At 38.2% G+C, this 47503-nt stretch carries 43 protein-coding genes and 1 riboswitch; of the genes, 23 read left to right on the forward strand and 20 right to left on the reverse strand.

Annotated features, from left to right (window positions below; translation table 11 throughout):
• Positions 1–358: 358 nt before the first annotated feature.
• The 7 genes from HMPREF9072_RS07850 to HMPREF9072_RS07885 form a co-directional block, all read right to left on the reverse strand.
• Entirely contained in the window at positions 359–1036 is a 678-nt protein-coding gene (locus HMPREF9072_RS07850; RefSeq protein ID WP_009411188.1) for a hypothetical protein, read from the reverse strand.
• A 163-nt stretch (positions 1037–1199) separates the two neighbouring features.
• The gene (locus HMPREF9072_RS07855; protein ID WP_009411189.1) at positions 1200–2093 is read right to left on the reverse strand and encodes a phosphoadenosine phosphosulfate reductase family protein; all 894 of its coding nucleotides are present in this window, start codon (positions 2091–2093) and stop codon (positions 1200–1202) included.
• A gap of 14 nt (positions 2094–2107) precedes the next feature.
• Positions 2108–3442 carry a replicative DNA helicase gene (locus HMPREF9072_RS07860; protein ID WP_009411190.1) on the reverse strand — a complete coding sequence of 445 codons (1335 nt, stop codon included), beginning with the start codon at positions 3440–3442 and terminating at the stop codon, positions 2108–2110.
• A complete protein-coding gene (locus HMPREF9072_RS07865; protein ID WP_009411191.1) occupies positions 3435–4178 on the reverse strand; it encodes a transcriptional regulator in 744 nt (247 codons plus the stop codon). The genes HMPREF9072_RS07860 and HMPREF9072_RS07865 overlap by 8 nt, the downstream gene beginning before the upstream one ends.
• 2 nt (positions 4179–4180) lie before the next feature.
• Complete coding sequence (locus tag HMPREF9072_RS07870; protein ID WP_009411192.1) at positions 4181–4462, reverse strand: DUF3853 family protein; 282 nt, start codon at positions 4460–4462, stop codon at positions 4181–4183.
• A complete protein-coding gene (locus tag HMPREF9072_RS07875) occupies positions 4455–4781 on the reverse strand; it encodes a DUF3853 family protein (RefSeq protein WP_034566312.1) in 327 nt (108 codons plus the stop codon). Before HMPREF9072_RS07875 ends, HMPREF9072_RS07870 begins: the two co-directional genes overlap by 8 nt.
• A 298-nt stretch (positions 4782–5079) precedes the next feature.
• The gene (locus tag HMPREF9072_RS07885; protein WP_009411195.1) at positions 5080–5322 is read right to left on the reverse strand and encodes a hypothetical protein; all 243 of its coding nucleotides are present in this window, start codon (positions 5320–5322) and stop codon (positions 5080–5082) included.
• A 137-nt stretch (positions 5323–5459) separates the two neighbouring features.
• Between HMPREF9072_RS07885 and HMPREF9072_RS07890 the strand changes: the two genes are divergently transcribed.
• The 21 genes from HMPREF9072_RS07890 (at position 5460) to HMPREF9072_RS07990 (ending at position 27784) form a co-directional block, all read left to right on the forward strand.
• Positions 5460–5864 carry a hypothetical protein gene (locus HMPREF9072_RS07890; protein ID WP_009411196.1) on the forward strand — a complete coding sequence of 135 codons (405 nt, stop codon included), beginning with the start codon at positions 5460–5462 and terminating at the stop codon, positions 5862–5864.
• Positions 5861–6310: a hypothetical protein gene (locus tag HMPREF9072_RS07895; RefSeq protein ID WP_009411197.1), complete on the forward strand. Its 450-nt coding sequence runs from the start codon at positions 5861–5863 to the stop codon at positions 6308–6310. Before HMPREF9072_RS07890 ends, HMPREF9072_RS07895 begins: the two co-directional genes overlap by 4 nt.
• Positions 6307–7569 carry a site-specific integrase gene (locus HMPREF9072_RS07900; protein ID WP_009411198.1) on the forward strand — a complete coding sequence of 421 codons (1263 nt, stop codon included), beginning with the start codon at positions 6307–6309 and terminating at the stop codon, positions 7567–7569. The genes HMPREF9072_RS07895 and HMPREF9072_RS07900 overlap by 4 nt, the downstream gene beginning before the upstream one ends.
• Positions 7570–7919: 350 nt before the next feature.
• Positions 7920–9092 carry an AraC family transcriptional regulator gene (locus tag HMPREF9072_RS07905; RefSeq protein ID WP_009411199.1) on the forward strand — a complete coding sequence of 391 codons (1173 nt, stop codon included), beginning with the start codon at positions 7920–7922 and terminating at the stop codon, positions 9090–9092.
• Positions 9093–9335: 243 nt separating this feature from the next.
• Positions 9336–11675: a TonB-dependent receptor gene (locus HMPREF9072_RS07910; RefSeq protein WP_009411200.1), complete on the forward strand. Its 2340-nt coding sequence runs from the start codon at positions 9336–9338 to the stop codon at positions 11673–11675.
• A gap of 174 nt (positions 11676–11849) precedes the next feature.
• Positions 11850–12668 carry a CPBP family intramembrane glutamic endopeptidase gene (locus HMPREF9072_RS07915; protein WP_009411202.1) on the forward strand — a complete coding sequence of 273 codons (819 nt, stop codon included), beginning with the start codon at positions 11850–11852 and terminating at the stop codon, positions 12666–12668.
• A gap of 206 nt (positions 12669–12874) precedes the next feature.
• Positions 12875–13420: a type II toxin-antitoxin system antitoxin SocA domain-containing protein gene (locus HMPREF9072_RS07920; protein ID WP_009411203.1), complete on the forward strand. Its 546-nt coding sequence runs from the start codon at positions 12875–12877 to the stop codon at positions 13418–13420.
• Positions 13398–15371, forward strand: coding sequence for a hypothetical protein (locus HMPREF9072_RS07925; RefSeq protein ID WP_009411204.1), 1974 nt, complete (start codon positions 13398–13400; stop codon positions 15369–15371). Before HMPREF9072_RS07920 ends, HMPREF9072_RS07925 begins: the two co-directional genes overlap by 23 nt.
• 164 nt (positions 15372–15535) lie before the next feature.
• Complete coding sequence (locus HMPREF9072_RS07930) at positions 15536–16417, forward strand: SDR family oxidoreductase (protein WP_009411205.1); 882 nt, start codon at positions 15536–15538, stop codon at positions 16415–16417.
• A gap of 39 nt (positions 16418–16456) precedes the next feature.
• A complete protein-coding gene (gene brnQ, locus HMPREF9072_RS07935; RefSeq protein WP_009411206.1) occupies positions 16457–17761 on the forward strand; it encodes a branched-chain amino acid transport system II carrier protein in 1305 nt (434 codons plus the stop codon).
• Positions 17762–17805: 44 nt separating this feature from the next.
• Positions 17806–17896, forward strand: a riboswitch (TPP riboswitch).
• Positions 17897–17991: 95 nt separating this feature from the next.
• Positions 17992–20154 carry a TonB-dependent receptor gene (locus HMPREF9072_RS07940; protein ID WP_009411207.1) on the forward strand — a complete coding sequence of 721 codons (2163 nt, stop codon included), beginning with the start codon at positions 17992–17994 and terminating at the stop codon, positions 20152–20154.
• 96 nt (positions 20155–20250) lie between these two features.
• On the forward strand, positions 20251–20778 hold the full coding sequence (locus HMPREF9072_RS07945) for a hypothetical protein (protein WP_009411208.1): 528 nt from the start codon (positions 20251–20253) through the stop codon (positions 20776–20778).
• Positions 20779–21061: 283 nt separating this feature from the next.
• Positions 21062–21718: a DUF2461 domain-containing protein gene (locus HMPREF9072_RS07950; RefSeq protein ID WP_009411209.1), complete on the forward strand. Its 657-nt coding sequence runs from the start codon at positions 21062–21064 to the stop codon at positions 21716–21718.
• 38 nt (positions 21719–21756) lie between these two features.
• Positions 21757–22128: a DUF2809 domain-containing protein gene (locus tag HMPREF9072_RS07955; protein ID WP_009411210.1), complete on the forward strand. Its 372-nt coding sequence runs from the start codon at positions 21757–21759 to the stop codon at positions 22126–22128.
• 101 nt (positions 22129–22229) lie between these two features.
• Positions 22230–23087, forward strand: a complete 858-nt coding sequence (locus HMPREF9072_RS07960; protein WP_009411211.1) for an NAD-dependent epimerase/dehydratase family protein — start codon at positions 22230–22232, stop codon at positions 23085–23087.
• 17 nt (positions 23088–23104) lie between these two features.
• Positions 23105–24193, forward strand: coding sequence for a beta-ketoacyl synthase N-terminal-like domain-containing protein (locus HMPREF9072_RS07965; RefSeq protein ID WP_009411212.1), 1089 nt, complete (start codon positions 23105–23107; stop codon positions 24191–24193).
• Between the two features lie 175 nt (positions 24194–24368).
• Positions 24369–24605, forward strand: coding sequence for an acyl carrier protein (locus tag HMPREF9072_RS07970; protein WP_002675303.1), 237 nt, complete (start codon positions 24369–24371; stop codon positions 24603–24605).
• Positions 24606–24702: 97 nt separating this feature from the next.
• A complete protein-coding gene (gene fabF / locus HMPREF9072_RS07975) occupies positions 24703–25950 on the forward strand; it encodes a beta-ketoacyl-ACP synthase II (RefSeq protein ID WP_009411213.1) in 1248 nt (415 codons plus the stop codon).
• A 7-nt stretch (positions 25951–25957) separates the two neighbouring features.
• A complete protein-coding gene (gene rnc, locus HMPREF9072_RS07980; RefSeq protein ID WP_009411214.1) occupies positions 25958–26716 on the forward strand; it encodes a ribonuclease III in 759 nt (252 codons plus the stop codon).
• On the forward strand, positions 26713–27219 hold the full coding sequence (locus HMPREF9072_RS07985; protein ID WP_009411215.1) for a metallophosphoesterase family protein: 507 nt from the start codon (positions 26713–26715) through the stop codon (positions 27217–27219). The genes rnc and HMPREF9072_RS07985 overlap by 4 nt, the downstream gene beginning before the upstream one ends.
• A 64-nt stretch (positions 27220–27283) precedes the next feature.
• Positions 27284–27784 (forward strand): hypothetical protein, encoded by a 501-nt coding sequence (locus HMPREF9072_RS07990; RefSeq protein ID WP_009411216.1) that lies wholly within the window; start codon positions 27284–27286, stop codon positions 27782–27784.
• Between the two features lie 45 nt (positions 27785–27829).
• On the opposite strand, the gene miaB is transcribed toward HMPREF9072_RS07990, so the two are convergent.
• A complete protein-coding gene (miaB, locus tag HMPREF9072_RS07995; RefSeq protein ID WP_009411217.1) occupies positions 27830–29278 on the reverse strand; it encodes a tRNA (N6-isopentenyl adenosine(37)-C2)-methylthiotransferase MiaB in 1449 nt (482 codons plus the stop codon).
• A gap of 201 nt (positions 29279–29479) precedes the next feature.
• Here miaB and pgk point away from each other — a divergent pair, with 201 nt between their 5' ends.
• A complete protein-coding gene (gene pgk, locus HMPREF9072_RS08000) occupies positions 29480–30670 on the forward strand; it encodes a phosphoglycerate kinase (protein ID WP_009411218.1) in 1191 nt (396 codons plus the stop codon).
• Between the two features lie 66 nt (positions 30671–30736).
• Here pgk and HMPREF9072_RS08005 read toward each other — a convergent pair whose 3' ends face one another.
• Together HMPREF9072_RS08005 and HMPREF9072_RS08010 are read right to left on the reverse strand one after the other, a co-directional pair.
• Positions 30737–33028 (reverse strand): inorganic phosphate transporter, encoded by a 2292-nt coding sequence (locus tag HMPREF9072_RS08005; RefSeq protein WP_009411219.1) that lies wholly within the window; start codon positions 33026–33028, stop codon positions 30737–30739.
• 225 nt (positions 33029–33253) lie between these two features.
• Positions 33254–33523 (reverse strand): hypothetical protein, encoded by a 270-nt coding sequence (locus tag HMPREF9072_RS08010; protein WP_009411220.1) that lies wholly within the window; start codon positions 33521–33523, stop codon positions 33254–33256.
• 692 nt (positions 33524–34215) lie between these two features.
• Here HMPREF9072_RS08010 and HMPREF9072_RS08015 point away from each other — a divergent pair.
• A complete protein-coding gene (locus HMPREF9072_RS08015; RefSeq protein ID WP_009411221.1) occupies positions 34216–35658 on the forward strand; it encodes an arylsulfatase in 1443 nt (480 codons plus the stop codon).
• 112 nt (positions 35659–35770) lie between these two features.
• Here the strand turns inward: HMPREF9072_RS08015 and HMPREF9072_RS08020 are convergent, their stop codons facing one another.
• The 10 genes from HMPREF9072_RS08020 to murD all read right to left on the reverse strand — a co-directional run bounded on the left by HMPREF9072_RS08020 (position 35771) and on the right by murD (position 47368).
• Positions 35771–37054, reverse strand: a complete 1284-nt coding sequence (locus HMPREF9072_RS08020) for an MFS transporter (RefSeq protein ID WP_009411222.1) — start codon at positions 37052–37054, stop codon at positions 35771–35773.
• 142 nt (positions 37055–37196) lie between these two features.
• Entirely contained in the window at positions 37197–37790 is a 594-nt protein-coding gene (locus HMPREF9072_RS08025) for a thymidine kinase (protein WP_015782476.1), read from the reverse strand.
• Positions 37791–37793: 3 nt separating this feature from the next.
• Complete coding sequence (locus HMPREF9072_RS08030; RefSeq protein ID WP_009411224.1) at positions 37794–38813, reverse strand: DUF3078 domain-containing protein; 1020 nt, start codon at positions 38811–38813, stop codon at positions 37794–37796.
• 541 nt (positions 38814–39354) lie between these two features.
• Entirely contained in the window at positions 39355–41064 is a 1710-nt protein-coding gene (locus HMPREF9072_RS08035) for a 1-deoxy-D-xylulose-5-phosphate synthase (RefSeq protein WP_009411226.1), read from the reverse strand.
• A 175-nt stretch (positions 41065–41239) separates the two neighbouring features.
• Complete coding sequence (locus tag HMPREF9072_RS08040; RefSeq protein WP_009411227.1) at positions 41240–41785, reverse strand: CopD family protein; 546 nt, start codon at positions 41783–41785, stop codon at positions 41240–41242.
• 85 nt (positions 41786–41870) lie between these two features.
• Positions 41871–42902: a ferrochelatase gene (gene hemH / locus HMPREF9072_RS08045; protein WP_009411228.1), complete on the reverse strand. Its 1032-nt coding sequence runs from the start codon at positions 42900–42902 to the stop codon at positions 41871–41873.
• A 44-nt stretch (positions 42903–42946) separates the two neighbouring features.
• A complete protein-coding gene (locus tag HMPREF9072_RS08050) occupies positions 42947–43945 on the reverse strand; it encodes a DNA adenine methylase (RefSeq protein ID WP_009411229.1) in 999 nt (332 codons plus the stop codon).
• 123 nt (positions 43946–44068) lie between these two features.
• Complete coding sequence (locus HMPREF9072_RS08055) at positions 44069–44809, reverse strand: hypothetical protein (RefSeq protein WP_009411230.1); 741 nt, start codon at positions 44807–44809, stop codon at positions 44069–44071.
• Complete coding sequence (locus HMPREF9072_RS08060; protein WP_009411231.1) at positions 44802–46031, reverse strand: FtsW/RodA/SpoVE family cell cycle protein; 1230 nt, start codon at positions 46029–46031, stop codon at positions 44802–44804. The genes HMPREF9072_RS08055 and HMPREF9072_RS08060 overlap by 8 nt, the downstream gene beginning before the upstream one ends.
• 2 nt (positions 46032–46033) lie before the next feature.
• Positions 46034–47368: a UDP-N-acetylmuramoyl-L-alanine--D-glutamate ligase gene (gene murD / locus HMPREF9072_RS08065; RefSeq protein WP_009411232.1), complete on the reverse strand. Its 1335-nt coding sequence runs from the start codon at positions 47366–47368 to the stop codon at positions 46034–46036.
• Positions 47369–47503 lie beyond the last annotated feature (135 nt).

Below are 47503 nucleotides of genomic sequence, written 5' to 3' on the forward strand. Positions count from 1 at the left end.
AAATGAATAGAAACGATGAATACCACCATATTTATGTATTATATACATTTGTTTCTTGTGGGATAAAAAACACAAACGAGAGAGAGTTCTGATATAAAAGAATTTCTTAGAGACTTACAATATGCTATAATGCATAAAAAAAGGAATTTATGATTATTACTCTTTTACAATAAAAGAAAACTTTTCTTCAATACCCCGTATTATTTCGGTATACTACTTTTGCTATTGACACGAAAACGAATAACATATTAGCTGTCAAAAGAGTATGTGTAGATAAAAATGGCGAGGAACAGAATGTGGATAATTTAAACAACACCCCATCCCTTTTGAAGAATTTGACAAAGAATAAAAACAGAGACTATTTTTTAATACTTTCAAAAACTTCCCTTATATAATCAAACCCTTGGTGTAAATACGTTGTTGGTATTTTGTATTGGGAATAACGAGACTTTTGAAATTTCTCTTTCAATTTCTTCATATCATTTATCGAAACAAAGTGTATTGTATCTTCTTTTATTTGATTTTTATCCTTTTGGCTTCTCTCATATATAGCTATTAGGATAGGTGTTTTAGTGAAGGATTGCATATTCAAGTGTTTTGTTAAATTATCACACTCAAAATAAAAGAAAGTTTCCTTCTGCCCCTTATCAAATTCATAGAAAGTTTTACATTTTACATCAATTTCTATATTGCCAAAATTTCTAACCAAATAATCCCCTCGTTTTATAGGTTTATCAACATTATTGGTATATATTTTAAAGTTTTCTTGATTCTGATTTAAATCTTCAAGTATAAAACCCTCTTTACCAGCTTGTTTTTTGAAAAGATGTTGAGCTCTTAGCCCTATTCTAAAATCTTCATTTGCGAGAACTTTATACATCTCATTTTCAGAAACTTTAAAAGGTTTCCATTTTTCTTCTCCCTGATAAATAATAGTATCTCCTGTTATAGCATTCTCATAAACTAACTCTTCATAGTTTTCTATAAAACAATGCTCTAACTTTCCGTCTATTATGTTTATAAGATGGTATCCCATATAAACTAAATTTATTTTCGTGTTCTATTTTATCTACGATGCAAATGTACAAAAATTTTCTTAAACTGCAATCTATCCTCTTTTTACAAAAAGTATGCTTAGTCTGATATTTTACCTGTTTTATAAACTCATAATAGTGAAAAAGGAAACTAATAAATCAAAATCACTCACACAGCCCACTGTAAAAAGACATACAAGAACGGTTGTAAAGCTCATCATTTTCAAAAAGATTTCCTGAGGCTTCAATAAGGTAATTTACTACATCTGTTACACTTGCATAAGGCTTTCCTTTTTTATCAACGAGAGAGCAGTACCGTTTTGGAATGTAGTTAGGAGGAAAAAATGATGTGCCAACTAATATTTCAGCTTGGTTTACCTTTTCCACCCATTCAGGAGTAAGTTGGCACATTGCTTTAAGCTCTGATTTGTTTGTCATTACACAAGGAAAGCAACCTACTCTGTACGCTCCTTTTGAGTATAGAGGATTAGGAGTTTGTCCGTTAGCAAGAATATAATCTATCACTTGTTGTGCAGACCAATGAAATACTGGACGCAATAAGCTATCATCGTACTGTTTACACCATTCTATTACATCTTTCTTACGATAAGTATGAAAGATAGCCTTTCCATTCTTATCTGTTTTTATAGGAGTGAAATAATACTTAAAGAAACGACAATGTTCTTGCATTAAAGAACGTGATTTACTTTCAGTTGCACGTATACCTTGAATTATGAGCAAATGCTCTTGTTGGGATAACACCCAATCTATCATAGGTATAGCTTTTAGTTCTGAAGTGCAAAACCGTGCCATTGTAGAAGGAAAACGCTTCTTCTTAATAGCTAAATCAAGCAATCCATCGTATTTTTTTGATTTCAGTACGATAAGTTCAACTCCTAATAGAGCTGTTGTACTTTTTATATGCTGATAGGTAACAGAATGCTCCCAACCTGTATCACAGAATACAGCTAATACATTCTCTTTTCCATATTGATTTACAGCCCATATTAAGGAGGCTTGGCTGTCTTTTCCTCCACTGTATGCTACTACTACTTTCATTGTATTAATTTGTTTTATATTGAACTAAAATCTTTTTTCAAATTCCTAAACTTTGAAGTTGCCATATTTACAACACAACGCTCTGAGAGAATACCTCCGTGTCTATTCTTGGATATAATGATTTCTACCTCGTTTTTGGTACTTTCGTTGTTGTATTCCTTATCCCAATGGTCAATACCGTAATATTCAGGTCGATAGAGAAATACTACTTCATCAGCATCTTGTTCAATAGCCCCTGAGTCTCTTAGGTCAGAAAGAAAAGGACGTTTATCTGCACGTTGTTCTACATTACGGGAGAGTTGAGAAAGGGCTATCACGGGTATATTGAGTTCTTTTGCAAGCCCTTTTAAGCTACGAGAGATAAAAGAAATCTCCTGCTCTCTATTACCTGCTTTAGGATAGGTGATGAGCTGTAGATAATCAACAAACAATATGTTGATATGATAGCGGAGTTCCATTGATTTTGCTTTCATTTTAAGATTTTCAATTGAAATGGACGAAGTGTCGTCTATATGAATTTTCATTTGGGTAAGATTATCTTTCAGAGAAATATAGCGATACACTTCCTCATCTTTAAGTCCTTTGCGAAGAATAGATGAATTAGGGATATCAGTATAATTAGTAATAATTTTAGAGGCAATTTGTTCAGCCGACATTTCCAACGAAAATACCCCTACCGAATATCCTTGAGCTACCATATCTACAATTTGTTGTACTAAGAAAGTAGTTTTTCCCATACCAGGGCGACCTGCAACAATAGTAAGGTTGGAGTTCTGCCAGCCTCCAAATACTTTGTTGATAATAGTTAGAGAGCTTTGTAAACCTGTGGGCTTCCCTTGGTGAATACTCTCAAAATTCTTTTGTACAGCCTCTACTAATTTAGAAAACTCACGTGCTTGACGGTTATTTTCAATAAACTTATCAATAAAGAGGTTATTAAAATACTCAAAGGCTTTGTCACGTATGTCAAATATATCATTCTCTTTCTTTTGAGCCATACTGAGAAGTACAGAGAATTTATTGACAAAATCACGCTTTACAGAAGCCTGTACCAAAAGCATTATATGATACTCTATGTTAGCTGATGAAATAGCAAAAGTAGCCAAGTCAATACAATAAGCAGTATATGAATTTAACTTCTTTTTCTCAAATTCTTTTCCTAACAATATCAAATCCACAGTGCCGTATTGTTTCCAAACTTGCACAATAGTTTCGTAAATAGCTTGATGTTGTGGTACAGAAAAAAGATAAACACTCAGCATATTATAGTATTGCGCAATGAGTTGAGACTCACTCACAAGATTGCCGAGTACGTATTTTTCTATATCTATATTGATATTTTCATTCATTGTAAGTTGCTTTAGGTCTGTTTATTTTAGGAATGCTATTGAGCTTAGGTACATTGAAAATACTCTGATTATTTGAATTTGAGGCTAAATAGGGCATAGTGTTTTTTAAAGTTTGTTTCCAATTTACAATAGGCTTATTGTAGCCTGTTATCCATCCATTCTCTTTCCAAGTTTCATATTTTATTTTTAGGTGTTCTTCTAAATCTTCCTTATAGATATTTAACGTTTTAGCATAAGCTATAAACTCTTCGATAGAAGGAATGTTAGAAGACATCTTAGAAAATTGTTTTTCTTTAGTCTCAGAAGGCAAAGTAACAGGTATAGTAGGTCGTGCCATTTGCACTGACTGTGGAATGGTTTCTTGACCTGAAGGCATAACTGAAACAACTTGTTTTGCAGTACTCTTAGATACAGTCTTTTCTTTTTTTGCAACTGAAATTACCTCTTTACCTTTACGAATGACGTAATCTGGAATGATTTTGTACAATACGGGAAACCCTTTGCGAATTTGGTAGTTAATGAGCCCCAAATCTCTAAGTTTTTTTCTGTTTTTTCTAATAGAAACTCTTGTGATTGTCAGTTTTTTTGAAATGTCATAGTCAGAAATCTCGAAATCTTCTTTATTGTTTTTATCCCAAGATTCTAATAGAAAAAGATACATACAACTAATAGAATAGCTTTGAGGAAATACCTCATTCATACTCCAATATTTCTTTATTAGTTCGAGATATTCCATTGCTATTCTTTATTCTTATTCAAGAGTTCTAAGGCTTTTTCTATATCAATAACAATTATTTTTCCATTCTGAAATATAGCCTCATCTATGATACCTGAGTTTTTAATTTTGCTTGCTTTTGCACGTGAACAACCTAATATTTTAGCTAATCCTTTTATACCGTACTCATATTTTTTCTTAGGAAAGAGAGTAGAGAATTGATTCTGAATCTCTTCCATAAGTTCAGCTTTTAGTTCTTGTAGGGTAAGTTTAAACAAAGGTGTATCGGGATCTAAGTTATTCATAACGTTTTTGAAATAGAGTTATAGCCATTTCAGCATCAACTATTATTTTGCGTCCATTCTGAATAATAGCCTTATCTAATATTCCAGAATTTTTAATGTTTTGTGCGTGTGATTTAGAACATCCCAATATGGATGCAAGACCTTTTAAGCCATATACATATTTCTTTTCTAAAGATTTATCTTTAGGGAAAGGATTTACTTCAATAGTTTCTGTTTCCTCTATGTCAGAGGATAAGAAAGCTAATATATTTACTATTTTTGATTGTATTTCAATAAGTTGCTCTCTTACTGATACTTCTGTGTTATGTATTATTTTCATAAAGACATTATTTTTTGTTAAACACATATTCAGCTAATATTTGACAGTTTTCCCTGTCAAGATGCCGAATAAAATCAATCCATCCTAATTCATTATTTTTGTATTGATTACGGGCTCTCTGTGCTCTATCAATAAGATGAGCGACCATTGTGTTAGAGATTTTACCTGAGTAAATCTCCCCAACGACATCTATATTCTTGTTGTACAAAAACATTACGACCTTTAAAAGTAGTTTTACTTCTAAATTTATTGCACAATTGATTCTTGGATAGATTATTGTTTTTAATCTAACCTAACCTTAATTGCTTAGCTCTTTGTCTACAATTACAGGTTTTTCAGAACTAAAATCGTGGAAGATTTGCTCTTCGGTGAAGCCTTGTTCTTTGTAAAATAGAACAGCTTCCCAAAGAGTCAAATTACGGCTGTTTCTGCGTGCCAATCCTAATACTGATTGCTGTTGGTTACCCAGCCTTTTAGCTAACTCAATGCTAAAATTGTTGTCGTTCAAAATTTTTTCGATGATAATTTTACTTACTTTCATTTTTTATTTATATATTTGCCAATTATTTAGTAATTGCATTTTAAACCTAAATGGATTTGTATTTCGGCTGCAAATATATAGTTTAAAAACTAAATATGAAAGAAAATTAGACAAAAAACTAATAAAATATTTTCGCTATGGTGGAGAGAATTTTACAATTTATTGAATATAAAGGAATTAGTAAGTTGGCTTTTTATAGAGAAGTTGGGCTTTCTAACGGATTTTTAGATAAAAATAAAAGCGTGGGAACTGATAATTTAGTTAAAATATTAAAGTCTTATCCTGAAATAGAACCTTTGTGGTTGTTATTAGGAGAAGGAGAAATGCTAAAAAAAGGGACTGTAGTCATTGATAATTCTAATGTCAAATCAAAAAATAGCTTCGTCGGTAATAATATCACTGGTGGAAATGTAACAATTTCTATTTCAAATGAAGATGTTTCCAAAATAATAGAACAACATAAGGAACTTACCGAACGACTTAAAACAAGTCAAGAACAAATGAGTACATTGTTGGAAATTTTAAAAAATACTCAAAAATGAAATTCAAAAATGTAGTACTTTTATTTTTAGCATTTTTACTAAACGTTATTGCTTATTCTCAAATTAGCATAGAGAAAGCACAAGAAGATTTGGCTAATACCATCTTTAAAGAAAGTAAAGAAAAAGCTAAACTAACTTCGTTTGAAAAAGAAGATGGAGTTAAGAAAGTGAAAAATGATATTTCCTATTACTCTATAAAGTTTATAGGGAAAATACAATTTTTAAAGGCTGGAAATATCCAGCTTATGCCATTTCTTAATAGTGCAAAAAATAGTTTTTTAGAAGTAATAGATAATAATGGTGATTTCTATTCCAATGGAGGTCTTTTTAGACTTGTATACAAAGATGAGGTTTTAAATATAGAAGGAAATATACAATATATAAAAACGGAAAATGGTTGGAAAGCTAAAACAATTTTGATAGCTATAAAAGAAAATCAAAAATGAACTTAAAGTACCATTCTCAATTCCTATTAGATAAGGAAAAAGACAAACTTGATGCTCGTACCCGCTATCGTATAAAGTGGGAAGGTAATATTGTTGCCTTTAATTTAGGTTATCGCATAGAGGTAGAAAAATGGAGTAATGAAACGCAACGCTGCAAAGCTAATACTACTCACGGGAAGAAGAAAATTCCCGCTAGTGTTATCAACAGAAAGCTACAACTATTTGAACAAGCCTGCGAAGATACAATTAAATACTTTGAGGTTCAGAAAATAGTACCTACTAAAGAACAATTTCAATCTGTTTTTAATTCTAATATTGGTAGGGAGAAGAAAGTAGTATTAGAAAAATCATTCTTTCAATATTATGATGATTTTATGGCTGAGGAGGGAGCTTTTAATCAATGGACAGTTGCTACTAAAAAGAAACTTCACGTTATAAAAAATCATTTATTTAACTTTGATCCTGAACTTACTTTTGAAAAATTCACTGAAGAGAAATTAGTGGAATATCTTAATTATTTACAAGAAGAATTGAAGCAAAAAAATTCTTCTGTTTTAAAAAATATATCTTTTGTAAAATGGTTTTTACGTTGGAGTAATAAGAAAGGATATAATACAAATATTTTCTTTGAAAACTTCAAACCTAAGTTAAAGACTACACAAAAGAAGATTATTTTCTTGACTCCTTCAGAATTTAAACAATTTAGAGAGTTTGAAATTCCAAAAGAAAATAGTTATCTTGAAAAAGTACGTGATGTATTCTTATTTCAATGTTTTACTGGGCTACGGTATTCGGATGTGGAAAACTTGAAAAGGAGTGATGTAAAAGATAAATTCATAGAAATAACTACTGTGAAAACTAATGATAGTTTGACAATAGAATTGAATGAACATAGTAAAAAAATACTAGATAAATACAAAGACTACCAAGATAAAAAAGAACGAGCTTTACCTGTTATCACAAATCAAAGAATGAATGACTACTTAAAAGAATTAGCTCAATTAGCGGGTATTGATGAACCTATTCGAGAGACTTATTACATAGGAAGCAAACGCTTTGATGAGGTAATTCCTAAGTATGCATTATTGAGTACTCACGCAGGAAGACGTACATTTATTTGTAATGCACTGTCTTTAGGTATACCTCCTCAAGTAGTTATGAAATGGACAGGACATAGTGATTACAAAACAATGAAACCTTATATTGATGTAGCTGATGAAACAAAAGCTAATGCTATGGCAAAGTTCAATCTATTATAAGGTTTATTTGTCCCTACTACTAAAATCAGGGACTAAAAGCGGTGTTCTCTATTAGTCTTTATTAGTTTTTGTTGGTGTTTTATTTTATATAAACTGTTTAAAATCAATATCTTTGTACTTTTCTGTTATTTATTGGTACTTAATGTGATTCTCTCCGACTCCACATTACAATCTCATTATAGAACGAGAACTAAATAGAAAAATACTTCTATTTAGTTCTCGTTTTTTATTCATTTTAGAAGCCTTATTCACTAAATATTTGTTATATTTTTTTTCATTTATTTATCATTAAGTAGTAAAGTTATTGGATTATCTTTATATTTGCGCCATTAATAACAACAAAGATAATAATGAACACGCTCTTTACTATCGGCATTTTCCTTTGCTTTTTCCTCTCTGTATTGCTCTTTACCAAACACCCTAAAGCCTTATCGGATAAGGTGCTGGGGATATGGTTGGTGTGCATTGGTATTTATCTGCTGAATTACTACCTGCATTATTTGGGCTATTGGGAGAAATATCCTCATTTAGTAGGAGCGACGCACCCTTTTCCGCTTTTGTTTGCTCCTTTTGTATATTTGTACGTATTGGTGTGTTCACGTGAAGACCAACATTTTCATTGGCGCGATAGCTTGCACTTTTTACCTTTTTTCTTCACCTACGTTGTGATGTTTCCCTTTCTTTTTGGCTATTCGGCGACTGAAAAAGCAATGATAGACCAAGCCGATTACCATAGTCCCTATCAATGGTTATTTACAACTTCGTTTGTAGCTTTTGTGACCGTGAGTGTGGTATATATTGTATTGGCTTATCAGAAAATTAATCAGTATGAGCAGGTAATAGGCGACAATTTTGGCTATAACGAAGGTATTAGTTTGCAATGGCTACGACTGTTACTCATTGGGTTCGGGCTGATTTTTTCAGTGATGATAGTGGGATATATAGTGCAATTTCTCTTAGAAATAGAGATAGGAGTTAATATAGAACTTATTTTCTTGGCACTCTTTGTCTTACTTATAGGGCTTATTGGCTTCTGGGGCATACGGCATCAGGGAATTTTTAGTGTTGAAAAACAAAAGCCTTTTATAAAGAATTTAGTCTTGTCTGACAATTCTCATAGGTCAGACAATATTGAAACTTCTTCATTCTCCAAAACTCCTGAATACCGCAAATCCGGTTTGAAAGCCGAGAATGCAACCAGCTTACACCAACAGCTGCTCACACTAATGACTACCGAAAAACCTTATCTCGAACCTAAACTCTCCTTAGCTCAATTAGCTGAAATGTTAGGTGTACTTCCTAACCACCTTTCACAAATTATCAACCAATACGAAGAAAAGAATTTTTATGACTTTGTGAACAGCTATCGTGTCGAAGAGTTTATCACTTTGGCGAAGAAAGACATTGATAAGAATTTTAATCTTTTGGGTCTTGCCTATGAAGCGGGCTTTAACTCTAAGTCCTCTTTCAATCAAGTGTTTAAGAAGATAACAGGTAAAACACCAAGTGAATTTCTGAATTAGGTGCGAGAAGCATAGTTTAGCACGTCCAAACTCTCACGCTACCCCTTCTTTTCACTCTCTCCGACCCGTCCGCCCCGCACAATTCTTCCGGCGAATAAAACCTCCCTAACCCCTTGCCTCACTACCAATTAATCATTAATCACTAAACATTAATCATTAAAAAAGCGTCCATTCTCTCACGCTTGGGCGATGCACCTTGTTTTCCACCATACCTTTGCCCCAGAATTTTAAACGTATTACGTAATGAAAACCTTTTTGAACATCGTTCTTTTTTTAGTGCTTCCGCTTGTAGCACACGCACAAGATATTACCCAAACACTTAGGGGTACTATTTATGACCAAAGCACTCACGAACCTCTAATGGGGGCTACCATAGTGGTGCAAAACTCTAATCCTGTTATTGGTACAACTACCGATGAGGCGGGAAACTTTTCGATTACTAACCTCCCCTTAGGAAGGGTGAGTTTGGAAATTTCTTATATAGGTTATGAGAGCCGCGTGATTCCCGAACTGATGATTACTTCAGCCAAAGAAGTAGTGCTTAGTATTGCTCTGAAAGAAGCCGCCGCTGAGCTTGAAGGCGTGGAGGTAGTAGCGGGTATCCACAAGGAGAAAGCTCTCAATGCAATGGCTACCGTGAGTGCCCGCACCTTTTCGGTAGAGGAAACACAGCGCTATGCTGGCGGACTTAGTGACCCTGCGCGTTTGGCTTCTGCCTTTGCAGGGGTCTCTACGGGTAACTTGCAGGACAACTCTATTGTCGTGCGCGGTAATGCTCCGCAGGGCGTGCAATGGCGATTGGAAGGCGTGGAAATCCCTTCGCCTCAGCATTTTTCTGGGGGAAACGTCATTGGGGGCGGACTGGTGACGCTTTTTAGCAATCAGGTGATTGGTAATTCCGATTTTCTTACAGGGGCTTTCCCTGCCGAGTATGGCGATGCGCTCGCTGCTGTTTTTGATGTGAAAATGCGCACTGGTAACACTTCCCGCTACGAGCATACAGCACAAGTGGGCGTTTTAGGGCTCGACTTTGCTTCTGAGGGTCCCCTTTCACGCGCCAAAGGCTCTTCTTATCTTTTCAACTATCGCTATTCTGCTTTGGGATTACTCAATGATTTGAAAATCAATAAAACAGGTCAGCGTATTAAGTACCAAGATTTTTCCTTTAAATTGAATTTCCCTACTGAAAAAGCAGGTACATTCTCTCTTTGGGGTATCGGGGGGATTGACAACACTCATAAAGATGCTTTAAACTCTCCAACCGACTGGAAAACTGATATCGACCGCGTGAATAACAATTGGGATACTTACGTGGGTACAGTAGGGTTGCGTCACCAAATCACCGCTGGCGAGCGCAGTTTTGTAGAATCACACGTCGCTTTTTCGGGTACTGACGACCGTATTAGCACCGATTACCTTTCCAATGATGCTTCTGTGTTCACCCCCGATAGCCGACTTAAAAAACAAAACGGCACACTCACTTTGGCGACCGCACTCACTCATAAACTCTCTCCTTTGGCTACTTTAAAAGTAGGGATTTCATCTAAACAACTTTTCTACAAGTATAACCTCAGCGCTGCACAAGATTATATTCCTTCCACTTATGCGCGTATTGTCAATTCGGCAGGCAATACGCATCTTACCGAAAGCTATGCCCAACTCAAATACCAGCTATCGCCTGCCCTTTTAGCAAATGTGGGATTGCGCGCTCACTATTTTGGTTTGAGTAAAGAACTCTCTCTTGAAAGTAGGGCAGGATTGGCTTGGAAACTTTCTGATAAACACAGTTTGAGTTTCGGTTATGGCAAACACTCTCAACCCGAAGATTTGAATGTTTATATGATAGAGGTAGGTGGCGTAGCTGTGAATAAGGATTTGAAACTTAGCGATGCACATCATTTTGTGTTAGGTTACGACTGGATGCTTACCGATAAATTGCGTTTCAAAGCCGAAGCCTATTATCAATATCTGTGGAATATCCCAGGGGAAGAAGGTACCAGCTACTCGCTTATCAATTTGCGACGGGCGTTGTATCTCAACAAAGCACTCGTGAATAATACCAAAGGACGCAATTATGGTATCGACCTTACTTTGGAGCGCTTTTTGGGTGATAATTATTATTACCTTATCACGGGTTCTATCTTCAAATCCGAATATAAAGCGGGTGATAATGTGTGGCGTAATACGCGCTATAACAAAGGTTTTGTTCTGAATGCCCTCTTTGGTAAAGAATTCTATTTTGCCAATAACCGCAAGGTGCTCGATGTGAATGCGCGTGTGAGTGTAACTGGAGGTGAGCGTTACAGTCCGATTTTGGAAAGCCAATCGTTAGCCCAAAAACGTGTGATATACGATGAAAGTCGGGCTTTTAGCGAGCAATTCCGCACCCTTACCTATGCCGACCTTACTGTGAATTACCGCATCAACCACCGCAAGAGCAGTAGCGTGTTCTCTTTCCAAATGAAGAATGTACTCGGTGCGCCTATCTATATCGACCATAATTACAATTACCAAACCGGACAAATAGAGCTCAGTAAAGCTACTTTGGTTATTCCTAATATCAGTTATAAAATAGAATTTTGAAAGTAAAGGCCTCACCCCCGTTCCCCCTCTCCGAAGGAGAGGAGGCAAGCCGTGAAAGCGATTATTGCGAGAGGCTAAACTTTGTCTTTATTTTAAAAATGCTCACTTTTGCAGATTGTCCCCCTTCGGGGGGACGGGGGCTTTCTCATAAATTGAGTTTAACTCTTAAATAAAATGAAAAAGTATAATCACCCTATTTTGTTTTTTACCCTTTCCCTTGTGATTCCTTGGGTATTGTGGTTTGTGGTGGCTTATTGGAGTCACCAGCCAAAAGCACCTAATGCTTTTTGGACAGGCTTTTTTGAATTGGCAGGTTTGTTATCTCCTATGGGCGTGGCTACCTACCTCTTTGCACGCAATAAGGAGCTCTTAACTGACCTCAAAACGCGTTTTATTGGCAGAAATTTGCTCGCCAACCGCTATTTTTGGATTACCCTCTTGTTTCCACCCCTTTCCATTGTGGTGGCACAGCTACTTTCGCTCGGTTTAGGGCATAGTCTCGACCAGTTTTACATTTCGGGAGAGCCTAGTTTCAGTTCAGCGCCTTTCAACGCTTGGTTTGTGCTCTGTTTGGCGCCGGTGCTCGAAGAATTGGCTTGGCATACTTATGGCACTGATGCCTTGCGCAGTAGGTGGACGCTTTTCACCTCATCGCTCATCTTTACCGTCTATTGGGGGTTGTGGCATTTGCCCTTGTTCTTTGTAAAAGACTACTACCAAAGCAATGTACAAGCTGAGGGGTGGCTCTATACAGCCAACTTTTTCGTGAGTCTGTTTGCCTTTGTGTTTATCATCAACTGGTTGTATTACAAATCAGGGCGCAACGTGCTGGTAGCCATATTGTTCCATTTGGTAGCCAATGTTTCCAACGAAATCTTCGCTACCCACCCCGATAGCAAACTGATACAAACAGGCTTATTCGCTCTACTCGTTGGGTATATCCTCATAAAAGAGAGACGATTGTTTTTTAGTGAGAGCCATACGGGTAGGTGAGAGGATGAGAAAAATGTAAATATTTTTCAATTGAATATCAGAGATTTATGAATTTTTTATAAGAAAAAAATGAAAAAACAATAAAATAATTATCAACAAATACTTGTTAATAACTTTTTTTTAGTAGATTTGCAACGTCATTTTACTATAGCAAAAATACTATAGTATTTTTGCTATAGTACTTTTACTCTTTAAAATCAAGAACAATGAATACATCAAATAATAAATTAGTAACTTTTGAATATGTACTTTACAAGCTCAATGAATGGTATGAAGAGATGAATCCTGATAAGAAGGGTACAGGAGAGAATGACTTGAGTATTTTGAAAGCTATGAAATTGTTATTCTTTATTTCAGGGGTTGATATAGCAAATAACTTGTTTGATACTTTTAATAGATTTCAAGCTTGGCAATATGGGCACGTAGAAGCTGATTTATATAATCAATATTCGCAAAAGAAAGGTAATTTTAACTATTTAGAAATAAGTAGAGAAAGAACTATTTTAAAGGAAAAGGCTTTTACAATGCTTAATGAAAGTAATTGTCTTCCTAAACAACTTAAATCAAAAATAGATGATGATATTGAGAAGCTAAAGGAAAAGAATAAAGAGTTGATAAATTATCCTGCTTTTGAATTAGTGAATCTAAGTCATGCTTATCACTCTTGGGATATTTATTATAATAAATTGAAAAAACCATATACTGATATGGATAAAAGTATAATTATAAATGAACCAAAATACTACCAATAGTTACATTTCAAAGTCTTTAGATATAGCAAAAGATATAGATAAAAAGCTAAGAGCAGAAGACTTTGACATAATAAATAACATAGGAAGTTTTATCTCTTCAGAGGAAGAGATAATTTCTTGTCTTTTTAACTCAATTTTAATTGGTGAATTTATCACTGATACTAACTTTGAAAATCTAAATTCCTCTCAAGAGGGTTTAGATTTTTCTGTTATAGAGAATATTGATTTACTTTCAATAGAGAATATTTTAGCAAATAATAAGGAAATACCAGATTCTACAAGAAGTAGTATAGAGATTTTCAAAGAACATATAATTCAAATAAAATCTATTATTTCCGATTTATACATTCCCTTTGTAAAAGATGTAAGGGTTATCCTAAAGAATCAAGAGACAGATATTGTTATTACTTCTTTTTATAAGTATCAAATCACAAATAATAATGACTATGTACTAAAGATATTTATTTTAAATATATCTTTATGTTTAATAGATATTTTATTTGATGAAACACAATACTGTTTTGATAGAATAGCTTCTATAAAAGAGGAGATTTTATCTATTGAGTCAATACCTAAATACCGCTTTTTAAAAAATGAGATAGAAAAAATAAAGAAGAAAGCTACTTTTTTACTTTTTAAATGGTGTAAAAGAGCTGAAGTAAGTGGCGTCTCATTATATATTGATAAAGGGATTGAAAGTTATGAAACAGAACTTAAAAATTATGGAAGTGACTGGATTTCATTAGTTGACTATATTAACAATCATTATTACAATGAAAAAAGTGAAAAACAAAAGATTTCAGAAAGAAAACTAAAAAAATCATTTGCTGATATTAAAGATAAGAATTTTGACGAGTTTTCTTGTAGAGAAATTCACTTATATATCAAATACTATAAGGATATTAATAAGAACTTAGATAAATTAGATGAAATAATATTATTCTTAGAGGAATGGAAAGATGAGGAGGAAATAAATAATGAAGAGAAAAATATAAGAACTATCATTTATAACTATGCTCGTAATAATCGTTTTTCTCTTTTCACTGAAACTTGTGATGATAGAGAAGATTTGCAAAAACAGTATTATAAAATTAATAATAAAGATAATAAAAATTACTTCCTTCAATACAAATTTATTGATAAATCAATACAGCTACTGAATACTGAACTTAAACAAACAAATGAGACAACTACTATTGAGGAAATAGATAAAATTGAAAATTATCTTAAAAAAATAGAGTCTGAATACATTACCTATAAAAAAAATATTGAGTGGATATTAGAACATATCTATTTCATATACAGAGTTTCTTTTAAGGAATGTATTATTGATGATATTTTTATCTATTCATCTTTCTTACTTCCCTTAGACAACAGAAAATCAAAAGATAGATTTGAAAAAATAACGGATGATTTTAGAGAATTAAAAAGTCAGCTACCACTTTTTAGAAAAATGGCAGAATTTAAAGGTGATGTTTCAAAAGTAAAAGAAGACCTCTTCCAGTTCGATGAAAAAATAGAAAAGCACGATACCAAAACGATAGAATTAATGGGGTTATTTTCGGCTATTATAGCCTTTGTAATGGGGAGTATCCCTACATTTCAATATCTTAAAAATATTTTTGATGTTGGAATTTTCTTTGTTGTTTTTGCTACTTCTCTTATCTCTTTTCTTTTAGTGCTGTTATTTATTACAGGAAGGATAAAAGTAAATAAGGAGCAAGAATGGTGGAAATCTCCAATACTATATTTCTATCCTGCAATGATTATTATTACAATTGCTCTTAGCTGTTTCAAACCTAAAGATGACAACCATAAAACTACTACCCTGCAGCAAACTGAAAAGACCGTTATAGAAGAAAAAATCACTTCAAATAAAACCGTTGACACGCTCAAACAATCTAAAACTACTAAAAAACATACCATTTCTACCAAAGATTCTTTAAAATAATTACTTCCTAATTATGCAAAAACAAAGAATAGGTACCATCCACTTCCTTACCAAAGAAGAAGGTTGATTGTTTTGATAATCAATTTCGTTTAGTAGGGGCGACTGGCAAATCGCCTTTTTTCAAACAGGCTTTTAAAAGTCTTAAATCAATTTATTAAAACAGTATGAAATCATCAGAAAAAATATTATTAGCCGGAGCGACCGGTTATTTAGGTCAGTTTATATTAGCTGAACTCTTAAAAAAAGAATACCCTACCCGCATTATAGTGCGCAATAAGTCGAAAATAGCACCCGCTTTACTTACCCACCCACTATTAGAAGTAGTGGAGGCTGAGGTAACAAAACCCAATACTTTACTCGGTGTGTGCGAGGGGGTTACCCAAGTGATTTCCGCTGTCGGAATTACTCGGCAGAAAGACAAACTCACCTACGAGCAAGTAGATTATGCGGCTAACAAGAACTTGCTTGACGAAGCACTGCACTTAGGGGTACGTAAGTTCGTATATATTTCCGTATTAAACGGCGAAGCAATGCGTCCTATTGCCATTGGGGCTGCCAAAGAGCGTTTTGTAGATACCCTTAAAACCAGTGGAATGGACTACTGTATCGTGCGTCCATCGGCTTTTTACAGCGATATAGCTACCATCTTTTCAATGGCAAAAGAAGGTAAAGTGCGTCTCTTTGGCAAAGGGCAATACGCTATGAATCCTATTCACGGCGAGGATTTAGCCGAGGTGTGTGTAGCGCAATTAGAGAGCTCCGAAAAGGAAGTGAATGTAGGAGGGGCTGAGGTGTTCACCCAGTATGAAATCGTTGCTTTGGCTTTCGAGGTGTTACATAAGCCTGTGAAGGTCGTTTTTTTGCCTGATTGGGTACGGAAGTCCGTTTTGAAAATAAGCAAATATCTCTTGCCTAAAAGTGCTTACGGCACTATAGAATTCGTTTTCACCGTAATGGCAATGGATTCGGTAGCGCCAATGAAGGTAGGAAAACATAGGTTGAAGGTATTTTTTGAGGAACTTCGAAATAAATATTTGCATTTGTAGTATAAAATTACTATTTTTGCAAAGTTATTCTCTACCTCTATGCATCATATTCGTAAAAGCAAATGGAAAACTATTACCACCGTAGGCTTCGCTTTATTTGCGATGTTCTTTGGGGCGGGTAATCTTATATTACCTCCGTTCATAGGTTTAAGAACGGAAGGTGAATGGGGTATGGCGTTGTTAGGCTTTTTTATCACTGCTATTTTAGCTCCTTTTTTAGGGGTGTTAATGGTGGCTAAAACGGGCACTCACTTCACTGATTTAGGGAAGAAAACGCACCCTTGGCTCATTAAAATCCTCACGTTATTAGTTATTTTATGCATAGGTCCTTTGGTAGCTATCCCACGCACCGCTGCTACTACTTTTGAGGTAGGCATACAACCCTTATTACCTGCTTTTCCTAAGGTGTGGTTCATCGTTCTATTCTTTGCCGTTGTAACTGCATTATCTATATCGAAATCCAAGATTGTAAGCATTATAGGCAGGTTTCTCACTCCTTTTCTGCTGATAGTTTTAGTATTGCTTATTATTTTAGGCGTATGCTTCCCCCCTGATAGTATTACCTCTACGGCATTTACCGCTACCGAAAGTTTTTCTTTGGGTTTCTTAGAAGGCTACCAAACAATGGATTTGCTGGCTTCGGTTATCTTTGCAGGTATTGTTATTGCAGCAGTAATAGATAGTGGCTATACCTCACGCAATGAGCGTGTTTCTGTTACTTTTGCGGCTGGAATGCTTTCTACGCTCTGTTTGTTGTTTATTTATGGAGGGCTTATCTACTTAGGCGCCACTACCGATTATCCTTTAACTGATAGCGTACAACGCACTGAACTTCTGTTACACATTTCTCATTCTGTTTTAGGAAAATGGGGCACTATCACTATTGCCTTAGCTATTGGTTTTGCTTGTCTTACTACGGCTATTGCTCTTACATCGGCAGTGGGCTTATTCTTTGAAGAAGTAACTCACCAACGCATCCCGTACAAAGTAGGTGCTATAGTCTGTACGCTCATTTCAGTAGTATTATCAATTAACACGGTGGATAATATCATCAACTATGCGATTTATATTCTGCTATTTATATACCCCATAGTCTCTACTCTCATTATAACCGTTTTATTCTTCGACCGCTTTGTAAATAGCAAATTACCCTATATTTTAAGCGTATTGGTCACTGCTATTATTTCCACTATTGATAGCTGTCAAACGTTAGGACTACCCTTTGATAAGCTTTATGAAATTAAAAGCCTATTACCTTTGAGCGATTACGGTTTAGAATGGTTTTTACCTGCCTTGCTAACTTTTATTATTACAGCTTTCATAAAAGGCTTTAAGAAGAAATAATTAGCGTATTATTTGCGGTTTTAGTATTTATTTGTACTTTTGCGCCGTCTCATAAGGGGTGCTGTAACAGGCTGAGATTATACCCATTGAACTTGAACGGATAATCCCGTTGAAGGAATGAAACTAAGCAATTGGAGCTTGTTTTTGCTTTTGGGTAGCATAAACAGGCTTTTTTATTTTATTAACACACCAAATAATAGCCTCTTTTATTTGTAAATATTTATTTTACAATGAAAAATGTACTTTTGTACACTGCTATTTGCCTTACTACATCGGCAATGGCACAACAGACAATAGAGCCTGACTCTATCGTCCCTTCACCTAAGCCCATTCAGTTAGACGAAGTATTAGTATCGTCCGTGAGGGCTACCAGAAAACTTCCCGTAACCTTTTCTAACCTCTCTAAAGAGGAAATCAAGACCAAAAATTTCGGTCAGCAAATGCCTTTGTTGTTAGGTCAGTTGCCTAATGTGGTGAGCTATTCCGAAGATGGTTCGGGCTTTGGTAGTAGCAATATGTTTGTACGTGGGAGCGACTTGTACCGTACCAATGTTACTATCAATGGCATACCACTCAACGACTCCGAATCACAAGGGGTTTTCTGGTATAATCTCTCCGACTTTGCTTCTTCTGCCGAAAGTATACAGTTGCAACGCGGGGTAGGTACTTCTTCTAATGGAGCAGGAGCTTTCGGCGCCAGCCTAAACGTTCTCACCGATGCTGTACAAGAGCAGGCATCAGGAGAACTCGCCAACTTCTACGGCAGTTATAATACTCACAAACACAGCCTTAAACTTTCTACGGGAAAACTCAACGACCGTTTTGAGCTCAGCGGACGCTTTTCTGTTATCAAGAGTGATGGCTATCGCGACCGCGCTTCCTCCGACCTTAAATCCTATTTCTTACAAGGCGCTTATAGCCACGGGGGGACGCTCATCAAAGGATTAGTATTTGGAGGCAAACAAAGTGTCTATCTCACTTATTTGGGAGTAGATAAAGAAACTTTGAATAGCAATCGCCGTTATAATCCTGCCGGAGCCTACAAAGATGCTGCAGGTAACAAACGTTTCTACGATAACGAAACCGATAATTACCAGCAAGACCACGCCCAACTGCACTGGACACAACAGTGGAATACGGCGTGGCATACGCAACTTTCCTTCCACTACACCAAAGGTAAAGGCTATTGGGAGAACTATGAGAAGAAAAAATATTCTAAGGTAGGATTGCCCAAAGTGCTCGACGGGGCAGGCAAGGAGCAAAAAGCATACATCATTCACCAACAAGGATTAAACAACGATTTCTGGGGTACTACTTTTTCGGTGAACTATCAGAAAGACGGCGTGCAACTGCTCTTTGGAGGATTGCTCAATCGCTATGAAGGGTCGCATTACAAGGATTTGCTATGGGCAGAAAAAGCGCCTTTTGTGTATGGCAATCGTTATAGCTACGAAGGGCTCAACACCAAAGAAGAAGTGGCGGGGTATGGCAAACTCACTTGGCAATTTGCTCCTAAATGGAGTCTGTTTGCCGATGTACAATTCCGTCACGTAGGGTATAAGGCGAATAAATACAAAATAGACGAAAACCTTAACAGTTTCAACCCTAAGGCGGGTATTACCTTCTTCTTGAATGCACATAACGACCTTTACCTCTCTTATGCTCGTGCTACCAAAGAGCCTAACCGCTCCGATTACAAGAGTTATTACGAAGCCCTACAAGACGACCCTAATGCTAAAAAACCTATCGCCGAGAAGCTCAACGATATCGAACTCGGTTGGCGACTCACTACCCCCAAAGTACGTTTGAACCTCAATGGGTATTATATGGGGTATGAAGACCAATTAGTACTTTCAGGGAAGCTCAATAGCACCGGTTATCCTATCCGTGAGAATGTAGGCAAGAGTTATCGTGCAGGAATTGAAGCCGATGCGATGGTGCAACTCTCAGAGCGTTGGTTGTGGTCGCCTAACGTAGCTTTTAGCAAAAATATAAACAGAGATTATAAGAATCAAGATGCTGAGGTCGCCACTCGCACTATTAGTTGGGGCGATACTCGCATTTCGTATTCTCCTGATGTAGTGCTCGGTAACACCATTACTTTTATACCTATTGACGGCTTTCAAATAGGGTTGATTTCTAAATATGTAGGTGCACAATATGTAGATAACACCGAGCGTGAGGAAGCAAAACTCGATGCTTATTTCGTGAATAACCTTAGTTTGCAATACGAGTGGAAGCCTAAAAGCACTTTCAAATCGGTATTGTTTTCGGTAATGGGGAATAACATTTTCAATACCAAATACACTCCTTACGGCGATAACGGTTACGGAATGGTGTATATTCCCGCTGCCGAAGCCAATTACTTAGCAGGGGTAACGCTTAGTTTTTAGGAGATAAAAGATAAAGCCTGCTATAGTTTTTGTTACTTTGTTTTGAAGTTCCCATTTCTTTTATTATCTTTGTCGCGAATAAAAAACAAACCTTATATGAGAAAGTTTTTACTCTTTATTCTATTGCTTTTTGCATTGCAAATAAGTGCTCAAGAAGCCTACACCAAAGGCGATGTATTTATTGATGTGCAAACAGGTGCTTCGTTTATAGGAGGTATTATAGGCGGAGGGGTACACTATGGTGCTACGCCTCGTTTCTCGGTGGGAGCTAACTTTTCTAACCAGAGTTTTAATCTTAAAAGTAAATACGAAACTGCTTACGTACCTGAGCTCAGTGTGGACTTCCATTTTGACCATCGTATGACTACCGATTGGTATACAGGGCTTTCAATAGGGCATTGTTTTTGGCAAAGCGATACTCCTGATGGATATAGTTCAGGTGGTTGTGATAGCTCTTCCGATCCTATACCCGAAAAATTCAGAAGAGAACACACCAATAATTTTGTATTGTGGAATGCACATTTAGGTTTTCGCTATTTTATCTTCAAAAACGTAGGACTCAACGGACAAGTGGCTTTTGGGAATGCTCTTTCATTTAAAGTGGGGGTAAGTGTGAAAATCTGAAAATTTTAAGACTTTTTATATATAGGGTAGATATGCTTAGCTTATAGAAAGCTTGAACGAATCTTGGACGATAGGTATACAAAGGCTATATAAAACATTGAATTTCACACTTTTATAAGTTTAAAATTTTTAAGGGAAAACTATATGATTTCTTAATTTTAGTAAAAATCTCTAAACTAAAAAATCGTTATTTAATTGTCTTCTATTTGCAATTATTTACTATCTTTGCACTTCTAACAACAAAGATATCCTTATTGGTTATTTGTCATTTGTAATTAGTATTATGATTTTTTCTTTTCTTACAAACCTTGCTAAAAACAATAATAAAGAGTGGTTCGATGCTCATAAGGAGGCTTATGAATGTGCTAAATTAGAAGCTACATTGCTTTTCAATTATATTTATACTGGGCTTGCTGAGCACGATACCCTTGCACCACTGAAAATATACCGTATCTATCGCGATTTGCGCTTTTCTAAAGACAAAACACCTTACAAGACACACTTCGGTTGCTATATACAACGCAAACAACCGCATTACCGTGGTGGGTATTACGTGCATATTAGTCCGCAAGAGACCTTTATAGGGGGAGGTTTTTTCGATCCTAACAAAGAAGATTTATTGCGTATGCGTCAGGAAATTTCTCTCAATGCTGAGGATTTTCAAAAAGTGATGAATAGTGAGGGGATAAAGAAAGAGTTTGACGGGAAACTATGGGGTGACGAGGTGAAGACTGCCCCCAAAGGTTTTGAGAAAGACGACCCTATGATTGCCTATTTGCGCAAAAAGCAGTTTCTCTTAAAACACGACTATACACGACAAGAAGCCACAGCGAAGGACTTTGATAAGAAAGTAGTGCAGGGACTTTTGGCAATGCGTCCGTTTTTAGACTTTATGACGGAAGCTTTGACGACGGATTTGAATGGAGAAAGTTTGTTTTAGCTAAGAGGTAAAGTCCGTGACAGTTAGGTAAGTGTGATATGAAACTAACATTTAACAAAAAGTACTTTATATGGGCGTTGGCACTGTTGGGGGCAGAACTGCTTATTGCGACAGTGTTTAGCAGTATGGGCTTTATTAGAGGCTATATAGGCGATGTACTGGTGGTGATATTACTGTACTACTTAGTGCTTTCGTTCGTGAAAGTGAAGCATAAGGATAAACTCATCTGGGGTATATTTGTCTTTGCGGTAGCCGTAGAAGTGATGCAGTACTTGGGTGTGGCTACTTATTTGGGCTTCACGAGAGGAAGTTTGGGGTATATCCTCTTAGGCAATCACTTTTCGTGGGCAGATGTGGTGTGTTACGCCATTGGTTGTCTTATTTTGCAATTCACAAGTAAGAATAAATAAAATGAGGGTGAAAGGTTGTTTTGCCCCTACATAATGTAACGCAAAGCAATTGTAAAATCGGGATAATATTATATTGAACTAAGGTTGTATTATTAGGATAAATGAAGAAAATATTAGTAACGGGGGGGGCAGGATTTGTAGGTTCTAATCTTTGTGAAGCTCTTGCCAAAGACCCTAACAACGAGGTCTATTCGTTAGACAATTATTTCACCGGTAAGCGTGAAAATCACGTAGAAGGGGTGCAATATATCGAAGGAAGTACCGAACATATCTTCGAGCTTATCAGTTTTTCACCTGATATTATTTATCACTTAGGTGAATACTCACGGGTGGAACAGAGTTTTGAGGATATCGACAAGGTATTGTTGTTTAATAAAATAGGTACACTGAAAGTATTGGAGTTTTCTCGTAAACACGGAGCTAAACTCGTATATGCAGGCAGTAGCACCAAGTTTGGTGACGGGGGTTTAGGCAAAGACCAAAGTCCGTATGCTTGGAGCAAATCGTCGAATACAGAGCTTATTAAGAACTACGGTATGTGGTATGGGCTTAACTATGCTATTGTGTATTTCTACAATGTTTATGGCAAACGCGAAATTAATACAGGGAAATATGCAACACTTATAGCACTCTTTAAGGAGAAGATGAGGAAAGGGGAGCCTCTCACGGTAGTAGCCCCAGGTACTCAACAGCGCAATTTTACGCATATAGATGATATAGTAGCGGGCTTACTCTTGGTAGGTGAAAAAGGTAAAGGCGACGGTTATGGTATTGGCAGTCCGGAGACTTATACAGTTTTAGAAATTGCTCAGCTTTTTGGGGGCGAGATACAAATGCTACCGGAGCGCAAAGGTAACCGTATGACTGCTGAAGTTATTACCCAAAAAACAGAAGCTTTGGGCTGGCAAGCGAAGAAGCATATTAAAGAATATATAGAACTATTAGCAATTGATAATTAACAATTAGCAAGCGGGAAATGAAAATAGCTATTACAGGGATGAGTACCCTCGCAGCTGAGGCGCTCTCTCTTCACAATAATATTCCACAAGGGCGACTTTCTGACCGTGACCAAAAACTTATAGAACAACTCAGAGCTTCTAATTCTGCTTATGAGCCCTTAGACCCCACCGTTCTTTATGCCTTACATACTGCACGAAGAGCTGTTGCGCAAGCAGGGTGGCAAGGAGTTCGTTTTGGTATCAATATAGGGTCGTCGCGAGGAGCAACAATGTTGTTTGAAAAGCATTTTAGTCATTTTCTGAAAGAAGACAGTTGCCAAACCTTAGCTTCGCCTACTACTACTTTAGGCAATATCAGCACTTGGGTAGCACAGGATTTGAGCAATGAGGGTTTTGAGCTCTCACATTCTATTACTTGCTCTACCGCTTTACACGGCATTGCCAATGCTATTGCGTGGCTGGAAAGTGGTATGGAAGACCGCTTCTTGGTAGGTGGTAGCGAGGCACCTCTCACTCCTTTTACTATTGCACAAGTGAAAGCTCTGAAAATATACAGTAGTTTGCCTTTGCCTTATTCTTGTCGTGCAATGGATATGAGCAAAAAACAAAGCACAATGGTGCTAGGGGAGGGGGCAGGTTGTTTCTGTTTAGAAAAAGGAGAACGACCTAACGCCTTAGCTTATATTGTAGGTTTAGGCTTTGCTACCGAAAAGCTCACTCATAGTGTATCGCTCTCCAAAAATGGACAGTGCTTGCAAGATGCTATGCTTCGTGCTTTGACAAGTGCTGGGAACCCCAAGATAGATGTGATTATCACTCACTGTACGGGTACTATTAAAGGTGACCAAGCTGAACTCAAAGCTATAGAAGCAGTCTTTGGTGGAGAAAAACCTCTACTCACCAATAATAAATGGCAACACGGACATACCTATGGGGCGAGTGGAGCACTGAACCTCTCAATGGCAATACGAATGTTACAGAATAACCGTTTTGAAAGGGTGCCTTACCTCAGTTATCCCGAATCTGTACCCGATAAACTCGAACATATATTAATTAATGCGGTAGGATTTGGTGGAAATGGAATAAGTGTGATAGTGAAAAAGTGAAAAAAGCAAAGTAAAAAGTAGAATATTTATAAAATGATAAATCTATGATAATAAGTAGGTTTATATTTTTTAAAAGTAAAAAATAAGAATATTTGTACGAAAAAGATTGTGTTTCAAAAAAAAAGTGTTACTTTTGCCGGCAGTAATTATTATCAAATTATAAAAAAAGAAAATTATGTCAGACATTGCATCAAGAGTTAAAGCCATTATCGTTGATAAATTAGGCGTAGACGAAAATGAAGTAACCGCAGAAGCGAGCTTCACTAACGACTTAGGAGCTGATTCATTAGACACTGTTGAATTGATTATGGAGTTTGAAAAAGAATTTGATATTCAAATTCCAGATGACCAAGCTGAAAACATTGCAACTGTAGGTCAAGCAATCAAATATATTGAAGACGCTAAACAATAATTGGCTCATAGGCAGTAGGCTATCAACGTATATACTTGGTAGCTTACTGCTTAATGCTTTTTGCTCTAAACCTAAATGCTAAAAAGTTGAAACTAATATGGAGAAAAGACGTGTTGTAGTTACAGGTATAGGGGCTCTTACCCCTATAGGTAATACCACCCAAGAGTTTTGGGAAGGACTCGTAGCCGGCAAGAGCGGTGCTGCGCCTATTACCCATTTCGATGCTTCAAAGTTTAAGACAAAGTTTGCTTGCGAAGTAAAGAACTTTAATGTCGAGGATTTTATAGACAAAAAAGAAGCACGTAAGCTCGATAAATTTGCTCAATATGCCTTAGTGGTTGCTGATGAAGCCGTAAAAGACGCTCATCTTGATATGGATACGCTTGATAAAGACCGCATAGGGGTAATTTGGGGCTCAGGTATTGGGGGGTTAGAAACTTTCCAAAATGAGGTAATCAACTTTAACGAAGGCGATGGTACGCCACGCTTTAATCCATTCTTTATACCTAAAATGATAGCTGATATCGCAGCAGGTGTGATTTCTATACGCTATGGTTTTAGGGGTCCTAACTTCACTACAGTCTCAGCGTGTGCCTCTGCAGCTAATGCTATGATAGATGCGCTAAACTATATTCGCTTTGGCTATGCTGATATGATGGTATCAGGTGGCTCGGAAGCAGCGGTTACTATTGCTGGAATCGGTGGTTTCAACGCCTTGCACGCCCTTTCTACTTTCAATGAAGACCCTGCCAAAGCTTCTCGTCCGTTTGATGCCAATCGCGATGGTTTTGTATTAGGCGAAGGAGCAGGAGCGGTAGTGCTTGAAGAGTACAATCACGCAGTGGCTCGTGGGGCTACAATCTACTGCGAATTGGCAGGAGGAGGTCTCTCTGCTGATGCTTACCATATGACGGCGCCTCACCCTGAAGGGCTTGGTGCTAAAAACGTAATGATTAACTGTCTTAAAGACGCAGGAGTATCAGTGAACGAAGTAGATGCTATCAATATGCACGGTACCTCTACTCCATTAGGAGACATCGCTGAATCTAAGGCAGTATTGGATGTATTTGGCGAGCACGCTTACGATATTAATATTAACTCTACTAAATCAATGACGGGGCACTTGTTGGGGGCTGCGGGAGCGATAGAAGCAGTAGCGTCTATCCTCGCTATCAAACACAGCATCGTTCCTCCTACCATCAACTTTGAACATCCCGATGAAAAAATAGATCAACGCCTCAACTTCACCTTCAACAAAGCGCAACATCGCGACGTGAAAGTAGCGATGAGCAATACCTTTGGTTTTGGTGGACACAATGCGTGCTTATTATTCAAAAAGATATAAACTATAAGTGTTCGGCTTAAAGAAAATATTAACTTTTCCCCGTCTTATTCCTAAGAAGAAAGACGGGATTTTTTATACTAAAATCAAAGAGCTTTTAGGATTTCCTCCTAAAAACTTATCGTATTACAGCGAGGCTTTTACACACCCTTCTTACCAATTCCAAAAAGCAACGCGTAAGAGCTATGAACGCCTTGAATTTCTGGGTGATGCGATTCTTGGCGCCGTGATAGCCGACTATATTTTCACCAATGCTCCTGAACAAGATGAAGGCTATCTTACCAAAATGCGCTCTAAAATCGTAGAGCGCCGTAACCTCAATCAGCTCGGTAAGGATATGAGGCTCTTGGACTTCTTGCGCACTAAACTCACTCCGAGACAATTAGGTAATAATATCACTGGTAACCTCTTCGAGGCACTTATAGGAGCAATTTATTTAGACAGAGGTTATAAGGCTTGTTTTAGGTTCATTGAGCGTGAGCTCATTTTGCCGTATATCAACATCAAGAATTTGGAAGGAAAGGTTATTAGCCATAAGAGCTTGTTGATAGAATGGTGTCAAAAACATAAGTTAGACTTTGCTTTTGAGGCTGAAGAAGATATAGAAGATTGTTCTGAGACTAAGTTTTTCGTTGCTAAAGTGCACGTACAAGGCTTTTCGGTAACTCGGGCGCGTTCTACGTCTAAGAAAAAAGCTGAAGAGATTGCTGCCAAACGCGCTTGCTATAAGATTCAGGGTAAACAACATCATAAATTAGATGTACAATGAAAATCCTTCTCCTCTCCGATACCCATTCGTATATAGACGATCGCATATTGCACTACGCTAGTGAGGCAGACGAAGTGTGGCATTGTGGCGATTTTGGTAACCTGGCAGTGATAGAGGCGTTGCAAGCCGTAAAACCTTTGCGTGGGGTTTATGGTAATATCGATGGCATAGAGATACGGCAGCAGTTCCCTGAAGTAAATCGGTTTGCTTGTGAGGGCGTGGAGGTACTGATGATACACATAGGCGGTTACCCTAATAAATACAGTCCGTTGGCAAAACAAGAAATCCTAACCTGTCCTCCTAAACTCTTCATCTCGGGGCATTCACATATTCTAAAAGTGCAATACGATAAACAGTTTCAGTTGTTACACCTCAACCCAGGAGCTGCTGGTCTTTATGGTTGGCAAACCGTGCGTACGATGCTTCGTTTTGAGATAGAAGCAGGAGAGATTAAAAACTTAGAGATTATAGAGTTAGCTCGTAGCGCGACAGGTAATGAGTAAAAATAAAAATTGCTAATTAGTAAAATCTTTTATACTTTTGTTCCGAATTTAAAACTTTATTCTAATGAAAAGAATATTATTAATAGCACTTTCTGTGATAGCTTTCACGGCGTGCACTAAAAAAGACAATGAGGATACTAAGCATCCTAAAGAATTACAAGGTACTTGGGTTTATGAAAATTCAAAGCTACCTGATGGTAAGTTATTCACTGAGATTATTACTTCTAAACAAATGCAGTGTGCCAAAGAAAACAAGTACATTTTCTATGGTGAATTTTTCACCTCGGAGGAGCACACTCTTAAAGGAGATGATTGTGAAAAAAAGAATGCCACGGTAAAATATTTTGTAGAAAATAGCAAATTGTGCTTACAAGGGGCTAATGGAGTGGTTCTTAAAGCTTATGATATTGTTGTTAGTATTACCCCTACACAATTTATTTTTAAATACGACAATGAATTTAAAGCTTTTTTGCGCTCTCAAATACCTTATGACCCTACTCTTAAAGAAAAAGGCTATACCATTGATGATATTTTGAATGTAACGATTACCTATCGGAAACAATAAATAGAAATAGGCTGTCCCTTAACCGGACAGCCTATTTTGTTTTCTCTATTGTCTTTCATTACTAATTTTTATAGCTTTTCCTATTAGGGTAGTAGAAGTACAATCTGTAATTTTTACCATTACAAAATCGCCTATTTTATAATCTTCTTTGGGGAATACTACTACGGTATTCTGACTATTGCGCCCCATCCACTCTTTATCCGATTTTTTAGAGTTTCCCTCTATAAGCACTTCTACCGTTTTGCCTATTTGTGCTTGAGTGCGGTACAAGCTGTGTTTTTGTTGCAGGTCGATAATCTCAGCAAGACGGCGTTTCTTTACTTCTTCAGGTACATCATCTTCTATTTTGCGTGCTGCTAACGTGCCAGGACGCTCCGAATAAGCAAACATAAACCCAAAATCATACTTTACATATTCCATTAGCGAAAGCGTATCTTGGTGGTCGTCTTCAGTTTCGGTGGGGAAACCAGCAATCATATCTTGCGAAATAGCACACTCAGGAATGCGTTCGCGTATGCTGTCTATCAGCGCAAAATATTCTTCGCGAGTATGGAGGCGGTTCATCGCTTTCAAGATGCGATTGCTACCGCTCTGTACGGGCAGGTGGATATACTTGCAGATGTTAGGGTGTTTTGCCATTGTATCAATCACATCAAGGGTCATATCCTGCGGATTGGAAGTAGAAAAGCGGATACGCATTTCAGGCTGAGCTGTTGCCACCATATCGAGGAGTTTAGCGAAGTTGATAGCGGTGGCTTGTTGCATCTCACTTGCTTTGCTGAAATCCTTTTTGAGCCCGCCTCCATACCAAAGGTAACTATCCACATTCTGCCCCAGTAGGGTAACCTCTTTGAAACCACGCGCTTGGAGGTCGGCGATTTCGTTGAGGATAGAATAAGGGTCACGACTGCGTTCACGTCCGCGAGTGAAAGGTACAATGCAGAAAGTACACATATTGTCACAACCGCGCGTAATTGATACAAAAGCTGTTACACCGTTGCTATTGAGACGAATAGGTGCAATATCGGCATAGGTTTCGTCCTTAGAGAGAATCACATTTACCGCTTCACGACCTTCTTCCACTTCTTCAAGTAGGTTAGGTAAATCCTTATAAGCATCAGGACCTACCACCATATCCACTATTTTTTCTTCTTCGAGGAAGGCGTGTTTTACCCTTTCGGCCATACAGCCCAATACGCCCACTTTCATAGCGGGTTTCTTGCGTTTGTACACATTGAATTGCTCCAAACGCTTGCGAATGGTCTGTTCTGCCTTTTCGCGCACTGAGCAGGTGTTGATAAGTACCAAATCGGCTTCATCAACAGTATCAGTGGTATTATATCCCGCTTTGGAGAGAATAGAAGCTACAATTTCACTGTCGGAGAAGTTCATTTGGCAACCGTAACTCTCGATATATAGTTTTTTAGAATTGTTATTATCAGCTTGTAAAACAAGGCTTTGCCCTTGCTTACTTTCGTCTATTTCTTTAGCCATAGAGGTTTGAGTTTCTGAATTGAGGGCGCAAAGATAAAGATAATTTGGCAATTAGCCAATTTGTCAGTGTGCCAATTCTACCACGCCCATTCCACCATCAAGGGCAATTGGCGAAATAAAATTATTGTCAAAAAGTTTTGTGTATATCACTTTTTTGTTGTACCTTTGAGGCTTGAATAAAATTATTGTAGTTTTAGATATATGAAAACCATAGACAATTTTAATTTTGCGGGCAAGAAAGCCCTTATTCGCGTGGACTTTAATGTGCCATTGGACGAAAATTTTAAAGTAACTGATAACACTCGTATTGAGGCTGCGAAACCTACTATCGAGAAAATTCTCAAAGATGGGGGAACCGCAGTACTTATGAGCCACTTAGGTCGCCCTAAAGGGGAACGCAACGACAAGTATTCTTTGCGTCACATCGTAAGTGAAGTGGAAAAAGTATTAGGTAAAAAAGTGATTTTTGTAGATGATTGCGTAGGCGAAGTAGCCGAAAAAGCGGTAGCAGCTGCTCCTGCTGGTAGTGTGGTATTACTTGAAAACTTGCGTTTTCATAACGAAGAAGAAAAAGGAGATGAAGCATTTTCTAAACAGCTTGCTAAACTCGGCGATATCTATGTGAACGACGCTTTTGGTACCGCTCACCGCGCTCACGCTTCAACTACTATTGTTGCTAAATTCTTCCCTAACCACAAATGCTTTGGTTACCTCCTCGCTAAGGAGATTGGAAGTATTGATAAAGTGATGAAGAACGGCGAAAAACCTGTAACTGCTATCCTTGGTGGTTCAAAAGTTTCTTCTAAAATCACTATTATCGAAAATATCTTAGATAAAGTGAACCACCTTATCATAGGTGGGGGTATGGCTTATACTTTCATCAAAGCACAAGGCGGAAAAGTAGGTAGTTCTATCTGCGAAGACGATAAACTTGACCTTGCACTCGATATCCTTGCCAAAGCCAAAGCTAAAGGAGTAGAAGTACACTTGCCTATAGACGTAGTAGCTGCTGACGCTTTCGATAACAACGCCAAAACACAAGTAGTACCTGTAAATGCTATTCCCGATGGTTGGGAAGGATTGGACGCAGGACCTAAGACTCTTGAAAATATCAAATCGGTATTGCTTAAATCAAAAACTATTTTGTGGAATGGTCCTATCGGAGTATTTGAAATGCCTAACTTCGCTAAAGGTACCATTGCCGTAGGTGATTATGTGGCTGAAGCTACTAAAAAAGGAGCTTTCTCACTTGTAGGAGGTGGCGACTCGGTAGCTGCTGTAAAACAATTTGGTTTTGAGCATAAAGTAAGTTATGTTTCTACCGGTGGTGGAGCGATGCTTGAAAGCCTTGAAGGATTGGTACTTCCTGGTATTGCAGCTATTAACGAATAGTTAAAATATAAAAAAAGAAAAAGAGGTAACTAAAAATTAACTTAGTTACCTCTTTTTATATCTTCATTATTTCTTCCCTGTTACTTGGGTGATAAGGTTCATTTTCTTCTTCTTATTTTGCTGTTTTTGGTATTCATCGAACTGCATTAGCAGGTTGTTATTAGCACGGATGAGCGCATTGGTTTCTAATAAAATACTAAAATATAATTTAGTAGTTTTATGACTGGTTTCGGTAGTGCGAATACGGTCGATTTGTTTTTGTACCATCTTTGACACTTCGTTTTTCAACACCTTACAATCTTCGAAAATTACGTGTAACTTGTTATAGTCTGAACCTTTGAATATTTCGGCTTCTGCCTTAAACACATCTTCCATCTTATCGGAAATGTATTTTAAGTCACGTAGCTGATTAAATTTGAGGTTCTTGTGATTGTTGTTTACGTGTTCATAACTATTGAGTGTGATAGCCGTGAGACATTGTGCCATATCCTGCAAACAGTCCAAAATAAGGATATAAAACTTGCTAGACGCTACTGAACTTTCATTCAGCGATTTGATAAAGTAGTATACATTACCTTTCAGCTCATCGAGTTCTTTTTCGAGTTTTTTAGCATTCTTTTTGTTTTTGGTGAGTTTGCCTAAATCTTGAGTGCCGAGATTCTTCACCACTTTGCTATAAAGCTGGTCGATGCGGAAAATCGTTTCGGATACATAGTTAGAGCTTTCTTTGATGACACCGCCAATGGTAGCCAAGTCGGCACGCTCAAAGCGTTTGCCTTGTGCTTTGGCTTTCTGTTTATTGCGGTAGATAATTGCGTTGCGAATGAGCACAAAGCCTACTACCATTATCATCACAATAAGCCCAATCACGCTTCCGTAATACAATATGCCTGCTACTAAAAATGCCCCGATAAAGGCAACAATAGCTGTTAAAAACCAACCGCCGATTACATTCAGTACCCCTGCCACGCGATATACGGCACTATCGCGCCCCCAAGCTCTATCGGCAAGGGAAGAACCCATTGCCACCATAAAGGTTACATAAGTAGTAGAAAGAGGGAGCTTAAAGGAAGTACCAATGGCAATTAAACTACTGGATACCACGAGGTTGATAGCAGCACGCACGAGGTCGAAAGCAGGAAGGTCTTCTTCTTTTACATTAGGGTCAGGTTCAGGTTTTTCAAAACGGTGGTCTATTTTGTTGCTAATTGACTTTGGCATTATGAAGTTCACGGCATTGGCACAAATCACTGTAATACGCACCAAGAATCGCGATAAGAAGTTAGAAGAAAACTTCTCTTCACCTCCTTCATTTTGACGAGATAGATTGACGCCTGTATCGATTACGTGACGTGCTTTTTTGGAAAACCAAAGGGTGAGAATCATCACAAAACCGGTAAGCAATAGCAAGGCGGTAGGAGTAGAGATTTGCCCATCGGCTAAAGCCCCCATTAACAAGCCGTCGTGAGCTACTCCTGAATTATGCCATATATCATACGACTGATAAGCCGCTACCGGTACCCCTATGAAGTTCACTAAGTCGTTACCCGCAAAAGCCATTGCCAAAGCAAAAGTACCGCTGAGGATAATTACCCTAAAAATATTTACTTTCATACGGATAAGCACTTGTGAGAGCACCGAATAGAAAATAAAACAGCCAATGAGTAGCGGCACTATATTCGTGTCTATCCACGCAATGGCTTCTTTAGGAATGAAAGCGACGTCTTTGAGTCCTTTAAAGATAATGAAGTAGGAAAGCCCTGTAAGCGAGAGCCCGCCGAACACACCTCCTACATATTTTACATTTTCTTGATATTTAAATGAGAATACTAATCGGGCTAAATATTGCACAATCGTACCGACTGTAAAGGCGATGGCTACCGAGGTAAAAATACCGGTGATAATTTTGCCTGCTTCACTTGTATTGATATAGTTGAAAGCGTTAAAAAGCGATTCGTCACTCATAAACGTTTTGATAGTGGCGACACACATCGCAGCGCCCAAGAGTTCGAATACGATAGAAACGGTTGTGGAAGTAGGTAGACCGATAGAGTTGAAGAGGTCGAAGAGGAGGATATCGGCAAGAATAACCGACATAAAGATAACCATAACCTCATCGAAATAGAAGAGCTGAGGGTTAAAGATGCCTTTACGTGCGATTTCCATCATTCCGCTAGAAAAGACGGCACCAATGGCTACCCCCACGCTGGCGACTATCATAATGGTGCGAATGGTGGCTACTTTGGAGCCTACGGCAGAGTTAAGAAAGTTAGCTGCATCGTTACTCACACCCACCACCAAATCGATAACGGCGAGCACCAAGAACACGAACAGCATAAAGATGTACACCTGTTCCATAACACTATATCAGTTTTATGGGGCAAAGATATGAATAATTTGTCAATTAGACAATTTGCTGATTAGTAAATTTAAGAGGAGGTTTATTGATGTTTTCTTAGTTATATAAATATGAGGAACTAAGGTTATTTTTTATTTTGAGAATCTTTTGGTAGAGGAGATACTTTTTTATAGATATTGGCTTTTAATTCTTGTGTAGAAATACATATATGTCGGAAATGACTATCATATTTTATGCTTTTTTTCTTCTTTGGCGATAGCTGCTTCCCAACGTTTGGTCATATTGCGATTTGCTTGTTTTGACATAGCCATTATTTTATCTTTAAATTTTAGAGGGATGCCGTTTTCATCTTCCTCTAAAACTTCGGAAGTAACTGTTACATTTTTTTTGGATTCTTTTTTCTTAGTAACTTTCACAAAGTCAAGAGTCTTAAGGTAATTTATTACCTCTAAGGCTTCAGGATTATTGCTGTTTATAGTTGCTATGTAAGACATAATGTTTAAGTATTTTTTATTTGTATGAGGCAAAGGTAGTAATAAATTAGGAGACTAGCAAAAAATGGGTTAGGTTTTACTAATTGAGGGTTAGTAATTGGATTTTTTGGATTATCGTAAAATGCCAAAAGATAACGGAAGAGGTGATGCAGGTAAAAAGTAAAAGGTAAGAGGTAAAATGGGTATGGTTAGTTTATAGAGAGCTTATAGGAAGCTTATACGAATCTTGGACGATTGGTATAGAAAGGGTATATAAATAGTTGATTCATAATATGATATAATAGGGGTAAAAATGTTAAAAACAGGGTTTCGAGACGAAAGAAAGAGGAATAGGCACTAGGAGGGAGTGTGACGGAAAAGGGAAGAAATGACGAATGACGGGTGACGAATGATGAAGGTAATGTGGTGAAAACATCTTCTTATACGCATACTCTGCTATCTTTGAGCACATACTCAGTTGTCGCTGGCTATCTTCAAAAGGGGAATTGTAGTGACCAAAGGGGAGTTATCAGATGTCTGAGAGAGACTCGCAGGAGAGAGACAATAGAGACGCAAGGGGAGTTGTGGTGATGATCATATCGGACTAATGTTGATTAATGTGAGTTTGATAGTCTATTTTATTGCTAATTGTAAATTGTTTTGTATCTTTGTCGCATTAATGATTAACCATTTATAACTCATTATTAACTATTATGAAACATTTACTATTAAGCCTTTTAGCTTCCTTATGTACCATAGGAGTCAAGGCGCAAGAAAAACTTCCTAATGTTATCTTTATTTTGGCTGACGATTTAGGTTACGGAGATATAGAGCCTTACGGTCAGCAAATTATCAAAACACCCCAACTCAGCAAACTCGCTGATGAAGGAATGAAGTTTACTCAGTTTTATACAGGTACATCTGTGTGCGCGCCCTCTCGCGCTTCGTTTATTACAGGGCAAACTACGGGTGAAACGCACATACGCGGTAATGAAGAAGTGCGTGAGCCAGTAGATGGGCAAGCACCTTTACTTGCTAACGACCCATCGGTAGCACAACTTTTTAAGAAAGCAGGCTATAATACGGGTTGTTTTGGTAAATGGGGTTTAGGTATCGTTCCTTCCGAAGGGAATCCGCTAAAACAAGGGTTTGATACTTTTTTTGGTTATAACTCGCAGTTCCGCGCTCATCGCCGTTATCCTGCTTTCTTGTGGCACGACAATGAAAAGGTGCTCATTTCCGAAAACGGAAATTATGAGCGCCAAGAGGTTTATGGCGAAGACCTCATACAAGAAAAAATATTGGATTATATAGGCAAACAAACAGCTGAAAAGCCTTTCTTTATGTGGCTTACTTATACACTCCCACACGCCGAATTGGTTGTGCCTCACAACAGTATTTACGCTTCGTACGAATATCTCCCCAAGAAACCTTATAAAGGGGTGGATTATGACAAGATTACTCCTAAACCTTTTGGCTGGGCAGGTTATATGTCGCAACCGCATACTTATGCCACTTATGCGGCTATGGTGAGTCGGTTAGACAAGTATTTGGGAGAAATACGCAAGCTCCTTAAAGTTAAAGGGCTTGATGAGGATACCCTTATCATCTTTGCGAGCGACAATGGGGCACATCGCGAAGGTGGTGCTGACCCCAAGTTCTTCAACTCCTCAGCAGGATTGAGGGGTATTAAACGCGACTTGTACGAAGGCGGTATACGTACCCCTTACATTGTTTATTGGAAAGGCAAGATAAAGGCAGGTAGCGTAAGCGACCACATAGGGGCTTTTTGGGATATGATGCCTACTTTTGCTGAGATTACGCATCAGAAGTATGTACCCAATAGGCATCAGGTGTCGTTTTTACCTACGCTTTTAGGGAAGAAACAACAGCAACAGCATAAATACCTTTATTGGGAGTTTCACGAAATGGGAGGTAGACAAGCAGTGCGTTATAAAAACTGGAAAGGAGTACGCCTAAACGTGAATAAAGATAAAAAAGCTCCTATTGAGTTGTACGACCTTACTACTGACCCTGCTGAACAGCACAACCTCGCCGAGAAATATCCTAAGATAGTGAAGAAAATAGAGCGATTTATGGAACAAAGCCATACGCGCTCAGAGCTCTTTCCTTTTGATTGGGAGGCAAAGAAATAAAACTTACTAAGGAGGAAGAATGATAACTTAAAAGCCTTTACCTAATCAGTATTTAGGTAAAGGCTTTTAAGTATGAGTATTATAGACTTTAAAAATGCTCTATGAAGTAGGTTTAATGAGCTTTTTCATCTATTTTGTTCTGCTTGGAGTCATAAGTAAAAGGCACTTTCCAAGTGATTAATAGTGCAGGAATAGTGCAAATCATTACCAATAAGAAGAAGTGTTGATATCCTAAATATTTACTGAGGAAACCACTAATCATACCAGGAACCATCACTCCTAAGTTCATCAGGCTATTGGCGAAAGCATAGTGAGCCATTTGGTATTTACCAGGAGCTATTTGTTGCATCATAAAGAGGGTAAGACCTACAAAACCGAAGCCATAACCAAAGTACTCACCTACAATTCCCAAAGCGATAGTAGGCAAGTGAGAGGGCAAGAAATAAGCAAAAAGTAGATACACTACAAATGGAATATTAAAAGCACACGCCAAAGTGAAAAGAGCTTTGCGCAACCCTACACGAGAGACAAAATAGCCAGCTGAAATAGAGCCTACAATAAAAGCAATAACTCCCGCAGTACCGTATACTAAGCCATATTCTTGTTCGGTGAGCCCTAAGCCCCCTTTATCAGTTTTAGCAATGAGGAAAAGAGGAGCTATCTTCATAGCTAATCCTTCTGCAAAACGGTATAAGAAGATAAAAAACAAATAATAAAAAATATATTTCTTTCGGAAGAAAGCTACAAAAATACCCCATAGTTCTTTCATTTTTACATTAAAATCACCAGCTTGCTGAGGTTTAGTATCTTTTGGCAAAGCATAAAGGTGATATAGACCTACGAGACCTAAAATAGTAGCACAAATGCTAAGAATCAGTTGCCAAGAAGCAATTACACTCATACCTTTTGCTTTTACGAGCCAACCTGCTAAAAAGATAAGACCACCATTGGCAAGCACTTTTGCTAAGTTATAGAAAGCACCTTGCCAGCCAGAATATACACTTTGGGTAGCTGTGTCCAATTGTTCCATATACATTCCGTCACCTGCAATATCGTGAGTAGAACCGCTAAGGGCAATCACTCCTAATAAGGCTAAACACACAGTGAAAAAGTTAGGGAGAGGTAACGAAAAGACAATACAACCGAATAAAGCTGCTGATACTAATTCGGTAATGACAATATATTGTTTTTTAGTACCATAGAGCTCCATTATTACACTGATAACAGGTTTTAATGACCAAGGTAAGATGAGTAAAGAAGTCCAAAAAGCGTTCTGGTCGTCAGGAATACCTAATCCTTTGAAGATAATAGGAAAAACTAATGAAAGCATCACAAAGGGAAGCCCCATAGCGAAATAGGTGGTAGGCACCCAAGTAATAGGATTTTTCTTTTTCATAATGGTTGTTTATATTACTTCATTTTAAAAATCAGACAAAAGTACAAAATAATTACAAATTGGCAAGTTAACAGATTAGCAAGTTTGAAAATACCCTAAATATACCAAAATAACTTATCAATTAAGTACTTTAAGTGCGGTATTATTCTTTTGTTTTCTTAGCATTCATTGCTTTATAGAAGGCAGCGCGACTGAGAGGCTCATAGCTATCGGCTTCTCCTAACAAGCGTTGCTGGTCGTTAGAAACTTTGCGAAAACTATAATTGGCGAGGTTTCCGGTACGTGTACAAACAGCGTGTACCTTAGTAACATACTCAGCAGTAGCCATCAAGAAGGGCATAGGTCCGAAAGGCTTTCCTTTATAGTCCATATCGAGTCCTGCTACGATTACACGTACCCCGCGATTGGCGAGCTCATTGCACACGTGTACTATCTCGTCGTCGAAAAACTGTGCTTCGTCTATACCCACCACATCGCAACCATCGGCAAGAAGCATAATGCTGGCGGCGGCTTCTACGGGTGTAGAAGGAATTTCATTGGCGTTGTGCGATACGATATTGGTATCATCATAACGCGTGTCGAAACTGGGTTTGAATATCTCTACCTTCTGTTTTGCAAATTGGGCACGACGTAATCGGCGAATCAGTTCTTCGGTTTTGCCTGAGAACATCGACCCGCATATTACTTCTATCCAGCCTGTCTTTTCGTTGTTATTTACAGTATTCTCTAAAAACATCACTTAAAAAGTATATAGTACTCCTACTCCTAATACTTGCTTGAACTGAGTGCGTGCGCCATAGTTGTGCACTTCACCATTAGGTGCTTTGTAGGAATAAAACTTCACATCGTCGTCGTATTTGATATGCACCCCTATACGCGCTTGCACGTAACTATTTACCTTTAAGTTGAGATTAGTTTCCCAATCCACATCTATATTTCCGAAGTTTTTAAGGTAATCGCCATAGAAGTTGAAGGAAGTATTGAGTATCATATTCTCCATCACTTTCTTGTCCCAGCGACCGGACACTGAAAAACCGAGTTCGTTATGAGTACGCTTACCCTTTTTCAGAATAGTACCGTCAGGAGCACGCTGGGCTCTTTCTACCCCGAAAGCACCTTCATCGGCTAAACGTTGGTCGAGTACAGCAGTAGTTTTAAGCGTGATAGGCGAAAGGAAAATACTGAATTTTATCTTTGAAGGAGCATATTCAGTACCCAAACCAAAGGTGATATAAGCAGGGGCAAAGAATTTGGAGATAGGCTTTTCCACATCGGGATAGTTGTACCCGTTGCTGATTTGTGAAAGAAACTGATAGCGCGCCGTGTAATACCAAAACGACTGTGAGTCGCCTCGATAGCCAAACGATGAGATGAGTGAGAGTTTATCGTCGGTCTTGCGCACTTCGCGTCCTTTTTGAGCATTAATACCGTAGTTGATTTCTAATTCGTTGTCCCAAAAGAAAGTGCGTTCGGTATAACGGCGACGGAATTTGGCATTAAATATCCCCGAAATAGAACTTTCTCCTCCTGCACTCCAATTAGAAAAAGCTACCTCGCTCATATTAAGGCTCACTTGATTGAATTTGAACCATTTTTGTTGTGCTAATTTAAAACGGTTGAAAGTGAACTTTAACGCTTCGGTATCTTTCATTACTTTTACCGTATCGGACTTTACAGGGGCTTCGTACGTTCTTGCTTTGCGCACTTGCCCAAAAGCGGTAAAGGAGGTAAGAAACAGTAGAACAATGAGTTTTTTCATACAGAGAATCGTGCTAAATATTTCAGGGTGCAAAGGTAATGATAATTTGCTAATTTGGCAATTAGCAAATGAACTAATAAATGTAAAATGGAATGAATATAGCTGGTGAATGCTTGACAGACAAAGCGTAATGAAAATGTAATAGTGGGGGAGAGGTATAGAATGAGAAGTAATTATCAGATTAGCAAAATAGAAGATTGACAGATTGTCGAAAAAATCTTAATGTTTGTTAAATGTATGTATTTTTTTCAATTATTAAAAAGAAAAATACAACTTAGTCTCTTATGCTGTAAAAAGAGTTAAGATATTATTATTCAGTTAAATAAAAGATTTATCATACTTGTCTCTTCACCGAAGCTTCACCGAAGGAAGAGCGAACCTAAGACGAAGGAAAGACGAACCTAAGACGAAGGAAAGGTGTTAGTTAGTTGAATGTCAATAGGAAGAAAGGGCTTTTAAAACTGTTGAGAAAAAAGTGTTAAAAACGTGAAATGGTTGAAGAAAAAGCAGTTTTTGTTCTTTCACACATTGGCTTATTTTGTCAATCTGCTAAATCTCTAATTTTTAAAAACTCTTCTTTGAGCGTCTCTACTTTGCCGTGAGGAATAAAACTATCAGGAAGAGTGATGATTTTCAGCGGAGTGGTATAGCTGTGCTGGGTAGCAAATTCGGCTACGGCACTGCCTAAACCGCCTGTGCTTCCTTCTTCTACTGTGATTACTTTTTTATAAGAACGGAAGATATGATGTAGCATCGCCTCGTCCAAAGGTTTGAGAAAACGGGCATCGTAATGGGCATATTTCTCGGGTTCAGCAGTTTGAGTGAGCTGTTGTTGTACATTTTCAGCAATGGCGCCAATGGTGAGTACGGCTATCTCGCTGCCTTCTTTTAGCTGTTCGCCTTTGCCTATAATTAGCTGTTGAAAAGGTTGTTGCCAATCAGTTTGTGTACAACGACCACGAGGATAACGAATGGCAATGGGGTGCTCGAGCGATTGCTGGGCGGTATAGAGCAAATTGCGCAACTCGGTAGCATTACGCGGTGAAGCGATAATGAGATTAGGAATAGGGCGCAAGAATGCCATATCAAACACTCCGTGATGGGTGGCACCGTCTTCGCCTACGAGTCCTGCACGGTCTATACAGAATATTACGGGCAGGTTTTGGAGGGCTACATCGTGAATAAGCTGGTCGTAAGCGCGCTGTAAAAATGTGGAATATACCACACAGTACGGTATAAAACCTTGTGTAGCCCAACCGGCAGCAAAGGTAACCGCGTGTTGTTCGGCAATACCCACGTCCATTACCCTATTGGGGAATGCCTTTTGCATAGCCGTTAGTCCGCTACCACTACTCATCGCAGGGGTGATGACAACTATCTTGGGGTTCTGCTGGGCGAGTTCGGTGAGGGTTTGCCCTACTACGTCTTGATATTTAGCAGGGAGAGCAGAATTTTCAGGCAGAGGGTTGCCTGTGATTTTATCGAATTGTGAGGGGGAATGGAAGAGCACTTGTGAGGCTTCGGCTTTGGGATATCCTTTACCTTTGGTGGTGACAACGTGTAAGAGGCGCACTCCACGGGCTTGCTTTTCGGCTTTGAGTGCCGTGATGAGTGCGGGGAGGTTGTGTCCGTCTACTACGCCTTTGTAGGTAATCCCCAAAGTACTAAAAAAAGCACTGCGGGTAGCGTGTTCGGTTTTCAGTTGGGCAAGGTAATGAGAGAACGCTCCTACGGTGGGGTCGATAGCCATTGCATTGTCGTTCAGTATAATGAGCATATTGGTATCGGTGGTGCCTGCATAGTTCAGTGCCTCGAAAGCCATACCACTTACAATAGAAGCATCGCCTATCACGGCTATGTGCTGGCGTTGAGTATTCCCCTCCAAAGCCGATGCCATTGCCATACCCAAGACAGCAGAAAGAGAGGTAGATGAGTGTCCCGTACCAAAAGCATCGTACTGACTTTCTGCACGTTTAGGAAAACCACTGATACCTCCACGCTCGCGTATATGCGTAAAATCCTCGTTTCTATCGGTGAGGATTTTATGAGCATAACTCTGGTGCCCTACGTCCCATACTAGTATATCGTGAGGAGTATCGAACACATAGTGCAACGCAATAGTAAGCTCTACCACTCCGAGACTTGCACCTAAGTGCCCACCTCGTGTAGCAATAACCTCTATAATGCGGTTGCGGATTTGTTGCGCCAGAGCAGGAAAAGAGGTTATAGGAGTATTTTTTAGTTGTTGCATATTAAGCTTACGCTATAGAAATTCAACAAAGAAATTAAAAAGGATAAGGTTTGTGCCTTAGAAATCAAACAAATCTATTCAAATCAAACAATTAAAAAAGAAGTGTAGCTTGTATTTGAAACTTTGGCTAAGTTTGCGACGCACTCATTGACTAAAATGTTAATTTTCAAATATGCTAATTCTTTCCTTTATTGACCAATTTCACTACTAACATTATCAGAGCCCCCATTGCTACAAAAGCTATTAAAGAAAAATACCAATAGGTGATGAACAAGCCTTTTAGTATCACGGCGAATACTACCACAAAGAGGATAATTGTCGCTACTTCGTTGAGCATTCGCAGTTGTACCGAAGTAAGAGAGGTGCGACCCGCTTGGAGTCGTTTCATTATGCGCCAAGAATAGTAATGATATACAAACAAAAAGACGACGAATAGCAGTTTGACGTGAAACCATCCTTGTTTAATAAGCGTCCACTCGCCACCGTCGTATAGCATATAGAGTCCGCTAAGAGTCATCAGCACCAGTGCCGGAACGGTAATGATGTTCCACAAGCGCTCTTCCATAAAACTGAATTGTTTGTGGAGAATTGAGCGTTCGGGGTCATCTTTTTCCAAGGCTTCGGTGTGATAGATAAATAGTCGCACCATATAAAAGAGCCCTGCGAAATAGCTCACTACAAAGATGATATGTATGCTTTTAGCAATAAGGTAATCGGTCATTAGAAATATTTTAAACGTTTCAGATTACAAAGATAGGAATTAATTAGCTAAAATAGAAAAAGAAGTCGTCCGAAAAGTTTTAATCTTATCTTTCATCTCTTGTCTCTTCATTAATCCAAGAGGAGAGAGCTTGTACCCACAGGTCGGAGTCGTTGAGGCAAGGAATCATTTTAAAATTTTCACCACCATTTTTGCGGAAAGATTTACCTCCTACTATTTCTATTTCTTCAAGAGTTTCTACGCAATCGGCGACAAAGGCAGGAGCGATGACTGCTAATTTCTTTACACCATTTCGGGCAAGTTCTATAATTTTATCGGAAGTGAAAGGGGTAATCCACTTATCCTTCCCCAAACGCGATTGAAACGCTTGTGAGTATTTTCCTTTTTCTAATCCTAACTTTTCTGCCAATAAGCGAGTAGTCTCAAAACAGTGACTGCGGTAGCAGTGCCTTCCTTCTTCGCTGTAAGGGTCGCAACAAGTTACACCTTCTACAATGTGTTTGTGTGCAGAGGTAGGTGTGGTTTTGTAGAGATGGCGCTCGGGTACACCGTGATAAGAAAAGAGCAAATGGTCGAAAGGAGCTGTCCCTAAATGAGCCCGTACTACCTGCGCTAAAGCCTCGATATACTCGGGGCGATGGAAGAAAGCAGGAAACTTGGTGAGGCGCATATTAGGATAAGAGGCTTTGATGAGTTTTTCGGTGAGGACTTCAATGGTTTCGGTAGTAGCCATTGCGTATTGAGGATAAAGAGGAATGAGGAGTACTTCATCAACTCCTTTGCTGTGTAATTCTTTTAGTGCATTGGTGATACTTGGGTTGCCATAGCGCATTGCTAATACTACGGGTACAGAGACTTTACGCTGTACTTTTTCAGTAAGCCAACGACTAATGACAATGAGCGGAGAACCTTCGCTCCACCATATTTTTTGATAGGCTTTACTGGTTTTAGGTGGGCGCGTATTGAGGATAACCCCGTGTACCAAAGCATAGCGCAATAGGTAAGGCAGGTCGATGACGCGTTCGTCCATTAAAAATTCTTTTAGATATCGTTTAATGTCTTTTATAGCAAAGGAATCGGGTGATCCTAAATTTACGAGTAATACTCCTTTGGGCATTTTTAGTTAAGTAAAAAATTAAAAGAGAAAAATGAGTATATCATTCATCGTTTTTCTAAAATGTGAATATATTCGGTAGTGCTGTTGGTTTTATGTTGTCTATTTTCTTCCTTATCTGCTTTAAAACGATTGTATTGAGTACTTTGTAGGTCATATTTTCCATATTTTTGCATAGTATCTCTTATTTGTTCGAGAGACATTAGTCCTTCGTTATTATAACTGAGAAATATATATTCAAATTGAGCATTTTTAATTAATTCATCAAAAGTTTCTACTACCTTAGTTCTTTTGCAATAGTTAGATTTGTGATAAGGGCGCAAGCCTGTTTTCCCTTGTGGAGCAAAAGTATCGTATTTGGCAATGGTGTTGAGCAGATGATAATTAGCCCCATATTCTCGATGATTGTAAGGAGGGTCGAGATAGAGAATATCCCCATTAATTTTGGTAATAAGGGTGTTGCTATCTTCATTAAACACCAAGTGATCATTTTCGTTTTCCACAAAGAGAGCGGGCTCAAGATACAAATCTTTCTGAGCTGTTTTTTTGATATGCTTTAAGAAGGCCCCATACACCGAAGCAGTGTTGGCTACCTTATCAGCATTTTCAAGCAAAGAAGCTAATAAAAAAAAGTACACGTTTTCAGTGATATGATTTTCTTTTTTCCAAAGTTCAATTCTTTGGCGTATAGCATCAATGCGTTTGCCGTTGTTTTCTTTGAAGTAATTCCTGCCTGCAACACCATTTTCAGAATATTCATTGAATATAAAACCCTCAGTACCTTTTAGTAAATTGAGTTCTGAGAGATGTTCCCAATAGTTGAAAGTAATGTGATTTTCTATATAGTTTTTGTTTAGCACATAGCTATAATACTCTATATCATTACTGATAACTTGCTTTACATTGGTCTTAAACCCTCTCCCTACGGTTCCTGTGCCAGCAAAAAGGTCGCAAAATACTTTTTTAGATAGGTCTTTACCTGCAACACTATAAATAGTTTGCTTAATAAAGGGTAATAGTTTGTATTTTGAGCCTATATAGTTCATTTTTTAGTTATGCAAGAGTATTACAAAAGCTTCTGTTCTATAGGTTTTCAATCCTATATCTTTATGATTAAAATCAAAAGAGATAGTGAATGGTGTTACTAAGTTCGTATTTTCTATGATTTGTTATATTCTAATGGGTGAAATATCTTCATCTAAATAGACTATCAGTAATCGAGGGTTTGCCCCAAATCTACCTTCATCTTGGTACTTGTACAGATATTCGGCTACTTTTTCAGGGTGTTCAATAGCTGTTGTTTTCCAATGCTCACCGAAATCTCTTTTAAATTCATTGGTAGGACTACGCGATACTTTTTGGTCGTAGCTTACGCCATCGATAAAGAAATCAACCCCACGAATATGCGAAAGAGTGGGTATGATATTGTCGTTTTTCAGAAAAACTAAAGTCTCTAAAAAGTCATTGCGCTCGGTATTAAGTTCCTTTATACGTCTGTACTTTACAGCAGCTAATTTTACTTTTTCATCTTTCTCTGAACGCGTATTGTTTTCTGCATTAAGTGTTTGTACAAAACTATCGAACTGACCTTGAGAAAAAGGCCAATTGAGTTTGCCCAATTCTAATGTACGCCACTCTTCTAACAGAATAGCAATATTCTCTTCTCCGTTTAATCCGTTTTGAAACTTAGGTAAGGACTTAAATATATGTCTTATTTTGTCTTTTGCATCATTGTAATTCCATATCTTTACAATCTCACTAAACAACTCGTTAGATGATTGTTTGATGAGTGCTCTCCTTTCATAGCCGTTATATAATTCCAGAAAAGCAACAGCATTAGCTTTATTGCTAAAAATCTTCTTAACAATATCTTGATTAATAGTCCTTTTTATATCCCTAATATCATTCATTATTGGTGTTTTTCTTCATTTGTCTGAGAGCGCTTTCAGCGAGTTCTTCCTCTACGTCGGCTTCGGGTTTGTCTTTCTCCATCTTACCATCTTTGCGTTTTTGGGCACTTACGGAGAGAATACACCCTAAGGCTAAGCACGTCATCCATAGTGATGTACCCCCACTACTGATGAGAGGTAGGTTCTGCCCCGTTACGGGAAAGAGTTCTACTGCTACTCCCATATTAATGATTGCTTGCAAGAGTATTGGGAAACCTAAGCCTAATACTAATAACTGTCCGTAGAGGGTAGGCGCTTTTTGTGAGATGACTACAATGCGAATGAGCAGTAGTATGTAAAGCACCATTATAACGATAGCTCCTAATGAGCCATATTCTTCGGTGATGATAGCATAAATAAAGTCGGAGGAACTTTGAGGAAGGAAGTTTTTCATTGTGCTTTTGCCTGCTCCTTGTCCCATTATACCTCCTTTGGCAATAGCCATTTTGGAACGCTCTATCTGATAGCCTTCTTTGTTGTCCTCGCCTCCCATAAACGATTCGATACGACTCATCCAAGTATCTACCCTATTGGGGAAAGCTTCGGGGAAGGCTTTTACTACTAATAAGAAAAGTGCAAGGAAAACAATTGCAATGCCTATAGCTGAAAAGATATGTTTCATTGGGAAACGCCCCAAGAAAGTGAGCATCAGCACTGAGCTGAGGATTAGCATCGCGGTAGATAGGTTAGAAAGAAGTACTAAGGCTGCAATCACTCCTACGGGCATCCACAGGGGTAAAATAGTTTCTTTGAAAGAGAGTTTTTTGCCGTAGTTTTTAGCTAAATAAGAAGCTACATAAGCCATCAGCATTACCATTGCAAAGGTGGAGGGCTGAAAAGAGAACCCCCCTACGCTGAGCCATCGGCTGGCGTTTGCCCCTTCGATGGTGCTTCCTGAAAGGTTTGCAAAGATGAGCAGGAGCACCGCTAAGATGAGCCCCAGTTTAGAAGCAGGACGGAAAAAACGATAAGGTGTACGATGCACGATATAAAGAGTGAGATAGCCCACCCCTACAAACACCAAGTGCTTGATGAGGTAGCCAAAAGGAGTACCCTTACCCACTACATACACTAAGTTGGTACTGGTGCTGTACACCGCCAAGAAGGAGAAGAGGGTAAAGACGAGTATGAGCGCCCAAAGGGTTTTATCGCCTTTGATATGTGAGGCTATCCATTCGCGCATTATTACAGTTTCTGAACGGCTGCTTTGAAGAGGTCTCCGCGTTCTTCGTAGTTTTTAAAGAGGTCGAAGCTGGCGCAAGCGGGGGATAATAGTATTGTATCACCTTCTTGAGCAAAACCTTGTGCTAATTTTACAGCTTCGTCCATTGAGCGGGTTTCGACAAGCGTGCCTATTGTGTTGTAAAACGATTGAATAATAGGGGTATTATCGACTCCGAGGCATACAATAGCTCTTACTTTTTCGTGTACATAAGGCAAAAGAGAGTTATAGTCGTTGCCTTTGTCTTGTCCGCCAACTATCCACACGATAGGAGTTTTAATGGTGTCGAGAGCGTAGAATACTGAATTTACGTTAGTAGCTTTGGAGTCGTTTACGTAAGTAACCCCTTCCACTACTTTCACCTCTTCGAGGCGGTGAGGAGCTCCTTTAAATCCTTTGAGACTTTCGCGCAATGAGTTGTTGCGGATATTTACCAAGCGGGCAGCTACACTTGCTGCCATTGTATTTTTAATGTTGTGCTTGCCACGAAGGCTAATTTCTTCAACGTCGATTTCAGTAGTTTGATTCTCTAACATAATGTATATTTTATTATCTTTTAAGAAAGCTCCTTGTGGGAGTTCTTTCTCTATAGAAAAAGGTATGAGTTTAGATTTTATAGTATGGGTGCTGAGCCACTGTGTAATTACCTCGTCGTCGGCATCATAGATAAGGTAATCATTTTCAGTTTGGTTCATCGCGATACGGAATTTAGAGTTGATATAGTTTTCGAACTTATAGTCGTACCTATCCAGATGGTCAGGAGTTATGTTAAGCAACACGGCGATATGGGGGGCGAAATGCTCTATGCCGTCTAACTGAAAACTGCTGATTTCGAGTACATAATACGGTGGATTTTCGGTAGCTACTAATTCGGCGAAGCTATAACCTATGTTTCCACCAAGTCCCACTTGCAATCCCGCTTCTTTGAAAATGTGATGGGTGAGCAAGGTGGTAGTGGTTTTACCATTACTACCTGTGATGCCTACAATGAGGCTATCGGTATATTGGCTTGCAAATTCTATTTCAGAAATCACAGCAATGCCTTTTTCGTGGACTTTTTTGATGATAGGTGCTTTATCGGGGATACCTGGGCTTTTCATAATCACATCGGCTAAGAGAATTTTCTCTTCGGTATGCGTGCCTTCTTCCCACTGAATGCCTTCTTTGTTAAGAGTTTCGCGGTAGTGAGGTTTTAGGGAGCCTTTATCGGAAAGGAATACTTCCCAGCCTTTTTGTTTACCGAGAATGGCAGTTCCTACACCACTTTCACCACCTCCTAATATTACTAAACGTTTCATTGATAAAACCTCGTTTTGTTGAGGTGCTTATTATTTTTGGGCAAAGGTACAAAACAAATAGGAATTAGCAAGGGAGAAAGCGAAAAAAATAAATAATGACAGAAATGAGGAAATGAGGAAATGAGGAAATGAGGA

Source organism: Capnocytophaga sp. oral taxon 324 str. F0483, assembly GCF_000318315.2.
Lineage (GTDB): Bacteria > Bacteroidota > Bacteroidia > Flavobacteriales > Flavobacteriaceae > Capnocytophaga > Capnocytophaga ochracea.

Excerpts from the sequence above, each read along its gene's own strand:
- HMPREF9072_RS07850 (WP_009411188.1), bottom strand. The coding sequence starts at position 1,036 with ATGGGATACCATCTTATAAACATAATAGACGGAAAGTTAGAGCATTGT.
- HMPREF9072_RS07855 (WP_009411189.1), bottom strand. The coding sequence starts at position 2,093 with ATGAAAGTAGTAGTAGCATACAGTGGAGGAAAAGACAGCCAAGCCTCC.
- HMPREF9072_RS07860 (WP_009411190.1), bottom strand. The coding sequence starts at position 3,442 with ATGAATGAAAATATCAATATAGATATAGAAAAATACGTACTCGGCAAT.
- HMPREF9072_RS07865 (WP_009411191.1), bottom strand. The coding sequence starts at position 4,178 with ATGGAATATCTCGAACTAATAAAGAAATATTGGAGTATGAATGAGGTA.
- HMPREF9072_RS07870 (WP_009411192.1), bottom strand. The coding sequence starts at position 4,462 with ATGAATAACTTAGATCCCGATACACCTTTGTTTAAACTTACCCTACAA.
- HMPREF9072_RS07875 (WP_034566312.1), bottom strand. The coding sequence starts at position 4,781 with ATGAAAATAATACATAACACAGAAGTATCAGTAAGAGAGCAACTTATT.
- HMPREF9072_RS07885 (WP_009411195.1), bottom strand. The coding sequence starts at position 5,322 with ATGAAAGTAAGTAAAATTATCATCGAAAAAATTTTGAACGACAACAAT.
- HMPREF9072_RS07890 (WP_009411196.1), top strand. The coding sequence starts at position 5,460 with ATGGTGGAGAGAATTTTACAATTTATTGAATATAAAGGAATTAGTAAG.
- HMPREF9072_RS07895 (WP_009411197.1), top strand. The coding sequence starts at position 5,861 with ATGAAATTCAAAAATGTAGTACTTTTATTTTTAGCATTTTTACTAAAC.
- HMPREF9072_RS07900 (WP_009411198.1), top strand. The coding sequence starts at position 6,307 with ATGAACTTAAAGTACCATTCTCAATTCCTATTAGATAAGGAAAAAGAC.
- HMPREF9072_RS07905 (WP_009411199.1), top strand. The coding sequence starts at position 7,920 with ATGAACACGCTCTTTACTATCGGCATTTTCCTTTGCTTTTTCCTCTCT.
- HMPREF9072_RS07910 (WP_009411200.1), top strand. The coding sequence starts at position 9,336 with ATGAAAACCTTTTTGAACATCGTTCTTTTTTTAGTGCTTCCGCTTGTA.
- HMPREF9072_RS07915 (WP_009411202.1), top strand. The coding sequence starts at position 11,850 with ATGAAAAAGTATAATCACCCTATTTTGTTTTTTACCCTTTCCCTTGTG.
- HMPREF9072_RS07920 (WP_009411203.1), top strand. The coding sequence starts at position 12,875 with ATGAATACATCAAATAATAAATTAGTAACTTTTGAATATGTACTTTAC.
- HMPREF9072_RS07925 (WP_009411204.1), top strand. The coding sequence starts at position 13,398 with ATGAACCAAAATACTACCAATAGTTACATTTCAAAGTCTTTAGATATA.
- HMPREF9072_RS07930 (WP_009411205.1), top strand. The coding sequence starts at position 15,536 with ATGAAATCATCAGAAAAAATATTATTAGCCGGAGCGACCGGTTATTTA.
- brnQ (WP_009411206.1), top strand. The coding sequence starts at position 16,457 with ATGCATCATATTCGTAAAAGCAAATGGAAAACTATTACCACCGTAGGC.
- HMPREF9072_RS07940 (WP_009411207.1), top strand. The coding sequence starts at position 17,992 with ATGAAAAATGTACTTTTGTACACTGCTATTTGCCTTACTACATCGGCA.
- HMPREF9072_RS07945 (WP_009411208.1), top strand. The coding sequence starts at position 20,251 with ATGAGAAAGTTTTTACTCTTTATTCTATTGCTTTTTGCATTGCAAATA.
- HMPREF9072_RS07950 (WP_009411209.1), top strand. The coding sequence starts at position 21,062 with ATGATTTTTTCTTTTCTTACAAACCTTGCTAAAAACAATAATAAAGAG.
- HMPREF9072_RS07955 (WP_009411210.1), top strand. The coding sequence starts at position 21,757 with ATGAAACTAACATTTAACAAAAAGTACTTTATATGGGCGTTGGCACTG.
- HMPREF9072_RS07960 (WP_009411211.1), top strand. The coding sequence starts at position 22,230 with ATGAAGAAAATATTAGTAACGGGGGGGGCAGGATTTGTAGGTTCTAAT.
- HMPREF9072_RS07965 (WP_009411212.1), top strand. The coding sequence starts at position 23,105 with ATGAAAATAGCTATTACAGGGATGAGTACCCTCGCAGCTGAGGCGCTC.
- HMPREF9072_RS07970 (WP_002675303.1), top strand. The coding sequence starts at position 24,369 with ATGTCAGACATTGCATCAAGAGTTAAAGCCATTATCGTTGATAAATTA.
- fabF (WP_009411213.1), top strand. The coding sequence starts at position 24,703 with ATGGAGAAAAGACGTGTTGTAGTTACAGGTATAGGGGCTCTTACCCCT.
- HMPREF9072_RS07985 (WP_009411215.1), top strand. The coding sequence starts at position 26,713 with ATGAAAATCCTTCTCCTCTCCGATACCCATTCGTATATAGACGATCGC.
- HMPREF9072_RS07990 (WP_009411216.1), top strand. The coding sequence starts at position 27,284 with ATGAAAAGAATATTATTAATAGCACTTTCTGTGATAGCTTTCACGGCG.
- miaB (WP_009411217.1), bottom strand. The coding sequence starts at position 29,278 with ATGGCTAAAGAAATAGACGAAAGTAAGCAAGGGCAAAGCCTTGTTTTA.
- pgk (WP_009411218.1), top strand. The coding sequence starts at position 29,480 with ATGAAAACCATAGACAATTTTAATTTTGCGGGCAAGAAAGCCCTTATT.
- HMPREF9072_RS08005 (WP_009411219.1), bottom strand. The coding sequence starts at position 33,028 with ATGGAACAGGTGTACATCTTTATGCTGTTCGTGTTCTTGGTGCTCGCC.
- HMPREF9072_RS08010 (WP_009411220.1), bottom strand. The coding sequence starts at position 33,523 with ATGTCTTACATAGCAACTATAAACAGCAATAATCCTGAAGCCTTAGAG.
- HMPREF9072_RS08015 (WP_009411221.1), top strand. The coding sequence starts at position 34,216 with ATGAAACATTTACTATTAAGCCTTTTAGCTTCCTTATGTACCATAGGA.
- HMPREF9072_RS08020 (WP_009411222.1), bottom strand. The coding sequence starts at position 37,054 with ATGAAAAAGAAAAATCCTATTACTTGGGTGCCTACCACCTATTTCGCT.
- HMPREF9072_RS08025 (WP_015782476.1), bottom strand. The coding sequence starts at position 37,790 with ATGTTTTTAGAGAATACTGTAAATAACAACGAAAAGACAGGCTGGATA.
- HMPREF9072_RS08030 (WP_009411224.1), bottom strand. The coding sequence starts at position 38,813 with ATGAAAAAACTCATTGTTCTACTGTTTCTTACCTCCTTTACCGCTTTT.
- HMPREF9072_RS08035 (WP_009411226.1), bottom strand. The coding sequence starts at position 41,064 with ATGCAACAACTAAAAAATACTCCTATAACCTCTTTTCCTGCTCTGGCG.
- HMPREF9072_RS08040 (WP_009411227.1), bottom strand. The coding sequence starts at position 41,785 with ATGACCGATTACCTTATTGCTAAAAGCATACATATCATCTTTGTAGTG.
- hemH (WP_009411228.1), bottom strand. The coding sequence starts at position 42,902 with ATGCCCAAAGGAGTATTACTCGTAAATTTAGGATCACCCGATTCCTTT.
- HMPREF9072_RS08050 (WP_009411229.1), bottom strand. The coding sequence starts at position 43,945 with ATGAACTATATAGGCTCAAAATACAAACTATTACCCTTTATTAAGCAA.
- HMPREF9072_RS08055 (WP_009411230.1), bottom strand. The coding sequence starts at position 44,809 with ATGAATGATATTAGGGATATAAAAAGGACTATTAATCAAGATATTGTT.
- HMPREF9072_RS08060 (WP_009411231.1), bottom strand. The coding sequence starts at position 46,031 with ATGCGCGAATGGATAGCCTCACATATCAAAGGCGATAAAACCCTTTGG.
- murD (WP_009411232.1), bottom strand. The coding sequence starts at position 47,368 with ATGAAACGTTTAGTAATATTAGGAGGTGGTGAAAGTGGTGTAGGAACT.